At 70.8% G+C, this 56223-nt stretch carries 51 protein-coding genes, 1 rRNA gene and 1 pseudogene (1 of these 53 only partly in view); 13 read left to right on the top strand and 40 right to left on the bottom strand.

Going from position 1 to position 56223, the window contains the following annotated elements:
• Positions 1–92 (top strand): 5S ribosomal RNA (gene rrf / locus ACFVHO_RS23705); the annotation flags it as partial.
• A gap of 67 nt (positions 93–159) precedes the next feature.
• On the opposite strand, the gene ACFVHO_RS23710 is transcribed toward rrf, so the two are convergent.
• From ACFVHO_RS23710 to ACFVHO_RS23725, 4 genes are all read right to left on the bottom strand, one after another.
• A complete protein-coding gene (locus ACFVHO_RS23710) occupies positions 160–834 on the bottom strand; it encodes a response regulator (protein ID WP_385717983.1) in 675 nt (224 codons plus the stop codon).
• Positions 831–2108: a sensor histidine kinase gene (locus tag ACFVHO_RS23715; protein WP_385718254.1), complete on the bottom strand. Its 1278-nt coding sequence runs from the start codon at positions 2106–2108 to the stop codon at positions 831–833. The genes ACFVHO_RS23710 and ACFVHO_RS23715 overlap by 4 nt, the downstream gene beginning before the upstream one ends.
• Before the next feature lie 109 nt (positions 2109–2217).
• On the bottom strand, positions 2218–3024 hold the full coding sequence (locus ACFVHO_RS23720) for an ABC transporter permease (RefSeq protein ID WP_385717986.1): 807 nt from the start codon (positions 3022–3024) through the stop codon (positions 2218–2220).
• Complete coding sequence (locus ACFVHO_RS23725) at positions 3021–3950, bottom strand: ATP-binding cassette domain-containing protein (protein ID WP_385717988.1); 930 nt, start codon at positions 3948–3950, stop codon at positions 3021–3023. Before ACFVHO_RS23725 ends, ACFVHO_RS23720 begins: the two co-directional genes overlap by 4 nt.
• A gap of 156 nt (positions 3951–4106) precedes the next feature.
• Here ACFVHO_RS23725 and ACFVHO_RS23730 point away from each other — a divergent pair, with 156 nt between their 5' ends.
• The gene (locus tag ACFVHO_RS23730) at positions 4107–4673 is read left to right on the top strand and encodes a GNAT family N-acetyltransferase (RefSeq protein WP_385717991.1); all 567 of its coding nucleotides are present in this window, start codon (positions 4107–4109) and stop codon (positions 4671–4673) included.
• A 51-nt stretch (positions 4674–4724) separates the two neighbouring features.
• Here ACFVHO_RS23730 and ACFVHO_RS23735 read toward each other — a convergent pair whose 3' ends face one another.
• The 12 genes from ACFVHO_RS23735 to ACFVHO_RS23790 form a co-directional block, all read right to left on the bottom strand.
• Positions 4725–6326, bottom strand: a complete 1602-nt coding sequence (locus tag ACFVHO_RS23735; protein ID WP_385717993.1) for a type IV secretory system conjugative DNA transfer family protein — start codon at positions 6324–6326, stop codon at positions 4725–4727.
• A 1-nt stretch (position 6327) separates the two neighbouring features.
• Positions 6328–7758: an ATP-binding protein gene (locus tag ACFVHO_RS23740; protein ID WP_030363591.1), complete on the bottom strand. Its 1431-nt coding sequence runs from the start codon at positions 7756–7758 to the stop codon at positions 6328–6330.
• Between the two features lie 28 nt (positions 7759–7786).
• A complete protein-coding gene (locus ACFVHO_RS23745) occupies positions 7787–9346 on the bottom strand; it encodes an SCO6880 family protein (RefSeq protein ID WP_385717996.1) in 1560 nt (519 codons plus the stop codon).
• Entirely contained in the window at positions 9343–10671 is a 1329-nt protein-coding gene (locus tag ACFVHO_RS23750; protein ID WP_385717998.1) for a hypothetical protein, read from the bottom strand. The genes ACFVHO_RS23745 and ACFVHO_RS23750 overlap by 4 nt, the downstream gene beginning before the upstream one ends.
• Positions 10661–11506, bottom strand: a complete 846-nt coding sequence (locus ACFVHO_RS23755) for a hypothetical protein (RefSeq protein WP_385718001.1) — start codon at positions 11504–11506, stop codon at positions 10661–10663. Before ACFVHO_RS23755 ends, ACFVHO_RS23750 begins: the two co-directional genes overlap by 11 nt.
• Positions 11507–11687: 181 nt before the next feature.
• Positions 11688–11996 carry a hypothetical protein gene (locus ACFVHO_RS23760; RefSeq protein WP_030363595.1) on the bottom strand — a complete coding sequence of 103 codons (309 nt, stop codon included), beginning with the start codon at positions 11994–11996 and terminating at the stop codon, positions 11688–11690.
• Between the two features lie 349 nt (positions 11997–12345).
• Complete coding sequence (locus ACFVHO_RS23765) at positions 12346–14301, bottom strand: hypothetical protein (RefSeq protein ID WP_385718004.1); 1956 nt, start codon at positions 14299–14301, stop codon at positions 12346–12348.
• 219 nt (positions 14302–14520) lie between these two features.
• Positions 14521–15063 (bottom strand): hypothetical protein, encoded by a 543-nt coding sequence (locus ACFVHO_RS23770; protein WP_385718007.1) that lies wholly within the window; start codon positions 15061–15063, stop codon positions 14521–14523.
• A 137-nt stretch (positions 15064–15200) separates the two neighbouring features.
• Entirely contained in the window at positions 15201–17477 is a 2277-nt protein-coding gene (locus ACFVHO_RS23775; protein ID WP_385718009.1) for a hypothetical protein, read from the bottom strand.
• Between the two features lie 9 nt (positions 17478–17486).
• Positions 17487–17912 carry a hypothetical protein gene (locus ACFVHO_RS23780; protein ID WP_385718012.1) on the bottom strand — a complete coding sequence of 142 codons (426 nt, stop codon included), beginning with the start codon at positions 17910–17912 and terminating at the stop codon, positions 17487–17489.
• Position 17913: 1 nt separating this feature from the next.
• Positions 17914–19167: a type VII secretion-associated serine protease mycosin gene (mycP, locus tag ACFVHO_RS23785; RefSeq protein ID WP_385718014.1), complete on the bottom strand. Its 1254-nt coding sequence runs from the start codon at positions 19165–19167 to the stop codon at positions 17914–17916.
• 33 nt (positions 19168–19200) lie between these two features.
• Positions 19201–19398, bottom strand: a complete 198-nt coding sequence (locus ACFVHO_RS23790; protein ID WP_385718017.1) for a hypothetical protein — start codon at positions 19396–19398, stop codon at positions 19201–19203.
• Between the two features lie 940 nt (positions 19399–20338).
• Between ACFVHO_RS23790 and ACFVHO_RS23795 the strand changes: the two genes are divergently transcribed.
• Entirely contained in the window at positions 20339–20692 is a 354-nt protein-coding gene (locus ACFVHO_RS23795; RefSeq protein WP_385718018.1) for a hypothetical protein, read from the top strand.
• 85 nt (positions 20693–20777) lie between these two features.
• On the opposite strand, the gene ACFVHO_RS23800 is transcribed toward ACFVHO_RS23795, so the two are convergent.
• A complete protein-coding gene (locus ACFVHO_RS23800; protein ID WP_385718021.1) occupies positions 20778–21299 on the bottom strand; it encodes a hypothetical protein in 522 nt (173 codons plus the stop codon).
• Between the two features lie 456 nt (positions 21300–21755).
• Between ACFVHO_RS23800 and ACFVHO_RS23805 the strand changes: the two genes are divergently transcribed.
• Complete coding sequence (locus ACFVHO_RS23805) at positions 21756–22226, top strand: flavodoxin family protein (RefSeq protein ID WP_385718257.1); 471 nt, start codon at positions 21756–21758, stop codon at positions 22224–22226.
• 38 nt (positions 22227–22264) lie between these two features.
• On the opposite strand, the gene ACFVHO_RS23810 is transcribed toward ACFVHO_RS23805, so the two are convergent.
• From ACFVHO_RS23810 to ACFVHO_RS23820, 3 genes are read right to left on the bottom strand one after another with little or no spacing between them, the layout of a single operon-like run.
• Positions 22265–22489: a DUF397 domain-containing protein gene (locus ACFVHO_RS23810; protein ID WP_385718023.1), complete on the bottom strand. Its 225-nt coding sequence runs from the start codon at positions 22487–22489 to the stop codon at positions 22265–22267.
• The gene (locus tag ACFVHO_RS23815) at positions 22482–22667 is read right to left on the bottom strand and encodes a DUF397 domain-containing protein (protein WP_385718025.1); all 186 of its coding nucleotides are present in this window, start codon (positions 22665–22667) and stop codon (positions 22482–22484) included. The genes ACFVHO_RS23810 and ACFVHO_RS23815 overlap by 8 nt, the downstream gene beginning before the upstream one ends.
• Positions 22664–23569 (bottom strand): helix-turn-helix domain-containing protein, encoded by a 906-nt coding sequence (locus ACFVHO_RS23820; RefSeq protein ID WP_385718028.1) that lies wholly within the window; start codon positions 23567–23569, stop codon positions 22664–22666. Before ACFVHO_RS23820 ends, ACFVHO_RS23815 begins: the two co-directional genes overlap by 4 nt.
• A gap of 148 nt (positions 23570–23717) precedes the next feature.
• Between ACFVHO_RS23820 and ACFVHO_RS23825 the strand changes: the two genes are divergently transcribed.
• The 3 genes from ACFVHO_RS23825 to ACFVHO_RS23835 all read left to right on the top strand — a co-directional run bounded on the left by ACFVHO_RS23825 (position 23718) and on the right by ACFVHO_RS23835 (position 26495).
• Complete coding sequence (locus tag ACFVHO_RS23825) at positions 23718–24137, top strand: ATP-binding protein (RefSeq protein ID WP_385718031.1); 420 nt, start codon at positions 23718–23720, stop codon at positions 24135–24137.
• Positions 24138–24260: 123 nt separating this feature from the next.
• Positions 24261–25442: an NlpC/P60 family protein gene (locus ACFVHO_RS23830; RefSeq protein WP_385718260.1), complete on the top strand. Its 1182-nt coding sequence runs from the start codon at positions 24261–24263 to the stop codon at positions 25440–25442.
• 348 nt (positions 25443–25790) lie between these two features.
• Entirely contained in the window at positions 25791–26495 is a 705-nt protein-coding gene (locus ACFVHO_RS23835; RefSeq protein ID WP_385718034.1) for a phosphatase PAP2 family protein, read from the top strand.
• A 26-nt stretch (positions 26496–26521) separates the two neighbouring features.
• Here ACFVHO_RS23835 and ACFVHO_RS23840 read toward each other — a convergent pair whose 3' ends face one another.
• The gene (locus ACFVHO_RS23840; protein WP_385718037.1) at positions 26522–28108 is read right to left on the bottom strand and encodes an FAD-binding oxidoreductase; all 1587 of its coding nucleotides are present in this window, start codon (positions 28106–28108) and stop codon (positions 26522–26524) included.
• 385 nt (positions 28109–28493) lie between these two features.
• On the opposite strand from ACFVHO_RS23840, the gene ACFVHO_RS23845 reads away from it, so the two are divergent.
• Together ACFVHO_RS23845 and ACFVHO_RS23850 are read left to right on the top strand one after the other, a co-directional pair.
• The gene (locus ACFVHO_RS23845) at positions 28494–29318 is read left to right on the top strand and encodes a hypothetical protein (RefSeq protein WP_385718040.1); all 825 of its coding nucleotides are present in this window, start codon (positions 28494–28496) and stop codon (positions 29316–29318) included.
• Positions 29319–29430: 112 nt separating this feature from the next.
• Complete coding sequence (locus tag ACFVHO_RS23850) at positions 29431–29622, top strand: hypothetical protein (protein WP_385718043.1); 192 nt, start codon at positions 29431–29433, stop codon at positions 29620–29622.
• A 57-nt stretch (positions 29623–29679) separates the two neighbouring features.
• Here ACFVHO_RS23850 and ACFVHO_RS23855 read toward each other — a convergent pair whose 3' ends face one another.
• Positions 29680–30048, bottom strand: a complete 369-nt coding sequence (locus ACFVHO_RS23855; RefSeq protein WP_385718046.1) for a metal-sensitive transcriptional regulator — start codon at positions 30046–30048, stop codon at positions 29680–29682.
• A 167-nt stretch (positions 30049–30215) separates the two neighbouring features.
• Between ACFVHO_RS23855 and ACFVHO_RS23860 the strand changes: the two genes are divergently transcribed.
• Positions 30216–30836, top strand: a complete 621-nt coding sequence (locus tag ACFVHO_RS23860; protein ID WP_289949001.1) for a DUF47 domain-containing protein — start codon at positions 30216–30218, stop codon at positions 30834–30836.
• Positions 30837–30845: 9 nt separating this feature from the next.
• Positions 30846–31844: an anion permease gene (locus ACFVHO_RS23865; protein WP_385718049.1), complete on the top strand. Its 999-nt coding sequence runs from the start codon at positions 30846–30848 to the stop codon at positions 31842–31844.
• A gap of 91 nt (positions 31845–31935) precedes the next feature.
• On the opposite strand, the gene ACFVHO_RS23870 is transcribed toward ACFVHO_RS23865, so the two are convergent.
• The 12 genes and pseudogenes from ACFVHO_RS23870 to mshD all read right to left on the bottom strand — a co-directional run bounded on the left by ACFVHO_RS23870 (position 31936) and on the right by mshD (position 45769).
• The gene (locus tag ACFVHO_RS23870; protein ID WP_385718052.1) at positions 31936–33384 is read right to left on the bottom strand and encodes an FG-GAP-like repeat-containing protein; all 1449 of its coding nucleotides are present in this window, start codon (positions 33382–33384) and stop codon (positions 31936–31938) included.
• Between the two features lie 231 nt (positions 33385–33615).
• Entirely contained in the window at positions 33616–34392 is a 777-nt protein-coding gene (pstB, locus tag ACFVHO_RS23875; RefSeq protein WP_030362251.1) for a phosphate ABC transporter ATP-binding protein PstB, read from the bottom strand.
• 74 nt (positions 34393–34466) lie between these two features.
• Positions 34467–35546: a phosphate ABC transporter permease PstA gene (gene pstA / locus ACFVHO_RS23880; protein WP_385718054.1), complete on the bottom strand. Its 1080-nt coding sequence runs from the start codon at positions 35544–35546 to the stop codon at positions 34467–34469.
• Positions 35543–36568, bottom strand: a complete 1026-nt coding sequence (gene pstC, locus ACFVHO_RS23885) for a phosphate ABC transporter permease subunit PstC (protein WP_385718057.1) — start codon at positions 36566–36568, stop codon at positions 35543–35545. Before pstC ends, pstA begins: the two co-directional genes overlap by 4 nt.
• A gap of 106 nt (positions 36569–36674) precedes the next feature.
• Positions 36675–37796, bottom strand: a complete 1122-nt coding sequence (gene pstS, locus ACFVHO_RS23890; protein WP_385718060.1) for a phosphate ABC transporter substrate-binding protein PstS — start codon at positions 37794–37796, stop codon at positions 36675–36677.
• 350 nt (positions 37797–38146) lie between these two features.
• Positions 38147–38575 (bottom strand): NUDIX hydrolase, encoded by a 429-nt coding sequence (locus ACFVHO_RS23895; RefSeq protein ID WP_385718063.1) that lies wholly within the window; start codon positions 38573–38575, stop codon positions 38147–38149.
• Positions 38572–39840, bottom strand: coding sequence for a CHAD domain-containing protein (locus ACFVHO_RS23900; protein ID WP_385718066.1), 1269 nt, complete (start codon positions 39838–39840; stop codon positions 38572–38574). Before ACFVHO_RS23900 ends, ACFVHO_RS23895 begins: the two co-directional genes overlap by 4 nt.
• On the bottom strand, positions 39821–42094 hold the full coding sequence (locus tag ACFVHO_RS23905) for an RNA degradosome polyphosphate kinase (RefSeq protein WP_385718069.1): 2274 nt from the start codon (positions 42092–42094) through the stop codon (positions 39821–39823). The genes ACFVHO_RS23900 and ACFVHO_RS23905 overlap by 20 nt, the downstream gene beginning before the upstream one ends.
• A gap of 231 nt (positions 42095–42325) precedes the next feature.
• Complete coding sequence (locus ACFVHO_RS23910) at positions 42326–43309, bottom strand: ABC transporter permease (protein WP_385718071.1); 984 nt, start codon at positions 43307–43309, stop codon at positions 42326–42328.
• A pseudogene (locus tag ACFVHO_RS23915) lies at positions 43306–44245 on the bottom strand (ATP-binding cassette domain-containing protein). Before ACFVHO_RS23915 ends, ACFVHO_RS23910 begins: the two are co-directional and overlap by 4 nt.
• Positions 44242–44682 carry a GntR family transcriptional regulator gene (locus tag ACFVHO_RS23920; protein ID WP_385718073.1) on the bottom strand — a complete coding sequence of 147 codons (441 nt, stop codon included), beginning with the start codon at positions 44680–44682 and terminating at the stop codon, positions 44242–44244. The pseudogene ACFVHO_RS23915 and the gene ACFVHO_RS23920 overlap by 4 nt, the downstream one beginning before the upstream one ends.
• A 145-nt stretch (positions 44683–44827) precedes the next feature.
• Positions 44828–45769 carry a mycothiol synthase gene (mshD, locus tag ACFVHO_RS23925; protein WP_385718076.1) on the bottom strand — a complete coding sequence of 314 codons (942 nt, stop codon included), beginning with the start codon at positions 45767–45769 and terminating at the stop codon, positions 44828–44830.
• Between the two features lie 209 nt (positions 45770–45978).
• Here mshD and ACFVHO_RS23930 point away from each other — a divergent pair, with 209 nt between their 5' ends.
• Entirely contained in the window at positions 45979–47841 is a 1863-nt protein-coding gene (locus ACFVHO_RS23930) for a bifunctional metallophosphatase/5'-nucleotidase (RefSeq protein WP_385718079.1), read from the top strand.
• Between the two features lie 53 nt (positions 47842–47894).
• Positions 47895–49136: a DUF2993 domain-containing protein gene (locus ACFVHO_RS23935; protein WP_385718082.1), complete on the top strand. Its 1242-nt coding sequence runs from the start codon at positions 47895–47897 to the stop codon at positions 49134–49136.
• Positions 49137–49226: 90 nt separating this feature from the next.
• Here the strand turns inward: ACFVHO_RS23935 and abc-f are convergent, their stop codons facing one another.
• The 6 genes from abc-f to ACFVHO_RS23965 form a co-directional block, all read right to left on the bottom strand.
• Positions 49227–50963, bottom strand: coding sequence for a ribosomal protection-like ABC-F family protein (abc-f, locus tag ACFVHO_RS23940; protein WP_385718263.1), 1737 nt, complete (start codon positions 50961–50963; stop codon positions 49227–49229).
• A 259-nt stretch (positions 50964–51222) separates the two neighbouring features.
• On the bottom strand, positions 51223–52638 hold the full coding sequence (locus tag ACFVHO_RS23945) for an ATP-binding protein (RefSeq protein WP_385718085.1): 1416 nt from the start codon (positions 52636–52638) through the stop codon (positions 51223–51225).
• The gene (locus ACFVHO_RS23950; RefSeq protein ID WP_385718088.1) at positions 52635–53396 is read right to left on the bottom strand and encodes a response regulator transcription factor; all 762 of its coding nucleotides are present in this window, start codon (positions 53394–53396) and stop codon (positions 52635–52637) included. The genes ACFVHO_RS23945 and ACFVHO_RS23950 overlap by 4 nt, the downstream gene beginning before the upstream one ends.
• A gap of 305 nt (positions 53397–53701) precedes the next feature.
• Complete coding sequence (locus ACFVHO_RS23955) at positions 53702–54757, bottom strand: S1C family serine protease (protein ID WP_385718091.1); 1056 nt, start codon at positions 54755–54757, stop codon at positions 53702–53704.
• A gap of 118 nt (positions 54758–54875) precedes the next feature.
• Positions 54876–55919: a LacI family DNA-binding transcriptional regulator gene (locus ACFVHO_RS23960; protein WP_385718093.1), complete on the bottom strand. Its 1044-nt coding sequence runs from the start codon at positions 55917–55919 to the stop codon at positions 54876–54878.
• 23 nt (positions 55920–55942) lie between these two features.
• Positions 55943–56223: the final stretch of a response regulator transcription factor gene (locus ACFVHO_RS23965; protein WP_385718096.1), read on the bottom strand. Its footprint extends 565 nt past the window's final position; only the last 281 of its 846 coding nucleotides appear in the window; its start codon lies off the right edge, out of view; the stop codon is at positions 55943–55945.

The following is a 56223-nucleotide window of genomic DNA, read 5'->3' on the forward strand; positions in this document are numbered from 1 at the left end:
CGCCCGGTTACATTCCGAACCCGGAAGCTAAGCCTTACAGCGCCGATGGTACTGCAGGGGGGACCCTGTGGGAGAGTAGGACGCCGCCGAACTAATTTTAGAGAAAACCCCCGTGCCATTCGGCACGGGGGTTTTCTGCGTTCCGGGACCTTTCCCGTACTACGACGGCCGCACCAGCTTTGTGTCGTACGCCAGAATGACCGCCTGCACGCGGTCCCGTGCGCCCGTCTTCGCGAGGATGCGGCCCACATGCGTCTTCACCGTCGACTCCGCGAGATGCAGTCGGGCCGCGATCTCCGAATTCGTCCAGCCCTGACCGATCACCGTGAGGATCTGCAGCTCGCGTTCCGTCAGGGACGACAGGAGCGGATGCTGCGCGGGATCGGTCGGGCCGGCCCCGGTGTCCGACGGCAGCTGGTGTGCGAACGTGTCCAGGAGGCGACGCGTCAGACGAGGCGCCACCACCGCGTCCCCCGTGGCCACCGCGCGGATCCCCGAAAGCAACTGCTCCGGCAGCGCGTCCTTGATGAGGAAACCCGACGCCCCCGCCCGCAGCCCCGCGTACGCGTACTCGTCCAGGTCGAACGTCGTCAGGATCAGGACCCGCGTACTGGAACCCGAAGCGACGATGCGGCGCGTGGCCTCGATGCCGTCCATGTCCGGCATCCGCACATCCATCAGGACCACATCGGGACGCAGGCCGGACGTCATGCGGACCGCGTCCGTGCCGTTGCCGCCCTCCCCCGCCACCGTCATGTCGTCCTGGCTCTCCAGGAGCATGCGGAAGCCGAAACGCTGCAAAGGCTGGTCGTCGACTATGAGGACGGTCGTCACTGAGCGGATTCCTTCTCGGTCAAGGGAGCGGTCAAGGGAGCGGTCGGGGAAGTCGACGGGGCAGTCGTCGGGGGAGCGGCTGCGCGCGGGAGGTGGAGTCGGACCTGCCAGCCCGGATCGGGGTGCGGGCGTGGACCGGCCTCAAGTGTGCCCGCGTACAAGGCGGTTCGTTCCCGCATGCCGGTCAGTCCGCGGCCCCCGTCGGACGGCGCACCGCCCTGTCCCGTGTCCGTGACCGACACCGACACCCCGTCCGCCGCGTACGAGACCTCGACTGTCGCCGTCGCCCCGGGACCCGCGTGCTTCAACGTGTTCGTCAGGGCCTCCTGCACCACGCGGTACACGGTGAGTTGCTGGCCCTGGGGAAGGGAGTCGGCGCGGCCGTGGAAGGTGCTGCGGACGGGCAGGCCCGCCGACCGGACGCCGTCGATGAGACGGTCCAGGTCGGTGAGGGCGGGCTGCGGGGCCAACTCGGCGGTCTCGGCGGCCCCGTCGACCTCGGTGGCCTCCTCGCGCAGGACGTCCAGGAGGCGGCGCAGCTCCGCGAGGGCCTGGCGGCTCGTGGAGCCGATGGCGTCCAGGGCCTGCGCGGCGCGCTCGGGGGACTTGGTGGCCGCGTACTTGCCGCCGTCGGCGAGGCCGGTGATGACGGACAGGTTGTGGCCGATGATGTCGTGCATCTCGCGGGCGATGCGGGTGCGTTCGGCGGCGGCGGCGAGCCGTGCCTGCTGGTCGCGTTCGACCTCCAGCTGGCGGGCGCGCTCGACGAGGGCGCGGGTGTAGTCCTGGCGGGAGCGCACCGCGATGCCGAGGAGCGCGACCAGGGTGTACGCCCACACCTGCGGGACGATCTGCTGGTCCCAACTGCCCTTCGGATAGCGGATCGTGCCCACGACCAGGGGCGCCGTCATGAGCATCCCCGCCCACCCCAGTGTCTTCAGGGGCAGGCGCAGCGCGATGTTGAACAGGACGATGAGCTGGACCAGGTAGATCTGGAGCATCGCGCCGGATCCGCTGTTGACCGCGCCGAACGCCAGCATGACGACGAGGGCCGTCATCGGCCGGCGGCGGCGCCACAGCAGCGGCGCCGACATGCCGAGGCTCAGGACCAGGACCAGCGCACCCGGTACGTCGGTGTTGTGCGCGATGTTGCGCCAGCCGCCGCCGGTGAAGTCGATGAGCGCGGCCGTCGTGAAGAAGCCCGTCACGAGCAGGTCCCAGACCAGTGGGCGGCGCCCGTCGAAGGCGCGCGCCCGCTGGGCGAGCCGCTGCATCTGGCGGGTGAGCGGGTGCGGATCCGCGTCGTGGGTCACCGGCTCATCCTCGTACACGTACGGGTTCTCGTACACGTGCGCGATACTCCCGTGTCGACTCGTGCCGGACTCAGACGTCGCGGCGCTTGAGCAGGGCCGATGCCGCGACGAGGATCGCCGCCGCCCACAGGGTGAGGGTGAGGAGGCCCGTGCCCGCGGACACGCTGTTCTCGACGCGGGTGATCGAGCCGAGGGACGAGGAGGCCTGGGCCGGGAAGTACTTGACGGCCGTGTCGACCGCGTCGAGGGGCAGCGTGCCGATGACCTCGGGCAGGACCAGGACGGCGCCGACGAACGCGCCGATGCCGCCGGGCACCGAGCGCAGGAGCGCGCCCATGCCGAGCGCGATCAGGCTGAGCAGTGTGATGGCGGCGGCGCTGCCCGCGAGGGCGCCGAGGACGCCGGAGTCGGTGAGGGACAGCTCCTTGTCGGTGTCGGCGAGCCAGATCTGGGCGACGAGGAACGTGACGACGTTCGTGACGAGGCACAGGGCGAAGGCGACCGTCGCGAACACCGCGGCCTTGGACCACAGGACGGGTCGGCGGTGCGGGACGGCTGTCAGGGACGCGCGGATCATGCCGGTCGCGTACTCGCCGGCGGTGACGAGGATGCCGAGGACGGCGAGGCAGATCTGGGAGAGCTGGGTGCCGAAGAGGATGAAGACGACCGTGTCGATGTCGGAGTCGTCGCCGTCGTAGGTGGAGCCCATGGTGATGCCGACGGCGAGGACGAGGGCGGTCGCGGTGATCAGGGTGATCCAGGTGCTGCGCAGCGTCCACAGCTTGTGCCACTCCGAGCGCAGGACGCGGGAGGTGGTGACGCGGTACGGGCTCCTGGTGGGCGCGGGGGCGGGCGGGGTGAGGGTGTCCGTGGTCATGCCGCGGCTCCTTCCGGGTGCGTGACGTACTCGACGGAGTCGTGGGTGAGGTCCATGAAGGCCTGCTCCAGGGACGCGCTGTGCGGGGTGAGTTCGAACAGGGGGATGGCGTGGGCGGCGGCGGTGCGGCCGATGTGCTCGGCGTCGGTGCCGCGGACGTCGAGGGTGCCGGGGGTGTCGCTGGTGATGGTCACGGCGGGGCCCGCGAGGAGTTCGGCGAGGTGGGTGGCGGCGGGGGAGACGACCTTCACGGAGCCGGTGCCGGAGTCCCGTACGAAGCCTTCGACGGTGGTGTCCGCGAGGAGCCTGCCCCGGCCGATGATGATGAGGTGGTCGGCGGTCACGGCCATCTCGCTCATCAGGTGCGAGGAGACGAGGACGGTGCGGCCCTCGGCCGCCTGGGCCTTGAGGAGGTTGCGGATCCACAGGACGCCCTCGGGGTCCAGGCCGTTGACCGGCTCGTCCAGGACGAGGGTCGCGGGGTCGCCGAGCAGGGCGGCCGCGATGCCGAGGCGTTGGCCCATGCCCAGCGAGAAGCCCTTGACGCGGCGGCCCGCGACATCCGTGAGGCCGGTCGTGCCGAGGACGTCCTCGACGCGGGAGCGCGGGATGCCGTGGGTGTGCGCGAGCGCCATGAGGTGGTGGTACGCGGAGCGCCCGGGGTGGATCGAGCGGGCCTCCAGGAGCGCGCCGACCTCCGTGAGGGGCGCGCTGTGCGCGGCGTACGCCCGGCCGCCGACCGTGCAGCGCCCGGTGGTCGGCGCGTCCAGGCCGAGGAGCATGCGCATGGTCGTGGACTTGCCGGCGCCGTTGGGGCCGAGGAAGCCGGTGACCGTGCCGGGTCGGACCTCGAAGGAGAGGTCGTCGACGGCGGTCTTGGGGTTCTTCCCGCCGTAGCGTTTGGTGAGTCCGTGTGCCCGAATCATGGCTCGATGGTCGCGTCGGGGCGGGGTCGGGCGCGTCGGACCGGGGTCTCTTCGTCGGGTGGGGAGTAGTACCGGGGTACGACGGCGGGGCGCTGTCCGCGAGGGCGGCGGGCGAATTGCGTTGCGCATGGGGGGCTGTCCGCCCAAGATCGGTGTATGGAACACCTCATACGCCCCGTGCGCGCCGACGAATGGCGACAGGTCCGTGAGCTGCGGCTCCTCGCTCTGAGGGACCCGGCCGCGCCGGTCGCCTTCCTGGAGACGTACGAGGTTGCCGTCGCGAGGCCCGACGACTTCTGGCAGGACCGTGCCGCGGGGTCCGCCGCGGCGGGCGGTTCGGTGCGGCAGTTCATCGCGGAGGGGCCGGACGGCGTCTGGGCGGGCTCGGTGACGGTGCTGATCGAGGAGCCGGGTACGCAGGGGGTGCTCGGTTCGGGCCCTTCGGTGCGGCAGGCGCATCTGGTGGGGGTCTTCGTCCGGGCCGAGCACCGGGGTACGGGGGTGACCGAGGCGTTGTTCTCGGCGGCCGTGGACTGGGCCCGGGGTGTGGACGGCGAGGGCGCCGGGGTGGAGCGGGTGCGGTTGTTCGTGCACGAGGACAATCCGCGCGCGGAGGCGTTCTACCGGAAGTTCGGGTTCGTGCTCAGCGGGGAGGTCGCGCCGGTGCCGGGGGATCCGGGGGCGCGGGAGCGGGAGATGGTGTTGGAGCGGGTGGTGGCCTAGCCCGACCCGGCCAGGCTCGGGTGGTGGCTCGGCCCGTCGCGTGGGTGCGGGCTAGCCCGTCAGTTCGTCGTGGGGCCAGCGGGCGCGGCCCTGTTCCCGGGAGCGGAGCAGGGCGAGCGTCGGCATGCCCCGCTCCGGTCCGGTGGCGAGCAGCTCCGGCAGTTGCGGGAGCGGGGCGACCGCGGCCACGTCGTCCAGGACGAGGGTGATTGGTGGGTCGAGCCGACCGGAGGATGACCGTTCGGCCATGCGCCGGCCGTGCTCGACCACGCTTGAGGCGAGTGCCGTCAGGAGCGGCATCGCGCCGGGGTTCGTCTTGGGGTCCTCGATCGCCTCACCCACCACAAAAAGCGTGCCCCCTTCATCGATGAAGGAATCCAGAGTGAGGGCGTCAGTTCGGTTCGGCGTGCAGGATTCTCGTACGTTGACCGTGAACAGGGCGGAGAGGGCGCGGGCCGTCAACTCCTGGGCGATGTCCCGGCGTTCGGTGTGCGCGGTGAGGGCCGACTCCAGTTCGCCCGCCGCGCCCGAGGTGGCCTTGGGGTGGGTGCGCAGGACGCGGACGGCGTCCTGGACCTGGGTGCCCTGGGCCCAGCGGTGGACGTGCTTGATGCTGCGGCCGTCGATCGCCGCGGCGTGCAGGAAGCTGCGGAGCAGGGTTTCCGCGGTGTCGGCGACCGCTGTGTCCAGTTTGGCGCTGGGTCTGATGGGGGCGAGGAGGGATCTTGCCCGGTGGGCGGCCGTCTGGGTGTCCTCGCAGCCGGTGGTGGGGGGCCAGTGGAGGCGGGCCGGGGTGTCGCAGAGGTGGGAGGGGTCGTAGACCAGGACGGGGCCGAGCTTCGCTCTGGCGTCCTTGGTCTCCTCCCAGAGGGTGGGGTCCGAGGTGATGATCAGGGCTGCGGATTCTGCGTCCGCGATGGCTTGGGCCGCCAGGGGGCGGCGGGTTTCCGGGGTGCCGAGGACCAGGGGGGTACGGGGGGTGGGGACCGTGGGGGTCTTGGTGAGGTCGGTCGGCGGGGCCGTCGGGGTGAGGGCTGTCGTCTGGGCGACGTCGGGCTCGGTGCCCTGCGCGGGCGGGGCGGGGGCCGGTGTCGCGGCGCCGTCGGCCTGGGCTGTGCCCACCCGTTCCGCCCTCTGGGCGGACCAGCTGCCCACAGCGGGTGCGGACTCAGATACCGGTGCCGGGGCCGCCTTCTCCTGGGGCTGAACGTCTCGCACCGGCGGGTTCATGGCCTCCAGGCGGCGGGCCCTTCGTACCGCTCTGAAGCGGGTGACCGTTCCCATCACGAAGACCGTCAGGACGATGAGGATCATCACCTGGCCGATGAGGAAGCCCCAGAGGAGGCCGTAGCCGGAGAGTTGGGTGGCGGGGGTGTCGGGCCAGGCGCCGGAGACGTCGTGGGGTTCCTGGGCGAGGTGGCGTACGGCGGGTGGGGTCTTGCCGAAGGTCACGCCGTCGGGCCAGGAGCCGTGGGCCCACCAGGCCGCGATGCCCGTGGACGACCAGATCAGGACGACCATGCCGAGCACGAAGGCGAGGCCGCCGACGAGGAGGCCGTCCGGCACGCCGCCGCGTCCGCCCGTGCCCTGCCCGGCGGGGTCCTGCCCGGGGCCGTGGCCGCCCGGGCCCCGCCCGTGCCGTTCCTGCGCCATGTCACGCCACCGTCGAGCGGGAGCCGGAGGACCCGGCGGGTCCGTCGCCCATCTGCTGTTCCATGTACGCGGCCCTTTCCTCCGCCTCTCGTTCGGCCGCCGCGAGGGCGTCGTCGGCGAGCAGGTCGCTCGCGGACTCCGTCATGGCGCGGTCGGTGAAGACGAGGGGGCGTTCCGTGTCCGTGATGAGGTGCTTGACCACCTGGACGTTGCCGTTGACGTCCCAGACCGCGATGCCGGGGGTCAGGGTGGGGATGATCTCCACGGCCCAGCGGGGCAGGCCGAGGACGCGGCCGGTGGCGCGGGCCTCGTCGGCCTTCTGGGCGTAGATGGTGCGGGTGGAGGCCATTTTCAGGATGGCGGCGGCTTCCTTCGCCGCCGCGCCGTCGACGACGTCGGAGAGGTGGTGGACGACCGCGACGAAGGACAGGCCGAGGCGGCGGCCGAACTTCAGGAGGCGCTGGAAGAGCTGCGCCACGAAGGGCGAGTTGATGATGTGCCAGGCCTCCTCGACGAGGAAGATGCGCTTCTTCCGGTCGGGGCGGATCCAGGTGTGCTCCAGCCACACGCCGACGATCGCCATGAGGATGGGCATGGCGATGGAGTTGCGGTCGATGTGGGAGAGGTCGAAGACGATGAGGGGGGCGTCGAGGTCGATGCCGACGGTCGTGGGGCCGTCGAACATGCCGCGCAGGTCGCCGTCGACGAGGCGGTCGAGGACGAGGGCGACGTCCAGGCCCCAGGCGCGGACGTCGTCTATGGCGACGTTCATGGCCTCGGCGGACTCCGGTTCGGGGTGGCGGAGCTGCTCGACGATGTCGGTGAGGACGGGCTGGCGGTCGACGATGGTCTCGTTGACGTAGGCGTGCGCGACCTTGAGGGCGAAGCCGGAGCGTTCGTCGAGGCCGTGCCCCATCGCCACCTCGATGATGGTGCGGAGCAGCGCGAGCTGGCCGGTGGTGGTGATCGCCGGGTCGAGGGGGTTGAGGCGGATGCCCATGTCGAGGGCGGCTGTGGGGTCGAGCCGGATGGGAGTTATGCCCAGCTCCTGGGCGATGAGGTTCCACTCGCCGACGCCGTCCTCGCCCTGGGCGTCCAGGACGACGACCTGGCGGTCCTTGAAGCGGAGCTGGCGCAGGACGTACGTCTTCTCCAGGGCGGACTTGCCGTTGCCGGACTCGCCGAGCACCAGCCAGTGCGGTGCCGGGAGCTGCTGGCCGTACAGCTGGAACGGGTCGTAGATGTAGCCCTTGCCGGAGTACACCTCGCGGCCGATGATCACGCCGGAGTCGCCGAGGCCGGGTGCGGCCGTCGGCAGGTAGACCGCCTGGGCCTGGCCCGTGGACGTGCGCACCGGCAGGCGGGTGGTCTCGACCTTCCCGAACAGGAAGGACGTGAACGCGTCCGTGAGGACGGTCAGCGGGTCCCGCATCGCACCTTCACACCCCTACCGTTGAGGTTCATCGCCGGATGCCGGTCGCGAACGGCAGCGTGTTCACAAATGCCCGGTGGTGCTCGCGGTCGCACCACTCCAGCTTCAGATACGACTTTCCGGCCGAGGCCCGGATGGTCCGCTTGTCGCGGGCGAGGGCTTCGGGGGAGCGGGACGACACCGTGATGTAGCCGACCAGGTTGACGCCCGCGGCGCCGCTCGCCAGGTCCTCGCCGCGCTGGTCGAGGCGGGAGTGGGATGCGATGTCGCGGGGGTCGACGGTGCGGTTCATCTTGGCCTGGCGGCTGGCCTCGGCCTCGTCGTTGGTCTTCTCCGTGAGCATCCGCTCGATGGCGACCTCGGTGGGTTCCAGGTCCATGGTGACGGCGACGGTGCGGATGACGTCGGGGGTGTGGACGAGCAGCGGGGCGAGGAAGTTGACGCCGACGGGGGTCATCGGCCACTCCTTCACCCAGGCCGTGGCGTGGCACCAGGGGGCGCGGGTGGTCGACTCGCGGGTCTTCGCCTGGAGGTACGTCGGCTCCATCGCGTCCAGCTCGGCGGGCCAGGCGTTGCGCTTGGTCATGGCCTGGAGGTGGTCGATGGGGTGGTCGGGGTCGTACATGGAGTGCACGAGGGAGGCGAGGCGGCCCTGGCCGAGGGGCTGGCGGACGCGGATGTCGGCTTCCTGGAGGCGGGAGCAGATGTCGGTGAGCTCGCGGGCCATGACGACGGCGAGGCCGGCGTCCTTGTCGAGCTTCTTGCCGCCGTGCGGGCGCGAGGCGCGGGCCATGGCCTGGGCCTCGGCGGCGAGGTCGCGGGAGTAGTGCATGCAGGCGACGAGGTAGGCGCGGTGCTGCTCGCTGCTGGTGGAGACCATCGACTGGAGCTGTTCGTAGCTGTCCTGCAGCCAGGGCAGGGCGCGCTCGTCGCCGCGCGCGGTGACGTCCTTGGCGTGTGCGTCGGGGTCGGCGGGCAGGGTGCGGGCCAGCATCTGGATGCGCGTCACGAAGCCGTCGCCGTTGGCGACGTGCTTGAGGAGGGTGCCGAAGCGGTCGACGAGGGCTTCCTGGTCCTCGCTGTCGCGCAGGCCGACGCCGGGGCCCTCGATCTCGATGGCGGCGGTGACGGTGCGTCGGTCGGCGTGCAGGAGTACGGCGATCTCGTCCGGGCCGAAGGGTGCGGCGAGCCAGTTGATGCGGCCGATGCCGGGTGGCGGGCCGATCTCGACCTCGCGTCCGTCGAGGCGCACTCCGGCCTCGGCGACGCCGGAGCGGTAGGCGGTGCCGCGCCGCAGGGAGCGTTTGAAGCTGCGGTTGATCTCGAACCACTTGTAGAAGGTGCGGCCCTTGAAGGGGAGGTACACCGCCGCGATCGCGATCAGGGGGAAGCCCATGAGCAGCAGGATGCGCGGGAAGAGGAAGGGGATGAGGATGCCGCACATCATGCCGAGGAAGGCGCCGCCGATGATCAGGGCGATCTCGCCGGTCTCGCGGTTGCGGCCGATGATGGCGTTCGGCCGGGCGCGGCCGATCAGATAGGTGCGGCGGGGCGTGACCGGTGGGGACACATGGGACTGGGTCGTCAACGCCCTTCACCTCCAGTGCTGTTCGTACCGCCGCGGTTGCCCGCGTGCGGGGTGTTCGACGGGCTCGTACGGGGCGGGGGTGCGGCGGAGGGGACAGTTCCGCCGCCGTTCGGGGAGCCGGAGCGGTGGCCGTGGGTGGACACACCGCTGCCGACGGCGTTGGCCGTGGCGGGCTGGGGTGGGGTGTCGCCGCCGCCTGCCTTGCCGCCGCCTGCCTTGCCGTTGGAGCGGGCGCTGTGGGTGCGGATGCCCTGGGCGACCCAGGCGGCGGGGGAGTTGAGGGCGGTGGCGGCGCGGTTCTCGGCGCCGCGCATGAGGCGGTTGTTGCGGGTGGCCATGATGTCGTCGCCGAAGCCGGGGACGAAGCGGTAGATGGAGGCGCTGGCGAAGATGGCGAGGAGGATGACGGAGAGCCCGGAGACGACGGCGGACAGGGAGTCAGGACCGTCCTCGCCCTGGAGGGCGCCCGCGATGCCGAGCACGATGACGATGATCGGCTTCACCAGGATGATCGCGACCATCAGGCCCGCCCAGCGGCGGATGCGGCCCCAGGTGTTCTTGTCGACGAGGCCCGAGTAAACGACGGTGCCGAGGAGCGCGCCGACGTACAGCATGGCGGCGCGGATCACCAGTTCCAGGCAGAGGATGCCCGCGGCGGCGATGGACACGGCGGACACGACGATCAGCATGATCGGGCCGCCGCCGATGTCGGTGCCCTTGTCCAGGGCCTGCGAGAACGTGCCGAAGAACTTGTCGGTCTCGCCGCCCACGGACTTGGCGAGCACCTCGGAGATGCCGTCGGTCGCGGACACGACGGTGGCGAGGATCAGCGGGGTGAACGCCGAGGCGAGCACCGTCAGCCACAGGAAGCCGATGGCCTCGGACAGCGCGGTGAGCATGGGGACGCCGCGGATCGCCCGCTTGGCGACCGCGAGGAGCCACACGATCAGCGTCAGGACGGTCGAGGCGGCGAACACCACGGCGTACTGCTGGAGGAACTTCTCGTTGGTGAAGTCCACCGCGGCGGTGTCGTTCACGTACTCCGTGAGCTTGTTGACGATCCAGGACGCGGCGTCGCCGAAGCCGCGGGCGAGGGAGGAGAGGGGGTCGAGCTTGGAGAAGGCGCCGTCGTCGGCGGGGGACTTGGGGGTGCCGCTGTCGCCGCCTTCGCCGCGTTCGCAGTACTTCTTGGCCGGGCCGCGGATGAGTTCGCAGGGGTCGTCGGGTTCCGCCGCGGCGCGGGTGGCCAGCATGAGGACGGCGGTTTGTACGGTCACCAGGGCGCCGGTGAGCGACAGGACTCGACGTCGGGTGCTACCGGGCATAGGTGAACCCTCCGTACTCCTCCACGGCCTTCGCCATGTCGTCGGCGGTGGAGGCCCGCTGGTCGCGGCCGACCGGGACGGGGCCGTCCTTCTGCTTGAAGTCGGCGACCTTCCAGTCGCCGTCGACCCAGCGCATGTCGTACGTGTTCGTGAACCAGCTCTCGGTCACGGGGTTCTCGGTGTTCTCGCCCGCGAGACCGAAGAGCGAGGAGTACCAGATCTCGACGGTCGCCGAGCCGCCGCCGAACTTCGTGACCTTGGTACCCACCGGGATGATGCGGGACACGAACGTCGTGCCCTTCGGCGCGTTGCCGTCCTTGTTCAGGCCGATCCGGGACAGAAACGACTCCCCTGCGTACACCTTGTCCAACTCGGGCTTGCGCTCGGCGGCGACCGTCGGGGTGTAGACGTCGTCGACGATCACGTGGCGGCGTGCCTTGTTGAACATGTCGGCGGAGCCGAGGGCGATGGCGTAGTTCGCCGTCGCGCTCTCCACGCCCTGCTGGGTCTTCGGGAACCCGGAAGGGATGCCCGCCGCACCCTTCCCGCTCACCGGCTTCTCCCCCGTGGGCGCCGTAGGAGCGGCCTCCGCCCCCTTGCCGCCCCCGCGCCCCCCGTCCCCGCCCCCGTCGGACGACGAGTCGCCGCGGTTGGCGAAGGCGATGGCGGCGATGAGGAGGACGACGACGCCGATGACGGTGACGACGCTGCGGGAGGGGGACCGGCTCGCGCCGCGTGCGGGTCTGCGGGAGCCGTAGCCGTCGGGGCCGTCGCCCTCCGGGAGCCGCGTCCGGGTCTCGCCCGTGCCGCCGAAGAGGTCATCGTCATCGCTCATGCCGCGTACGTCCCCTCAACCTCTTGCTTGACCGCGCTATCCGCAAGGTGCACCCGGTACGACGGTAGCCGGGCCGGCTCCCGCGCGGGCGCGGTGTGGTGACTGGACATCAGGGAGTTGCAACCTCAGCCGGTGGGCGCGTCGGACGGGGGAGAACCCGGTGGCAGCCGGGGAACGGGTGTCAGACCGCCATGCCGTACACGATGGTGAACAGCGTGCCCAGCGAGCCGATGATGAAGACGCCGGTGAGACCGGCGATGATCAGGCCTTTGCCCTGTTCCGCGCTGAAGGTGTCGCGCAGGGCCGTCGCGCCGATTCGCTGTTTGGCGGCGCCCCAGATCGCGATGCCGAGGCAGAGCAGGATGGCGACCGCCATCACCACCTCGATCATCACGCGTGCCTCATTGCCCAGGCTCCCGAAGGGGCCCCAGTCGGGGGCGATCCCACCGATGATGGTGTTGATGTCGCCCTTCTCGGCTGCCATAAGCATGTGTAACTCACCGCCCCTAGTGGGTTGTTCTCGCGCCTCTGCCCGCCTCTGCCTACCCAGTGCAGAGGACGAGGCTCATTGTCGCTGACAATCGGTCCGGCGCGTGCCGCCTTGACGTCATTTGTTGGCCGACTTCGCACGTTTCGTCGTACGCAGCCCGCGTCGGCGGTCGGCGGCGGACGCAGAACGCTATACGCAGGAACGTATGGTCACTCTGTGTATCACGAGGGGTGACGCCGGGCAATGAATGTCCGGCGTGGCCACTGACGTCAACTCAGGCGGGCCCGGGGCGGGGCTTCCAGATGGATCGTCAGGGCGGGTCGTGAGGCCGGGCCGTCGGGTCGGGGTGTCAGGTCCGGGGGGTGAAGTCGCCGAGGCCGCCGCGGACGACGTAGGCGCAGTCCGTGTAGCGGTAGCCGCCCTGGACCTTGGCGCCGTCGCTGTGGTCGCGGACCAGGGTGCCGGCGCCGGTGCCGCGCTTGTAGAGGAAGTGGTACTCGCCGGCGGGCAGCCGCAGGGTCTTCTGCGGGTAGCTCCGGCCGCTGGCCTTGCAGGCCTTGGCGCTGCCTTCGGCCCTGCTGCTGTACGTGGTGCAGCCGAGGCAGGCGCCGAGTTTGACGCTGCCGGTGGCGGGGCCGGTGAAGAGGACCTCGACGGCGCTGGGGCCGTCGTTCTTGATGATGAACTCCTGGCCGGAGCCGGGTCCGCGCTGCGCGGGCAGCTTGCCGCCGGCCTGCGGGCGGGCGGCGGCGATCTCGGCGGCGATGGCGATGGTGCGGGCGCGCTGGCGCTTGCCGCTGTCCTTGTACGTGTCGGCGTAGCCCGAGAGGGTCTTGGCGGCCTCGGTGTAGCGGCCGTCCTTGAAGTCGTCGACGCCGCAGGCGTAGCTACCGGACTGGATGGTGGTGGCGGTCCTTGCGCGGAGCGGGGCGGCGGTGTCCCCGGGCAGGGTGTCGGCGGTGGTGCGGATGGCGCGCAGCTCGGTGGTGGCCGAGCAGGGGTCGGGGCCCTTCAGTTCGTCGGCGCGCTCGTCGATCGCGGCGCGGATGCCGGGGACGACCTTGGCGGCGGCTTCGGACTTGGGGAAGGTGCTCATCAGCTCCCGCAGGTCGGTGCCGCCGCCGGTCTTGCCGAGGGAGGACATGCCGCAGGCGTAGAGGGAGTCGGCGAGGCGGTTGTCGGGCCAGGTGGTGAGGTGGCCGAGGCGGTCCTTGCCGAGGGTGTCGGGCAGGGTGCGCAGATACTTCAGCGGTTCGACGGCCTCGCAGTACTGGCGGTCGGCGTAGGGCGCGGCGACGGATTTGTAGTACGTGTCGAGGCGGTCGGGGACGCGGTCGGCGGCGCGTGAGTCGGCGTGGTCGCGGACGAGGCCGCGGTAGATGCCGAGGGCGTCGCGGTACTCGCTCTCGGTGGCCGCGAACGGGCGGCCCTCCTGGGCCTTGACGAGCCGGTCGGCCTTGTCGAGCCGGTCGAGCAGCATCTGTTCGACGGCCTCGTCCTGCGCGGAGTCGTAGGCGAGCGCGCCGGATGCGGGCACGGCGAGCAGGACGATGCCGAGCCCGGCGGCGACGGGGGCGCGAAGGCGCCAGCCGATGGGTGTGCGGCGGGCGCGGCGGGCGGCGTCGGCGGCGGCGAGGACGAGCACGACGACGTATCCGAGGAGGGCGCCGCCGGGGACGCCGTCGACGTCGGCGGGCAGGGCGACGAGGAGCAGCGCGGCGGTGGCGGCCCAGCACAGGGCGGCGGGCACCCAGGCCCGGAGCAGGACGTAGCCGAGGCCGAGGCCGGTCAGGTTGAGCAGCGCGGCGGCGACGGGGCGCAGGGGCTCGGGCGGGCCGGGGTCCGGGGCGGGGGTCCTGGGTGTGGCCGGGGGTTCTAGGAGTTCGGGGGTGCCGTAGGGCGAGGTGGGTGGGCCGGGCGGGGCGGGTGCGGTGGCTCCGCCGGGTGGTGCGGGCGGTGCGGGTGCGGCGGGCTGTGCGGGCGGAGGCTGCTGAGGCGGGCCGTAGGCGGGCGGCGGGCCGAAGGCGGCCGGGGCGGGTGTGGGTGTGGCGGGTGCGGCGGGTGGGCTGGTCGGGGCGTACGTGGGTGGTGGTGGGGGTGCGGCGGGCGAGGCAGGTGCCGCAGGTGAGACAGGCGAGGCAGGTGCCGCAGGCGTGGGGGGAGTGGCGGGTGTGGCTGATGGCGCGGGTGTGGCCGGGGGCGGGCCGGAGCCGGCCCCGGTCTCGGCGGGCTCGTCGGGTCGGCGGTCCTGGGGCTCGTCCCGCGGCTCGTCTCTGGGCTCGTCACGCGGTCCATCGGTTGCCAACGTCGGCTCCCCCCAGCCGTAGGGCGCACAGCTCCGAACACGGGTGTGCGCACGGGCCGACGCTCCCCATCCCCACAGGGTCGACCCAACTCCCCTACATTCCGCCAAAGTTGGCGCTGCGTCAATCGCCCGTCACGGGGGGTTTCCACTCCGGCGCACGCCGCCTCTGCCTCCGCCCGAGCCGACTTGCCGCGTTCAGGCAAGCGCCCGTGGCGAAGGTCAGTCCTTGACGGAAGAGGGGAGGGCCGTGGGGATCTGCGGATTGTTGGTGCACTTGAATCCGTCGGCCATCACTTTGGCGGAGTGGAGGAGGTGTTGGAGGTGGGGGCGGTAGCTGCTGAGGTCGTCGGTGAGGAGGTCGGTCATTGACCCTTCCAGGAGCACGTCGTTCAGTTGCGAGGCAGGTGCCCCACGGACTCCGCACCTGATGTAGATGTTGTACGACCGTTGATCGACGTAGCGGTTCTTCTGGTAGACGAGTTTGGCATCCGGTCCAAGGTCGACTGAGATGAAACTGTCGTGGGTAGCGATTTCTTCGAAGGGGCGGGCGGCCGCGCGGTAAGCCAGCGCAAACTGGGCGCTGAACCCGCGCTCGGGCGCCTCTGCATAGCACATCTTAGATTCTGCAGTGCGCCGAAATGCGGACTCGTTGGGATTCCAGTCGGGGACCTTTTTGTGGAATTTCTCGGCTGCGTGGGCGATTGTTTCGGAGGTATTCGGGTTCAGTTTGGATACCTTGGCATGCTGCTTCAGCCAGGCCATTCCATCCTTCCCTAGGAGTTTCGTGCATGCCTGGCTCTCGCGTTGCGTGCGGTCCTGCTTCCCGTCGCTGCTGGTGCAACCTCCTACGGTGACGAGTACGCAGGTCATGGTGAGTGTGGTAAGGCGGAGTTTCCGTATCATTGGCCCCTCGCCGCGTCGGTGTTCGTCTCATCGCGGCCTCCACCGTAATTCACCATCAGTTTGGGCATGTAATCTTCCATCGGTTTGCCGATTAGCCCTTCGGATTGCGCGTAGTTGACGATCGGAGCCATGGCATTGCGCTGACCCGCTTTCTTCGCTTCATCGATGCTGTTGATTGCCTGCTGGGTATTGTCGTACTCGTCGGCCTTCAGCCAGTCGAAGGTGTTCGCGCTGAACGTATCCGCAGCCCCGCCCCCGGCCTCGAACGCGAGAGGGACCGCGATGGCGGCAGCTGCTCCTGCGGGGATGACGGTGGCTGCCCCCACCCCAACCACCGTGCCGATGGCTGCGCTTGCGGCGAATTTCCGCCATCCGGCTTGCTTTTCCAGTGCCTCGTTGCGTTTGTCCTCTTCGTCGGCGAACTCCTTTCCGATGGCCTCGATCCGAGCCTCATCAAGCGCGCCGTGCACCCTCATGCTGTATCCGGCTGCGTTCATGGCGGCTTCGTGGTCATTGCCCTGAGCCGCCATGAGGCTGGTGCCGTAGACCTGTTGGGCGCTGGACACCGTCGCGTACGAATCCTGATCCGAAGCCAGAGCGCGAAGGAAGTTCGGGGTCCCGGATCCAAAATCGACCAGGTGCTTGTTGTTCGTGTCGAGCAGTTCATCGACTGTCGTCACACCACTGCTGCCCCCGAAGTCGGCTACCGAGCGTGTGATGCTGTCGACATGCCCCGCAGCCATCCGCGCCAGGCTGTCCCGCATCCCGGGCTGCCCATCGATCGTGTCAGCGCTGTTGTAGTGGTCAACGACCCGCCTCATGAGGTCAGTTCGGTCCTGGCGTGCTTCGATCTGCGCGTCCGTCTTCATCGGGGGGATCTCGGGGGTCTTGTCGTCGTACGCGTACCCGAGGGTCGCCGACTCCAGCGCGTGCCCGAGGCTCGCGTACCCGGCTGGTTTGCCGTCCTCGCCCTGCGGCCACGAGCGGACGTCGGGTGCGTTGGCCTCGTCGCCCTTGGCGCCCACCAAGTAGTCGTAGTTGTCGATCGGCTCAAGGCCCTCGCCCTGCGTGGAGCCCTTGAAGAACGCGGCTGACGCGCCGGGGTTGTGGGCCAGGCCCTCCAGGAAACCGGCGATGGGGTCGTTCGGCTTGTCCGAAGGCGGGTAGTCGAGCCGGCTGTCGAAGCCCCAGAGGTTTCCGGGGTTGCCGTAAGCGGGGCTCTTCCCCTTCTCCCGCTCGAACTCGATCAGTTTCGTGCCGTAGTCGTTGAGGAAGCCCGATGCGAACTTCCCCTTCTTCATGAGGCTGCTGGCGATCTGGAATCCGTAGGGGCCCTGGATTCCGTCGGGCAGCGGGAACTTCTTGTCTCCGGCCGCGATGACGTCGCGTTTCCATTCGTCCATGGCCGGGGTGTCGACGTGGGTGGCGTTCGCCAGCGACATGCTGAGGTTGTCCTGGACGTGGGCCAGCATCTTGGCCCGGTCGCCCTCGATGTCGGCGCCGGGCGGGTCGGCGAGGTCGCGCCAGAACCGGAGGGTTCCCTCGCCGCCCAGGCTCGTGGCGAGCGTGGCGGTGAAGGCCTTGTTGTCCCGCTGGTTTCTCAGCGACTCGTTGAAGCGGGCGAGTTCCTTGTCGCTCCACTCACTGGGATCGCCCTCCTTGATCTTCTTCGCCCAGTACTCGGCTTCCTTCTTGCCCTGCCTGGCGTCCGCTTCGTTGAGGTTCTTGGGGCCGCCGGTGCGGAAGTCGTGCTTGTTCTTCGCGATGCCGCGCAGGGCCTCGGCCGCGATCCGGTCGGTCTCGGTGGCTTCCCACAGGATCCGGGTGACCCGCTCGGCCGCGGCGTCCAGCTCCGCTTGGCTGGGCTTGTCCGTGATCTCGCTGCCGACCATCCCCTTCGGGTGGGCGTAGCGCGCCGTGCCGTCCTCCTCGTGGCGGATCCGCCGCGTGCGCCCGTGGTCGATGGCCGCCTGGAGGTCGCTCTTGTGCTTGGCGAGGTCGCTGTGCGTGTCGCGCAGCAGGCTCAGGATCGTCTTCGCCTCGGCGGCCGCCTGGCTGAACTCGCGGCTGGTCTTGGTGATGAACTCCCTTGTCACGGTGGCGTTCACGCCGTGCCAGTCGGCGGAACCCGCCTGCTGGGCCAGGTCGGCGGCGGAGATCCCACCCTTGCCTTCGGCCAGCCTTTGCAGGCGGCCGGCCATGATCTGCCAGTCGGTGACGGCTTCCCGCAGTTTCCCCAGGCGGAGTTCGAGCAGATCCGAGACGGTCAGCACCAGTTTCCCTTACGAAAGGTACTTCGAGATGGCCGAGGCTTTGATGGACGTCGCGACCTTGTCCTCATCCTTGGCATGCTGAGAGCGCGCGAAGTCCAGACCGTTGGAGATGTGGGCGCAGGCGTCCTTGAGGACCTTGGCCTTGCTGTTCCACGCGTCGTGCAACTCGGTGAGCGCGGAGCCGGTGTCCAGGCCGTCGTTCCCCAGCTCGACGGAGGCGTCGAACGTGGCCTGCCGGGCGTGGTCACTGTCCACACGGAACCGCTCCCGCAGGTCGTACGCCATGTTGCCGAGCCGCCCGAGTTCGTTGTCGCGGACGACGAGGTCCTTGCCGCCTCCGCCCCCGGGCCCGTCCGGCAGCTGGTTCAGCCGCATCCGCTCGGCCTGCCGTTCAGACGCGTCCGCTTTGAGCTGATCCCACTCTTCCCACGCCATGTCATGGCCTCCCGAACACGTTGGGGGACGTAGCGGCTCGGCGCCTGCGGGCGACGGCCACCGCGGCGACCACGCCGCCGATCAGGGCGGCAGCGCCGACGCCCAGGCCGATCTTGGCTGTTGTGCCGATGCCGCCGTCGCCGTCGTCGGACTTGTCCTGTGCCGCCGATCCGGAGGCGGTTGACGGGGTGGGCGACGTGGCCTTCGGCTTGGGCCCGGACTTGGGCTGCTTGAGGTCCGGCAGGGGGTATTCGTCCGGCGCCCCCGGGTCGCCCGGATTCTCCAGAGCGACCCGGGGACGCACGATGCCGTAGCCGATGGAGTCGTTGCGCTTCGCGCCGTCCGTGGGGGCACCGATGGTGTTGAGCATGACGCGGAGGACCTGGTTGTTGGTCCAGTCGGGGTGTTCGGACCAGATGAGGGCGGCGCTGGCAGAGGCAAGGGCGGTGGCGTCACTGGTGCCATGGCCGTTGCAGATGCCTTTGCCCGACGCGCACGTCGTGGAGATCTCGTCACCGGGGGCGGCGAGGTCCACCTGCGGGCCGTACTGGGACTCTTTCGTCTTACGGAGGCTCTTGCCTACGGCTCCGACGCCGACCACCCCCGGCGTCCCCGCTGGGTAGCGAAGATCCGAGATCCCCTCGTTGCCGACTGCGGCGAAAACGAGCGAGCCTTTGTCCAGGGCGTACCGCACAGCCGCGGTGAGCTGCGGTGACCCCCTGACGTTTCCGAGCGAGACATTGATGACCTTCGCCCCACGGTCGGCCGCGTAGCGGATACCCCGGCTGTAAAGCTCGTTGTCCTTCTGGATGTACTGATTGGCGTCCAACCCGTGCAGGGGGACGCGGATGGGGAGAAGCTTGGCACCCGGCGCAAGGCCAAAGGTGCCGTTTCCACCGCTTCCCCCTGTTCCCGCAATCAGCATCGCCATGTACGTTCCATGGCCCTTCGGGTCAGTGTGCTCATCCCCTGCTCTCTCCGGCGCCAGGTCCATGCCCGGAAGCACTTGGCCCCGCAGATCCGGCAACTCGGCGTTGATGCCCGTGTCGATGACAGCGACGGTGACGCCCTTGCCCGTGCTGGTCTGCCACATTTTCTCGGCCTGCATGGCGATGAGGTGCCACTGCTTTTCGCGTACGGACTCCGCGTGAGCGGGTGTGGCCGCGACGCCTGTCAGCAGGAGGCCCACGGCACCCGAGGCGACGTTCCGCCACCGTGTGTTGTGCGGTGTCCTGGCAGCCATCTGCTCTCTCATGACCTCGAGGTTTCTGGGGTGGGGGTATGCATGTCAGTCGATGACGGGCGGGACGACCTTGCGGCCGTCCGGGCGCCAGGTCTCCTGGTCCTCGGTGAGGTAGTCCGGTCTGCCGTCTCCTTGCTCGTCGCGTCGTGAGCGTGAGGGCTGAGTCGTGTTCGGCGGCATGGCGCCCCGCATCGGTCCCTGCCGCCGGGGCTGCCCGCCTGCGATGCCGTTGGGGGCACTCATCGGTCGCTGTGCCGCTGCCGCCCCTCGTCCGGCGCCCGGTCCTCCCGGACCCGTCCCCGCAGGAGACCCGCCGACGACCGCACCTCGGGGTATGCCGCCGGTCGGCCCGCCGGGGACGGACGGCGTGGGTCGACCGCCGACGATGCCGGGGCTGCTCGGCATACGTCCAGCAGGCGGGTCCGCAGGTGGAACCCTGGGAGTGCCCCCGACCACTGGTTGCGCCGGGCCCGTCGGGCGCGGCGGCAGAGGCTGTCCTCCGCTGGGCGTGCGCCCGGGTGCCGGTCCCACCGGTCCGCCACCCGCCCGACCGGGAGCGGGCCCCACCGGTCCACCACCCGCCGTCCGTCCGGGAGGAGGCCCCGCCGACCCGGCCCCGGGCGGCAGAAGTGAACGTCCCCCGGACCCAACTGGCCCTGGCCCCGGCGGAGTCGTGGGGGCTACCGGCGGATTCTGCTGCTGTCCCGAAGATGGCGGAAACAAACCTATGGGTTGCGCCGTTCCGTCGGGCCTGACCGGGGTCGACGGAACCCCCTGAGGGGAGGGCGGTGTTGCCGTCGGGGCGTCAGGAAGCGGTCCCGTACCGTCGACTCGGACGCCTACCGGGTCCGGGCCTTGAGGCATGGGCTGCGGGTCCAGGCCCGTTGGCGCGTCCGATCCGCCTCCCGACCCGCTGGGTCCGGATGCGGCAGCCGGTGGCCGGGACGAACCGCCAACGGGCACCGCACTCGCAGGCCCACCCGCCGACCCTCCACCAGATGGCACGGCACTGCCTCCTCCGCCAGGAGCCACCTCTCTGAGGTCCCGCACCGGCGGCGGCGTCACCTCCGGCGGCAACGGCCGAAACCGAGGCCTCTCCAACCCCTCCAACTGCTGCGCCGCCAACTGATACGCCTGCCCCAACTTGCGCATCTCCGCCGCAGCCTCCTGGCGGACCTTCTCCTTGGCCGCCGCGAGCCGCTCCAGCTCACCGGCCGACTTCGCGCCCACTGCGCGCGCGTCCGGGTCGTTGGGGTTGGCCTGCGCCGCCTTCAAGTTGCCCTCCGCGCCGCCCTTGTCACGCGGGATCGACGCCTGCGCGGTAGCAATCGCCTCCGACGCCCGCGTCAGCCACTTCGCCGACTCCTCGCTGAAGTCACCCAGGCGGAGCGTGGAGTTGGCCAGATCCCCGCTCCACGTACGGAACGCCGTCGCGCCCTCGCCCTTCCACCGCACCCACTGCGGCCGCACCTTCAACTCGTCCGCGATCTTCCGGATCTCCGCAGCCGCAGCCACGAGCCGATCCGCGGCCGCCTGAACCTGACCCGCGTTCGCCTGATCGAGCCACGCCAGCATCTGCTCATGACTCATCGACTCAAAAGACGTACCGCCCTTGCCGCCCATCAGATCGACCCTCCCGCGTCCGCTGCCGGATCCTCCGTACGCCGGTCCGCCCGGCCCGGCCCCTGCCCGGCACCAGCCCCGCTCCCGTACCGCTCCGCAATCCCCGCGCTGATCTCCGCCATGCGATCACGAATGTCCTCATCCACGTTCCGGTAGCCCTTGTGCGAGGCGAGGACCGCGATGCCCATCCCCTCCATGGAGTCGGAAAGGAGTTTCGACAGGCCCTCCAGCTCCGTGAGCACCGTCCCGTACGCACCGAACAGGCCCGCGGCCTCGGCCCACGCCCCGTCCCCACCGCCGAACTGATGCCGCCCCAGCTGCTCTTGACCCACCTTGGCCGGTCCGGCCGCCGACCCTTTCAGATCACGGATCAGGTCATCGACCCGCTTCTGGAACGCCATGAACGACGACAACTCCGTGGCCACATCCGCCACAGCATCCGTGATCCCGTCGAAGGGGTTCGCGGACCAGAACGAACCGTCCGACCCACCCGACCCGCCGCCCGATTTCCCCGCCCCCACAGGCCCCACCCCTAGAACGACCACACGGTCCCAGCTCGATCGCGCAGCGAGCGCATAGCTTTCGCGAACTACCGGGCAACTCTAGTCACTGGGTATGACAGCTCGTATCTGAACGATCACTCATACGATCAGATTCAGGCCAGCACGAGACACCCACGAGACATCCATGAGGCCCGGCAACGGGATTCAGCACACGGGACCTTGCACGGTCCAGGACATTCGCACCGGTACACACGAGGCCAAACATCACGCGATATCAGCCAAAGCCCGCCCCTCCTCAGCTCGGCGCGGCGGCTTCGCAGGCGGTACCCGTCGGCACTCGCCGCCATCAACGGGGCCGCACCCAGCCCCGCCCCGGCCCTCCATTCGGTGTGCCTGTCATCACACCCGAGCGGTGTCACGCTTGACGTCGCTGCGGTGTCCTCATGGCGGAAGCGAGAGAAGGGACCCGTGAAGATGAAGGCCGTCATCGTGTGCGCCTCCGTGTCGCACGGCAATACGCGTCGTGTCGCCGACTGCATGGCCCAGGTGCTGGGCGCGAAGGTCGTCTCCCCCGAGCAGGCGGACCTGGCGGAGCTGGCCGATGCCGACCTCGTGGGATTCGGCTCGGGCGTCTTCTATCAGAGGCTCCACCCCCGCCTGATCGACTTCGTCAAGGCACTGCCCGCCGGACGGGGCCGGGCATTCGTGTTCGCAACCAGCGGGCTTCCCGAGCTGCCGCTGGCGCCCTTCTCCCGCCCCTTGGCCAAGCTCCTGGAAGGCAAGGGCTTTGAGGTGGACGGAAACTTCTCGTGCCGGGCGCTGGACACCATGGGGCCCTTCAAGCTGGTCGGCGGCATCCAGAAACAGCGGCCGAACGACGGGGACCTGGCCGCCGCGCGGGCGTTCGCCGCGCGGCTGAGGGACGGGCAAGGGCCGATTTCCTGACACGCGCCGCGCCGCCGGGAGGCGGCAGGCAGCGCGTACTAGACCCCTTCAACGAAGTGGTCGAATTCGCCCGCCCGTACGCCGAGGACGAAGGCGTCCCATTTCTTGCGGGTGGTCGTGACGACGTTGTCCGGGGCGTCGGTCGTGCGCAGGTAGACGGCGTCGTCCGCGCCGAAGGCGAGTTCGATCCAGGGGCCGGGGCCGTCTTCCTCTTCGGGGGCGGCCCGGACCCAGTCGAGGTCGGCGGGTCTTCCTTCAGACATGGTCGGCTTCCTTGGCCTTGCGGATGAGGGCGGCGAAAGCGGTGGGCCGGGCGGCGAGTATCACCCCGGTGGGGTCGGCGCTTTCGGTGAGTTTGACCTTGCCGGTCGGGCTGGCGGACACGTGTATGCAGGAGCTGCCCTCCGAGCAGTAGGACGACTTCTGCCAGCGCTGGTTCACATCTGCTCCTTCAGGTCCTGCATGACGGTGTGGATGAGGTCGCGGGTTCTGGCCGGAGTGAGTGCGACGGCTTCGAGGCGTTCGAAGAGGGTGCGGTACTTGTGCAGTTGGGCCTCGGCATCCAGGAACGCGATGCCGTGGGACTGGTCGAGGTAGACGGTGTCCAGCTGCGGTACAGGGCCGTGTACGAAGTAGATCGACTGGCCCGAGCCGGGGAAGGCTCCGGCGTCGAAGGTGATGACGCGCAGAGTGATGTGGTTCCGGTCGCTCATGTCCAACAGGTGCTGGAGCTGCTGCCGGGCCACCGTGGGGCCGCCAACTTTCATGCGCAGGGCGGCCTCGTGGATGACGGCCTCGTACGGTGCGGGGCTGTCGCGGTACAGGACGTTCTGCCGCTTGATGCGAAAAGAGAGGCGGTGCTCGATCTCAGGCGGTGAGAGCTGGGTGACCGCTTGGACAAAGATCTCGCGGGCGTAGTCTCGGGTCTGGAGCAGGCCCGGGATGCGGGCAGTGATGCAGTCGCGCAGTGCCTGCGCGTGGTGCTCCAGTTCGGCCAGGTCGAGCAGCGCACTCGGTAGCAACTCGCGGTACTGCTCCCACCAACCACGCGTGCGTTCGCCCGTCATGCCGGTCAGCGCCTTGATGAGAGGTTGGTCGGCACACTCGTACTGGCAGGCCAGTGCCCGGACTCGCTCGGGGCTCACGCCGACGCGTCCGGCCTCCATGTTGCTGATCTGGCTCTGCTGTACGCCAAGGAGTTGACCTGACTGCGTGGCGCTGAGGCCTGCCCGCTCGCGGAGTTTGCGCAGCTCGCTGCCGAAACGGAGCTGACGTCCCGTCGGGTTGCTTCTCACGGGCTTGCCCGCCTCCTCGACGCGGTCCGTCACCCACACAGGTGGCATGTAATGCATTTTTCGAGAATCGAGTAATGCATTTACTGACTGTCGCTACCTTATGACCCAGGCGCCTCACCCGGAAGCACCCCGCTCGACGGAGCGGCACCGTCACCGGGACCAACTCCGCAACTGCCCTACAAGTACGGAGACTTCCATGACCACCGTAAACCCGTCCTGGGCCTACACCCTCCACCTCCCGCACGATCCCCGCGCACCGGGGGTCGCCCGCGCACACGTACGGGCCGTGCTCGCCGCCCACGGGCTCACCGAACTCACGCCGACCGCCGAGCTCCTGGCCGCCGAGATGCTCAACAACGCCCAGCTGCACACCGACGGGGCCTATGGCCTCGGGCTTCAGCCTTCCGTCCCGGGTGGGGTCCGCGTAGCCGTCTGGGACACCAGCCCCGTCATCCCGCCGGGGTTCGGGGCGGCGGTGTCCCCGGATGACGCCACGCCCCCGCAGTGGGCGGAGGGCGGCCGGGGGCTGTGCCTGGTGCGCGCGTGTTCCCACTCGTGGGGCGCGTACGCGAGTCCGGGGCGTGGCGGGAAGCTCCTGTGGGCCGCGTGTTCGTGAGTCCCTCGCCAGGGGCTCCGCCTCTACACTTGCCCCGGCGGACTCCCGGGCGGCGAGGGGTGGTTGACGGTGCGTAAGGCATGGCTGCTCGCAGGCGTCGCGTTCAGCGGGTCCATGGGATTCATGATGCTGCTCGTCGTCGGGACCTTCGTCGCGGCGGGGAGTCTCGCCGAGCAGTCGGGGGGCGGCGGCAACGTCGGGCTCGCCAAGGGTGCCGTGCCCGCCTCGTACCAGCCGCTGGTGCAGAAGTGGGGCAATCTCTGCAAGGCCATCAACCCGGCTCTGCTGGCCGCTCAGCTGTACCAGGAGAGCGGGTTCAATCCGCGGGCGCAGAGTCCGGCGGCGGCGCAGGGGATAGCGCAGTTCATTCCGGGGACCTGGGCCTCGCACGGGCTCGACGGGGACGGGGACGGGGACCGGGACGTGTGGGACCCCAAGGACGCCATCCCGTCGGCGGCCTCGTACGACTGCAAGCTCGCCAAGTACGTGAAGGACGCGCCCGGCGACCCGACGAGGAACATGCTCGCCGCGTACAACGCGGGCGCGTACGCCGTGATCAAGTACGGCGGTGTGCCCCCCTACCGCGAGACGCAGAACTACGTCAAGATCATCACGACGCTGGAGAAGAGTTTCGCCAGGCCCATCGACCGGGTGAACCCCTCGCAGCAGGCGGCGGGCGCCATCTACTACGCGCAGAAGAAGCTCGGCACCGAGTACCTGTGGGGCGGCAACGGGACCGCCGACCAGAACGGCCGGTTCGACTGCTCGGGGCTCACGCTTGCCGCGTACCGCAGTGTCGGGATCGATCTGCCGCGCGTGGCCAACGACCAGTACAACGTCGGGCCGCACCCCAAGCGCGAGGAGCTGCTCCCCGGTGACCTGGTGTTCTTCTCGGACGACCTGAGCAACTCGCGTGCCATCCGGCACGTGGGGATCTATGTGGGCGGGGGCTACATGATCGACGCCCCCCGGCCCGGCGCGGTGATCCGCTTCGACCCGATCGATACGCCGGACTACTTCGGGGCCACCCGAGTCACCAAAGATGGCGCAAAAGCGATCCCCGAGAAGCCGGTGGAGAAGCTGGTGGAGCGGCCCGGAGGGAAGCCGGGGAAGGCTGAGAAGCCGGAGAAGCCGGAGAAGGGTGAGAAGCCCGGGGAGGGTCAGGAGAGTCCGGGCGAGGAGTCGGGAGTGGATCCTGAAGGCGGTTCCGCCGAGGATCCTTCGGGAGAGCCTTCCGGTTCGCCTTCGGGAGGGCCCGCCGCCCGTCCCTCCGGGCGGCCTTCGGACGAGGGCGTCGAGGTCTGAGCCGGACCTCCGCCACCGTCTGATCCGACCCGGAGCGGAGGGCGCGCGCACGGCGCGCGCGCCGTGCGATCTGGCTGGAACCGTCCGCTGAAGAAACCCCCTGAGCTGCGGCGATGAATCTCTCTTCGATAACGTCTGAGTGATCTTTCGGTGGAGAGTGGAACGTATGGAAGGGGACCAGGCGTTCCCTTGTCTGGTACGGCACGTACGCGAAGAACAGCGCCATGGACGCGAAGGCAGCGCGGGGAGCACTGAACCAGCGGCACGACTGCACTGACCACGGGGGTTGATGGAAGGGCGCACGACCACGTGCGCTCGTGAGTGAAGAAGACAAGGGGCCGCAGCATCATGGCTGGACTCGATGATTCCGGGTCGAACCCCGACGTCAGCCTGCTCTACGACATCAACGGCCTGGCCGAGGACGCCCCCGGCTGGCTCGCGCGGACCATGGAGTTCGTCGGTGAGTACGGACTCCTGCTCGCCCTGGTCCTGCTCGTCGTGTGGTGCTGGTGGGGAGCCCGCCGCCGCCCGGTCCTCGACGACGCGGCCTCGTCCGTCGCCGCCGTCGTGTGGGCGCCGCTCGCCGCCGGTATCGCCGTCCTGGTGAACGTGCCGATAAGGGGCTTCGTGGAACGCCCGCGCCCCTTCGTGGACCACCAGGGCCTGGAGGTCCTGGTCGACGGCAAGACCGACTACTCCTTCGTGAGCGACCACGCGACGCTCGCCATGGCCATCGGCGTCGGCCTCTTCGTCGCCAACCGCAAGTTCGGCATCGCCGGCATCGCCCTCGCCGTCGCCGAGGGCTTCTGCCGGGTCTTCATGGGCGTGCACTACCCCACCGACGTCGTCGGCGGGTTCGCGCTCGGCACGGCGGTCGCGCTGCTGCTCTCGCCGCTCGCCATGGCCCTGCTGACCCCTGTCACCAAGGCCGTCGCCCGCTCCGGGAGGGCCTCCCGGCTGGTGTGGCGCGGCCCCGGTGACGTCGAGCCGGTCGCCGCCCTCGCCGGGCAGGAACCGGCGCCCGGCGCCGACGAGCGGGACCTGGCGGCCTAGGGCCTGTCCGATGGGTCGGCCGACGGCTACAGGGCCTGCGGGAAGGAGAAGAAGCGCGTGGGGTCGTACTGCTTCTTCAGCTTCTTCAGGCGCGGCGCCGCCTGCCCGTAGTACGCCTCACGCCAGTTGGTGAGCGTCGGGTCCGCGTAGTTCTGGTACGCCGCCCCGGACGCGTACCGCCGCATCCCGGAGTGGGCCGTGTTCAGCCAGGACTGGGCGGTGCTCCCCGAGGTGCCCGCGCGCCAGGACACGATGTACTGGGCGAGCATCCGAGAGCGGCGGTGGACGAACGCCGTGGCCGTCGGGTCCACGCGGTTGATGGCGCCGCCGAGCGCGGTCAGGGCGATGCTGCCCGCGGTGCCGCGCTCGCCCCGCACGCCCTCGATCTGGTGGAGCAGGGCGCGGATGCCCGCGGCGGACAGGGAGCGGTCGAAGAAGTCGGAGCGGGCCGCGTACGTCTCCCGGCCGAGCGCGCCGCTCGGCGTGCGGCCCGGTGTCGAACCCGGCAGATGGCACTGGGCGTCCGAGGCGAACGACGAGCAGCCCGCGTACACCTCCATCGCCTGCTCGTAGGAGCGGCGCTTCAGCGAGACGCTGCGCGCCGGTGAGCCCACCTTGTCGGCGAGCCGGTCGACGGCGTTCTGCAGCGAGCCGTACGTGCCGAGGGAGAACGCGGCGACGGAGATGGTGGGCGTGCCGCCCGGCACCGCCGCGAGGTGCGCGGAGGACCAGATCTCGTCCGGCTGCGAAGGCCCCCACTCCTGCCAGGCCTTGAGGACGGCGGCGGCCTTGGACCAGGGCCAGGTCAGATACGCGGAGACGGCCTGCGGGGCGGGGTGGGTGCGGAAGGTCAGCTCGGTGACGATGCCGAACTGGCCGTTGCCCGCGCCGCGCAGCGCCCAGAAGAGGTCTTTGTTCTCGCTCCTGCTGGCCCGTATTTGCTTGCCGTCCGCCGTGACGAGGGTCGCGCCGGTGAGGCTGTCGCAGGTCAGGCCGTAGGCGCGGGAGACCACGCCGTGGCCGCCGCCGAGGGTGAGGCCGCTGATGCCGACGGTGGGGCAGGAGCCCGCGGGGATGGTGACGCCCTTCGCGGCGAGCGCGCGGTAGACGTCGATGAGCTTGGCGCCGCCGCCGATGGTGGCTGTGGTGCCGCTGGAGCGGACGCGGTTCAGCTTGGAGACGTCGATGACGAGGCGGCCCGTGCCGGAGGACCAACCCGCGTACGAGTGGCCGCCGTTGCGGATGGACACGGGGGTGTCGTGGGCGCGGGCGTAGGCGAGGGTGGTGCGGATGTCGTCGACGCCGGCGACATAGGCGACGGCGGTCGGCTTCAGGTTGTCGTAGCGGGTGTTGTAGAGCTGGCGGGCGGTGGCCCAGGCGGCCTCGTTCGGGCGGACCAGGGTGCCGTCCAGGTCCCGGGCGAGGGCGGCGAGGTTGGCCGGGGCGGAGGCCGCGGCCGTCTTTATCGGCGTGGTGCCGGTGCTCGTGCGCGCCGTTCTGGTCGTGGCGGTGCCGCTCGCGCCGCTGCCGGAGTCCGCGCCGCTGGTGCAGGCGGCTGTGGTGGCCGCCGCGAGCGCGGCGGTCGTCGTTCCGAGGAACGTACGTCGTTGCATGAGGCCCTCCCGTTGCTTCCCGCACAACGAGACGGCGCGGGTGCTTCCGGGGTTCCCGTCGGCGGGCGCCGCGAACGTTCCGTCCGGTGGGCGCCGCCCGCGGGCTACAGCGCCTGGGCCATGTGATCGGCCGCGTCCGTGCGGGCCCTGCTGCGCGCTCTTCGGGCCGGACCGCGCCAGCCGCAGGTGCACCGGGCGGCGCAGAACGGGCCGTTCTCGACGGTGGAGGTCCGGTGCGGTTGCGGAGGTCGCTGCTCAGCCACCCGACCACGGTACGCCCGTCGGGTGAACCGGCTCCCGCGTGACGACGCCCTGGACCGGTCGTTAGTCGAAACGGCAAGGGGCCGGGCGGCCCGCGCGGAAAGGCATGGGGGTCGGCGGGGCGATGGGACGGCAGCGCGGGCACGAGGGCAGAGCGGCCGCGGCGGCCGCGGCGGCACTGATGGCGCTGGCCACGGCGTGCGCCGGAGGCGGGGCCGCGGCCAGCGACGACCCGGCGGCGGCCGACCCCGTCGGCACGGTGCGGGCCGCCCCCGACTCCCTGGTGCGCGCCGGGAGTTCCCGGGCGCGCACGGCGATGGAGATGGCCAGCGGCGGCACCCGCGTGACCGTCACGGGCCGGGGCGGGTACGACTTCCGGCGTCGCGTCGGCCGGCTCGACGTGGTGCTGCCGCCGGAACCGACCGGTGCGTCCGCCGGGCGCAGGCCGCCCGTCACCGAACTGCTCGCGGGCGGCGACCTGTACATGAAGAACCGCGGCGCGGGCGTGCCCGCCGACAAGTGGGTGCACATCGAGACGGCGTCCCTGTCCGACGGGAACCTCGTCACCGGCGGCGCCACCGACCCGTTCGCCGCCGCCGAACTCCTGCGCGGCGCGGGCGAGGTGACGTATGTGGAGCGGACCAGGATCGACGGCGTCGACGTGCGGCACTACCGCGGCGTGGTGGACCTGGCCCGGGCCGTGCGGTCGGCCTCGAAGGAGCATCGGCCCGCGCTCAGGACCGCGGTGGAGAAAGGGTTCAGCAAGTCCGGGGTGCCGTTCGACGCCTACCTCGACGGGCGCGGGCGGCTGCGTGAGGTGCGCCACCGTTTCCGGGTCGCGGACGCGACGGTGGCGTCGACGACCTCGCTGTACGGGTACGGGGCGCCGGTGCGGGTGCGGCTGCCCGCGGCCGGTGACATCTTCGCCGGGAAGATCGCGGTGCGCTGAGCCGTTGCACGGGTGAGGGGTGGAATATGGTCCGTCCGTGCCATGCGCGGTGCGTAGGCCGCTCCCTACTCTAGGAAGCCGATACCGGCACGAGTCTGGTCAGGAAGAGGTGATGAACGTGGCCCCGGTGGGCGGAACGGCAGTTCAGGACCACGTTGCCCTCGCCGAGATCGAGCTGTGCGGAGATCTGATCATCGCGGCGTCCGCCGCGCGCGGTGAGCGGCTCAGCGCCGACCGGATCGACGAGGTTCTCAGGGTCTTCGACGGGGACGGCGCGGTGGCCGGGGACGAGCCCCGGCCCTAGGCGCCCGGCCCCGGGGGGACCGGCCCCGGGGGGACCGGCCCCGGGGGGACCGGCCCGTCAGGTGCGCAGCATCCGGGCGATGGCCTTCGTCGCCTCCTCGACCTTCGCGTCGATCTCGTCGCCGCCCTTGACCGCCGCGTCCGCGACGCAGTGGCGCAGGTGCTCCTCGAGGAGCTGCAGGGCGAAGGACTGCAGGGCCTTCGTGCCCGCGGAGACCTGCGTGAGTATGTCGATGCAGTAGACGTCCTCCTCGACCATCCGCTGCAGGCCCCTGATCTGGCCCTCGATGCGGCGCAGCCGCTTGAGGTGCTCGTCCTTCTGCTTGTGGTAGCCGTGCGTCTGGTGGGCCTCGCCCGTCGCTGCCGCCTGGTCCTCGCCGGAGGGCGCTTCGGTCGTGGCCGCGGCGGCCGCCTCTGTGGTCGTCATCGCGTCCTCCTGTGCATACCCCTGGTGGGTATAGGGTAGCCGATTCCTCGGGTGGTGTGCTGATCACTGTGCCTGATGGGCGACACTGGGGTCCGGCCGGTTAGCCGTGGCCGGATGATGCGCCTAGCATCAGCCTGACCGCATCCAAAGCACCCCGAGGACCCCACGTGCGATTTCGTCTGACCCCCAGGGAGACGAGCTTCTACGACATGTTCGCCGCATCCGCGGACAACATCGTCACCGGCTCCAAGCTCCTGATGGAACTGCTCGGGGCCGACGCCTCGGCCCGAGCCGAGATCGCTGAGCGTATGCGGGCCGCCGAACACGCGGGGGACGACGCGACGCATGCGATCTTCCACCAGCTGAACTCCTCGTTCATCACGCCGTTCGACCGCGAGGACATCTACTCCCTCGCGTCCTCGCTCGACGACATCATGGACGCCATGGAGGAGGCCGTCGACCTGGTCGTGCTCTACCAGGTCGAGGAGCTCCCCAAGGGCGTGGAGCAGCAGATCGAGGTGCTCGCCCGCGCCGCCGAACTGACGGCCGAGGCCATGCCGCATCTGCGCACCATGGACAACCTCACCGAATACTGGATCGAGGTCAACCGCCTGGAGAACCAGGCCGACCAGATCCACCGCAAGCTGCTCGCCCACCTCTTCAACGGCAAGTACGACGCCATCGAGGTGCTGAAGCTCAAGCAGATCGTCGATGTGCTGGAAGAGGCGGCCGATGCGTTCGAGCACGTCGCCAACACGGTGGAGACCATCGCGGTCAAGGAGTCCTGAGGCACCTCCATGGACACCTTCGCGTTGATCGTGACCATTGGCGTCGCGCTCGGTTTCACGTACACGAATGGCTTTCACGACTCCGCGAACGCCATCGCCACCTCCGTCTCCACGCGGGCGCTTACGCCACGCGCGGCGCTCGCCATGGCCGCGGTCATGAACCTCGCCGGTGCCTTCCTGGGCAGCGGCATCGCCAAGACGGTCAGCGAGGGGCTGATCGAGACGCCGCACGGCACCAAGGGGATGTGGATCCTCTTCGCCGGTCTGGTCGGCGCCATCGTCTGGAACCTCGTCACCTGGTACTTCGGCCTGCCCTCCTCCTCGTCGCACGCGCTGTTCGGCGGTCTGGTGGGCGCGGCGCTCGCGGGCGGCATCGGGGTGATCTGGTCCGGGGTCGTCGAGAAGATCGTCATCCCGATGTTCCTGTCGCCGCTGGTCGGTCTGCTCGTCGGCTATCTGGTGATGTGCGCGATCATGTGGATGTTCCGCAAGTCCAACCCGCACAAGGCCAAGCGCGGCTTCCGGATCGCGCAGACCGTCTCGGCGGCGGGCATGGCCCTCGGCCACGGCCTCCAGGACGCGCAGAAGACCATGGGCATCGTGGTGATGGCCCTGGTCATCGCCGATGTCGAGGACGCAGGCGACCCGATCCCGATCTGGGTGAAGATCTCCTGCGCGGTGATGCTGTCGCTCGGTACGTACGCCGGTGGCTGGCGCATCATGCGCACCCTCGGCCGCAAGATCATCGAGCTGGACCCGCCGCAGGGCTTCGCCGCGGAGACCACGGGCGCGGGCATCATGTTCACCACCGCGTTCATGTTCCACGCGCCGATCTCGACCACGCACGTCATCACGTCCGCGATCATGGGTGTGGGTGCGACCAAGCGGGTGAACGCGGTGCGCTGGGGCGTCGCCAAGAACATCATCCTGGGCTGGTTCATCACGATGCCCGCTGCCGCGCTCGTCGCGGCCTTGAGCTTCTGGATCGTGAATCTGGCGTTCCTGTAGGGGCGCGGGATGCGGGAGTGCCCCCGGTCCGGATCGTGGTGATCCGGGCCGGGGGCACTTGTGTGTACGGAGGCGCTCTGCGCGTACGCCGTTACTTCGCGAAGTACTCGCCGAAGTGGGCGGAGCCGTAGCCGCCGCCGAGGTTGAAGCTCTTGGCGCTGGTGCCGGTCACGCCGGTGGCGTCGGTCCGGAGCTGCCAGGTGCGGCCGACGAAGGTGTCCTCGCCCATGCCGCCCACATAGACCTCGGGGGCGCCGTTCTTGTCGGCGTCGACGACGGTGACGGCCTCGCCGAAGTGGTCCGACTTCTCGGAGGTGCTGGGGATGCCCTTGGAGTTCTGCGTGAGGACCTTGGCGCCCTCGGTGGTGACGCCGGCCTTGCTGCCGCGCAGCATGGTGACCGAGCCGGACACGGCCGTGGCCGGGTCCGTCGCGGACTCCCAGGACGCCCCGACCAGGATGTCTCCGTAGCCGTCCTTGTCCAGGTCGCCGACGGCCACGTCGGTGCCCCAGCGGTCGCCCTTCTCGTTGACGCCGGGGACGCCCGGGCTGTCCTGGTCGTAGACGCGGGCGTGCAGGGTCTTGCTCACGCCGTCCGGGCCGCCGTACGTGACGGAGATGCCGCCGTAGTTCTTGACGTCGGACGCCTGCGGGGTGCCGACGAAGTCCTGGTAGCCGTCGCCGTTGAGGTCGCCGAAGGTGCCGCCGTGGCGGGCGTCGAGCTTGCCGCCGGGGACGTAGCCGTCGCGGGTGCCCTTCAGGACGCGGGCCTGCCAGCCGTCGGACGGAGTGCGGCCGGTGCCCATGGTCACCACGTCGTCGATGCCGTCGCCGGTCATGTCGCCGACCTGGGCGCTGGTCGCGGCCACCCCGTCCTTGGCCTCGGTGTCCCGGAACTGGACGGAGGCCGGCTTGCCGGTGCCGCGGTCGAAGGGGCCGTAGAGCGTGCCGAGGCCCCAGTTGGCGTTCGTCTGCGGGCCGACCTGGGCGGCGCCGACGATGTCGGCCTTGCCGTCGCCGTTGACGTCACCGATCCGCTGCCAGGCCTGGCGGAAGGCCGGGGACTGCGTGGTGCCCTCGCCGGTGGGCACCTCGGTGCCGCCGGAGATGCCGTCCTTGCCGCCCCACAGGACGAGCATCCCGGGGCCGTCGCCGACCAGCAGGTCGTCGTAGCCGTCGCCGTCGAGGTCGCCGTGGCTGGCCTGGATCCCCCAGCCGTACTGGTTGGCCTTGGGCTCGCCCGGGACGCCGGGGGTGGCCCGGCTGACCAGCTGCTGCTTGTCGTACTTCAGGCCATCGGCGGAGCCGTAGACGATCGAGACGAGCCCGGCCCGCTTGATGCCGTCGATCTTGGCGCTGGGCGCGCCGATGGCCAGGTCCGGGTAGCCGTCGCCGTTGAAGTCGGCCGCCTTCGCCGGGGCTGCCTTGGCGGCGGCCTTCGCGGCGGGGACCTCGGCGGCGGGGGCCGCCTGGGCCGGGGCGGTGACCGCGAGCAGGGCCGCGGCGCAGGCCGCGGCCGTCAGATAGGTGGTGCTGCGCAAGAGAGAGTCCCCCAGGGTGTCTGCCGGGCCGGCAACGGGATCCGGCCATGGTCCTGATACCGGAGTTGACCCATGGGAGGCGCGGATAGTTGTGGTGAGAAAGGGGCCCGCCCCCCGGGAGCCAGGGGGCGGGCCCTTCTTCGTCCCTGCGGTGGCACCGCCATGCAGCACCGCGGGGAACTCGTGTCCGGCGGGAGCGCCGGAGCGGCCGAGGTGGCCGATGCGGCCGGATCAGCCGAAGCGGCCGGAGATGTAGTCCTCGGTCGCCTGGACCGACGGGTTGGAGAAGATGCGCTCCGTCTCGTCGATCTCGATGAGCTTGCCGGGCTGGCCGACCGCCGCGAGGTTGAAGAACGCCGTGCGGTCCGAGACACGGGCCGCCTGCTGCATGTTGTGCGTCACGATGACGATCGTGAAGCGCTCCTTCAGCTCGCCGATCAGGTCCTCGATGGCGAGGGTGGAGATCGGGTCGAGGGCCGAGCAGGGCTCGTCCATGAGGAGCACCTGCGGCTCCACGGCGATGGCGCGGGCGATGCACAGGCGCTGCTGCTGGCCGCCGGAGAGGCCGGAGCCGGGCTTGTTCAGGCGGTCCTTGACCTCGTTCCAGAGGTTGGCGCCCTTGAGGGACTTCTCGACGACGTCGTTCAGCTCGCTCTTCTTGTACGAGCCGTTGAGCTTCAGGCCCGCCGCGACGTTGTCGTAGATCGACATGGTCGGGAAGGGGTTGGGGCGCTGGAAGACCATGCCGATGGTGCGGCGCACGTTCACCGGGTCCACGCCGGAGCCGTACAGGTCGTCGCCGTCGAGGAGCACCTTGCCGTCGACGCGGCCGCCGGGGGTGACCTCGTGCATGCGGTTCAGGGTGCGCAGGAACGTGGACTTGCCGCAGCCGGACGGGCCGATGAAGGCCGTCACGGAGCGGGGCTCCACGGTCATGGAGATGTCTTCGATCGCCTTGTGGGAACCGTAGTAGGCGTTGAGGCCCGATACGTCGATTCGCTTGGCCATGGAGATCACTGCTTCTTTCGAAAGTCTGCTGTCGGTCGCTGGGTGGCCCCACTCGGCGGAGCCGATGGGTCGCCTCAGCGACCGGTCTTCGGGGCCTTCCAGCGGGCGATGCCGCGGGCCACGAGGTTGAGGATCATGATGAAGGCGATCAGGGCGAGCGCCGCTGCCCAGGCACGGTCGTAACCGGCGTTCGTGCCGGACGCGTACTGCTGGTAGATGTACAGCGGCAGCGAGCCCTGCGGGCCGTTGAACGGGTCCGTGTTGATGAAGGGGTTCGTCCACACCAGGAGCAGCACGGGCGCGGTCTCGCCCGCGATGCGGGCGACGGCCAGCATGACGCCGGTCGTGATGCCGCCGATAGCGGTGGGCAGGACCACCTTCAGGATGGTGCGCCACTTCGGTACGCCGAGGGCGAGCGATGCCTCGCGCAGCTCGTTCGGGACGAGCTTCAGCATCTCCTCGGTGGAGCGCACGACCACCGGCATCATCAGGATCGACAGCGCCATGGCGCCGGCCCAGCCGGAGAAGTCGAAGCCCAGGATCAGGATCCAGAAGCTGAGGACGAACAGACCGGCGACGATCGACGGGATGCCCGTCATCACGTCGACGAAGAAGGTGACGGCCTTGGCGAGCTTGCCGCGCCCGTACTCGACGAGGTAGATCGCGGTGAGCAGGCCGATCGGCACGGCGATCAGGCAGGCGAGGCCGACCTGCTCCAGGGTGCCGATGATCGCGTGGTAGATGCCGCCGCCGGGCTCGTCGTCGGCGACGACGCCCATCGAGTGGCTCAGGAAGTACCCGTCGAAGACCTCCGTGCCGCGCTGGACGGTCTCGAAGATGAGGGACGCCAGCGGCACGACGGCCAGCAGGAACATGACCCACACCATCGAGGTGGCCAGGCGGTCCTTGGCCTGCCGGGTGCCTTCGACGGTCGCCGCGAGGAAGTACGAGACGCCGACGAACAGGATCGCCGAGATGAGGCCCCACTGGATGCGGGAGCTGAGGTCGGCCGCGAGGCCGATGCCGCTGCCCACGGCGAGGGAGCCGACGGCGATGACGTAGGGCGCCCAGCGGGGCAGGCGTGCCCTGCGCAGCTCGGACGGGGCGGGCTCGCCGCCGGGGGTACCGGTGGGCTTGACGGTCGTGGTGCTCATGCGTTGGCCCCCGAGTACTCCTTGCGGCGCGCGATGATCAGGCGGGCCGCGCCGTTGACCAGCAGCGTGATGATGAAGAGCACCAGGCCGGAGGCGATCAGGGCGTCCCGGCCGTACTCACTGGCCTCGCTGAACTTGCTGGCGATGTTCTGTGCGAAGGTGCCGCCGCCGTAGTCGAGCACGGACGCCTGGATCACGAAGGTCGGGGAGAGCACGGTGGCGACGGCGATCGTCTCGCCGAGCGCGCGGCCGAGGCCCAGCATCGAGGCGGAGATGATGCCGGAGCGGCCGAAGGGGAGCACCGACATGCGGATGACCTCCCAGCGCGTGGCGCCGAGGGCCAGTGCGGCCTCCTCGTGCATCTTCGGGACCTGGAGGAAGACCTCGCGGCTCACGTTGGTGATGATCGGCAGGATCATGATCGCGAGCAGGATGCCGACGGTCATCAGGGAGCGCGGGGCGCCGCCCTGGTACTCGAAGATGCCGGTCCAGCCGAAGTAGTCGTCGAGCCAGCTGTAGAGGCCGGTGAGGTTCGGGGCGACCACGAGGGCGCCCCACAGGCCGTAGACGATCGAAGGCACCGCGGCGAGCAGGTCGATCACGAAGGCGATGGGGGCGGCGAGCCTGCGCGGCGCGTAGTGCGAGATGAACAGCGCGATGCCGATGGCCACGGGCACGGCGATCACGAGCGCGATGATCGAGCTCACGATGGTGCCGAAGACCAGGACGGCGATGCCGAAGTAGGGCTTGCCGTCGTGCAGGGCGCCCGCGGGGTCCCACTCGAAGGTGGTGAGGAAGTTGCCCTCGTTGTCCGCGAGTGCGATGGACGCGCGGTAGGCGAGGAAGGCCGCGACGGCGGCCATGATCAGCAGCAGCGTGATGCCGGAGCCTCGGGAGAGCGCGAGGAAGATCCGGTCACCGGGGCGAGTGGCGCCGCGTGCGGTGCGCTTCTGCTCGGTGGTCGTCGGCTTGGCGTCCTCGACGTGCGAGGGCGGGGGAGGGGTGTCGGTGGGTATGTCCATGGGGTTCTCCGGTCTGCGGAGCCGGCCGTGCGGTCGGCGCGGGTGGCTCCTGGCGGCGGTGCACCGGACGGCGCGGCCCGCCGGGGAGGCGGGCCGCGCTCTTAGGTCAGCTCAGGCCCTTGACGGTCTCGCGGACCTTGGTGATGATCTCGGTCGGCATCGGCGCGTAGGCCTCGTCCTTGAGGACGGACTGCCCGTCCTCGCTGGCGATGTAGTTCAGGAAGGACTTCGTGGTGGTGAGGGTGTCCTTCTTGTTGTTCTTCTCGCAGACGATCTCGTACGTGACGAGGATGATCGGGTACGCGCCCTCGGCCGTGGGCTTGTAGTTCAGCTCCATGGCGAGGTCCTTGCCCTTGCCGACGACCTTGGCCTCGGAGATGGCCTTGGAGGCGTTGTCGACGGTGGCCTTGACCGGCTCCTTGGCGCCCGTCTTGATGTCGACGGTCTTGATGCCCTCGGTGGCGTACGACAGCTCCATGTAGGAGATGGCGCCCTCGGTCTGCTTCACCTGCTGGGCGACACCGGAGGAGCCGCTCGCGGACTGGCCGCCCTTGGCGGCCCAGACCTTGGCGGGCTCGTGCGGCCAGGCGGAGGGCGCGGCGCCCTTCAGGTACTTGGTGAAGTTGTCCGTGGTGCCGGACTCGTCGGAGCGGTGGAAGGCCTGGATCTTGGTGCCGGGGAGCTTGGCGTCGGGGTTGAGCTTCTTGATCGCCTTGTCGTCCCAGGTCTTGATCTTGTCGTTGAAGATGTCGGCGACGGTCTTCGCGTCCAGGGTGAGGCTGTCGACGCCCGGGACGTTGTAGGCGATCGCGATCGGGCCGCCGACCATCGGCAGGTCGATGGCCTGGCTGCCCTTGCAGACCTTCTTCGACTCGGCGATCTCCTCGGGCTTCAGGGCCGAGTCGGAGCCCGCGAAGGAGGTCTGGCCCTGCAGGAAGGAGGTGATGCCGGCGCCGGAGCCGTCCGGCTTGTACTGCAGCTGCACTTCCTTGCAGGCCGCGCGGTACTGCTTGACCCAGGCGTCGATCGCGCCCTTCTGTGCGGACGAGCCGGAGGCCATGAGCTGGCCCTTGGCGCCCTCGCAGTCGATGTTGGTGTTGGCGGTGGTCTTCTTGCCGCCGTTGCTGCTGCCGTCGTCGTCCGAGCCGCACGCCGTGAGGGCCAGGGCGCCGGAGACGGCGAGAGCACCGAGGGTGAGGGCCCGCCGGTTCATGCGCTGAAGCTTCACTGTCGGGAGTTCCTTCCGGGAGCCGCCGGACCGGCGGCGTGCGAAGTCTGTACGAGTGGCCTTGGGCGGCCGTGGATCTGGCGCGTGCTGCCGGGCGGTCCGTGGGATCGCGCCACGCATCACGTAGGGCCGAAATTAGGCAGATCAGGTGAAGTGACCGATGGCCGTAAATGAACGCGCGGTGAACCTACGAGGACTTTGTGGTTAGGTCACGGTCGGATTACGTCGCGGGGGGCACGACGAGGCGGCGGCACCCCAGGAGTGGGGTGCCGCCGACCAGCATGGCGTGACGTCACGCGTCCGACCGAGTACTCACAGTCTCCGGCGTGTGCCCGGTGCGGGCACCTCCGTCAGGACTCGTCCACCCGGTGCAGCGCGGTGAGCAGGTCGTCCAGGAGCTCGCGGTCGCGGACCTGGGTGAGGCGGGCGCGGGCCTCGGCAGGGGGGAGCCAGCGGACGCGGTCGACCTCGCGGTTCGGGGTGAAGTGGCCGTGGGTGGCCTCGGCCGCCCAGTAGTGGACCACCTTGTGGCGGCCGCCGACGCGGTAGTGGGCCGTGGGCAGGGGCGGGCCGGGGACGCAGTGGTGGCCGGTTTCCTCCCCCACCTCGCGCACGGCGGCCGCCAGCGCGGACTCGCCCCGCTTCAGCTTGCCCTTGGGGTGCGACCAGTCGTCGTACTTCGGCCGGTGCACCACGCAGACCTCCAGGCCGCCCGGTATCGGCGCGCGGCGCCACAGCACGCAGCCCGCCGCGCTGATCAGGTCCGGCGGCCCCGTCATGGCGCCGTGACCGCCTCGCGCAGCCAGGCCCGCTGGAAGGCGAACCTCGCCGCCTCCACCTCGTGGCGCTGGTCGGCGTGCAGCACACCGAGGGCGTACGCGGTGGCCGGGGCGATGCGCGGGGTGCGGGCCGCCGATGCTGCGGCCGCCGCCGCGTCCGCGGCCTCGCGGTGCAGGTCCAGGGCCTGGCCCGCCTGGAGGATGCGGGGGTCCAGGGGGGTCTCGCCGAGGAGGACCTCCTGGGCGTAGCGGTGCAGGCGCAGCAGTGAGCGGACCTTCAGCCAGGGCGCGTCCTGGGCCTCCGGCGCGGTGTCCGCCGCGAGGCCGTGTACCAGGGCCTCCGCGTTGTACGGGTGGCCCGCCCTGATCAGGGGGAGGTCGGTCACCGCCTCCGTCAGGTGCTGTTCGGCGGTCGCGGCCAGGGGTTTGAGGTCGGCGTCCGCGGTGGCGTGCAGGGGGACCTCGCTGGCGAGGACGGCCACGTTGTCCGCCACCGCGTGGAAGCGGGAGGAGCCGAAGGCCTGGAGTGCGGCCGAGTGGGCCCTGGTGCGGGCCAGGGTGAGCTGGCGCTCCAGGAGGGCTGCGGCCTTGGCCGCGCCTATGGCCAGGGGGCCGGTGGGCTTTTTGGCGGGGCCTTGGGCGGGGAGGGCGCCTTGGCGGGGCTTGGCGGTATCGGCGCCCTCGACCGGGGGCTGTGCCCACCCTTCCCCAAGCTCTCGACTCCGCTCGACCAGGGGAGACCCCAATCGCCCTGCGGAACGCCTGCCCACGGCGGTGGAGCTGTCGGGGGTGGCTGCGGGCAGGGGTGCCCCCGGTGTGCTCCCGGTCCATCTGCCCGTTCCGGGTGCCGGGTGGGCGGGCGGGAGATGTCCGCCGCGGAGCGGCGGGGTCGACGGGCCCGGCAGTGGGGCCGACGGGGCGGGCGGTGGTGGGGAGGAGAGGCGGTGGAGGGCGCCCAGGAGCCGCTCAAGGCGGACGGCGTACGCGTGCTCGCGGGCCAGGGTGCCGGACAGCCAGGCCAGCTCCGGGCGGAGGGACTCCGTCCACTCCGGGTCCAGGAGGGGCCGGAAGGTGTGCAGCGTGGCGCCGACCCTGCGGGACGCGCGCCGCAGGGCCCGCGCCGCCTCCAGGGACTCCTCGGCGCCGTGCGCGTCCGTCGAGGACTCGCGGTGCAGCCGCAGCGAGCGGAGGAAGTCGGTCGCCTGGTCCTGCAGGTAGACCGACAGCGTCTCGCCCGCCGTCATCTCATGGTGTTGCTGTGCCACGCCGGCGCCTCCGGGCGTCTATGAGCATCTCCTGTACGTTCCGCAGGGGCTGGCCGTCCGGGTCCGTGGCATGCCGCGTCCAGTTGCCGTCCGCCCCCAGGTGCCACGAGGCCGTGGTGTCCGACATGCCGGTCTCAAGGAGCCGGTTCAGGGTCGCCCGGTGCGCCGGGGCCATCACCCTGACCAGGGCCTCGATACGGCGGTCGAGGTTGCGGTGCATCATGTCGGCGCTGCCGATCCACACCTCGGGCTCGCCCCCGTTGCCGAAGGCGAAGATCCGGGAGTGCTCCAGGAAGCGGCCGAGCACGGAGCGGACGCGTATGTTCTCGGACAGGCCCGCGACCCCCGGCCGTACCGCGCAGATCCCGCGCACCCACACGTCCACTGTCACCCCGGCCTGCGAGGCCCGGTACAGCGCGTCGATGACGGCCTCGTCCACGATCGAGTTGACCTTGATGCGGACGTAGGCGGGGCGGCCCGCGCGGTGGTGCTGGATCTCCCGGTTGATGCGGGTGATCAGGCCGTCGCGCAGGGACTTGGGGGCGACGAGCAGGCGCCGGTAGGTCTCCCGGCGCGAGTAGCCCGAAAGCCGGTTGAAGAGGTCCGAGAGGTCGGCGCCGACTTCCTGGTTGGCGGTCAGCAGCCCCAGGTCCTCGTAGAGCCGGGCGGTCTTGGGGTGGTAGTTGCCGGTGCCCACGTGGGAGTACCGGACAAGGTTGTCACCCTCCTGGCGGACCACGAGTGACAGCTTGCAGTGGGTCTTCAGACCGACCAGGCCGTACACGACGTGGCAGCCGGCCTCCTCCAGCTTGCGGGCCCACTTGATGTTGGCCTGCTCGTCGAAGCGGGCCTTCAGCTCGACCAGGACGAGTACCTGCTTGCCGGACTCGGCGGCGTCGATGAGCGCGTCCACTATCGGGGAGTCGCCCGAGGTGCGGTACAGCGTCTGCTTGATGGCGAGGACGTTCTCGTCGGCGGCGGCCTGCTCCAGGAAGGCCTGCACGGACGTGGAGAACGAGTCGTAGGGGTGGTGCAGGAGCACGTCGTGGTCGCCGCGCAGGGCCGCGAAGATGTCGGGCGCGGACGCCGACTCGACCTCGGCGAGGTCGCGGTGGGTGCCCGCGACGAACTTCGGGTACTTCAGCTCGGGCCGGTCGAGGCCCGCGATGGAGAAGAGTCCGGTGAGGTCGAGGGGGCCCGGCAGCGGGTGCACCTCGGACTCGCCGATCTTCAGCTCCCGCATCAGCAGATCGAGCACCTTGCGGTCGATGGACTCCTCGACCTCCAGGCGCACCGGCGGCCCGAAGCGGCGCCGCATCAGTTCCTTCTCCAGGGCCTTGAGGAGGTTCTCGGCGTCGTCCTCCTCGACCTCCAGGTCCTCGTTCCTGGTGAGGCGGAACATGTGGTGCTGCTTGATGTTCATGCCCGGGAACAGTTCCTGGAGGTGCTTGGGCGCGGCGATGACGTCCTCTATGGGGACGTAGCGCTGCGGGGAGGCCTCCAGGAAGCGGGACAGGAGCGGCGGGACCTTGACGCGCGCGAAGTGCTCGTGTCCCGTGACCGGGTTCTCGATCACCACGGCCAGGTTCAGGGACAGGCCCGAGATGTACGGGAAGGGGTGCGCGGGGTCCACGGCCAGGGGAGTGAGGACCGGGAAGATCCGGTGCATGAAGAGGGTGTAGAGCCGGGACTGCTCCTTGTCGGTGAGCTCGTTCCAGCGCACCACGTGGATGCCCTCGTCGGCGAGCGCCGGGGCGACCTCTTCCTGGTAGCAGGCGGCGTGCCGGGCCATGAGCTCGCGGGAGCGGGACCAGATCAGCTCCAGGACCTCGCGGGGCTGCAGGCCGGAGGCCGAACGGGTGGCGACGCCGGTCGCGATGCGCCGCTTCAGGCCCGCCACCCGGACCATGAAGAACTCATCCAGGTTCGAGGCGAAGATCGCGAGGAAGTTCGCCCGCTCCAGGAGCGGCGTGTTCGGGTCCTCGGCGAGTTCGAGGACGCGTTCGTTGAAGGCGAGCCAGCTGCGCTCCCGGTCCAGGAAGCGGCCCTGCGGCAGCTCCGCGCCGCCGTACCCGGCCTGGGCGTCCTCGTCGTAGCCGTCCAGGTCGGCGTCGATGTCGGGGTCCAGGTCGGAGACCGTGGCCGCGATGGTGTGCGGCCGGTGGGCGGCCAGGGAGCCGACGGAGGGCTGCGCGTGGCGCACCCCGGGTACGTCGGCGTGCTGGCTGTCGGACTGCGCGGTGGGCTCGCTCATGCGCCCATTGTTCCGCGCGGAGCCCACTCCGGGCGCGCCGAAGGCCTCGGGCGCGAGACGGACCTGGCCGTTCGGGCGCGCTCCGTCCGGCGCGGAGTCGGGCACGGTGGGGGGCTGCATTGCCTGAGCGTCGCAAGGCTGTCTGAATCAGTGGTTACGCCGACATGACGCCCGGGGGTTCGCATGGATACCCCCAGACGTCTACACGGGAGAGTGCGCGTCGGGCGGTACTCAGGGCGTACGCCGTCGCAGGATCCAGAAGGACGCATACACCGCCGCCGCCGCGAGTGCGAGCACGATCCCGGACTCGATGAGCTGTACGTACCAGAAGTGCGACCTGGGGTGGAAGTCCGCGTACGCCTGGACCGCCTGGGTGTCGGCGGGGCAGGACGGGTCGGGCAGGTCCGGCTCGCACTGGCCGGGCGCGAAGCGCTCCCCGGCGGCGTTGATCGCGCCCTGGTCCATGAGGTGGCTGTCGGCCGGGACGTCGGGGAACCAGATGTCGCGAGCGCGGGCGTCGGCGCTCGAGTCGGTGGCGGTGCGGACGGGGAAGAGGTCCCAGCGGACGCTGCTGAGCAGCCACAGGACGGCGCCGGTGACGGAGCCCGCGGCGGACATGGCGAGCAGGGTGCGCCGCACCAGGAGCCCGGCGAGCGCGCCGACGGCGACGGCCAGCAGGCAGTACGCGACGGCGACGGGCCCGGTGGCCGCGTACGTGGCGCTCTCGGCCCAGCGCATGCCGCCGGGGGCGCCCACCAGGTCGGAGCCGCCGATCCAGAACACGCCGAGGACGGCGAGGCCCGCGGCCGTCGCGGCCCCGGCGGCCACGGTGAGCCGCGCGGCGAGCCAGCGGGCGGGCGTCTCGCCCTGGGTCCAGGCGAACCGGTGCAGCCCGGACTCCAGTTCGCGGGCGACGACGGGACCCGCGGTGAAGGCGGCGACGACCAGCGGCACGAAGAGCAGCGCGACGGCGGCCCGCTCCATGTACGTGAAGAGCAGGTCGTCCTCGTTGGTGACGCCGAGGAACTCGATGAGTCCGGGGCGCCCTTGGGCGGCCAGGTGCAGATAGCCGGTCACGGCGGCGGCGACGGCGGCGAGCCCGAGGGCGGTCCACAGGGTGGCCTGGTGCAGGAGCAGGACGGTGCGGTGGGCGCCGGGCAGGAGGGAGCGGCGGGGGGTGCGGGCCGCGGGCGGGGTCAGGGACGTGGTGGTCATGCCGCCACCTCGCGGTCGGCGGGGTTCGCACCCGGGGTGATCATGGATTCCGTGCCGGGGGTACGGAGATGGGCGAGCAACAGCTCCTCCAGGGAGGGCTCTTCGACCCGCCAGCCGGTGTCGAGGGCCAGGGGCCCTTCGGGGCGGATCAGGGCGGTGAGGCCGCGGCCGGTGGCGTGGGACTCGACGACGGTGTGCGCGGCGAGATCGGTGAGCGGCCGGGCGCCGGTGACCAGGGCGTGCGCGTTGACCAGGTCGTCGATGCCGCCGCCGAGCCGGATCCGGCCGCCGGAGACGAGGAGCAAGTGGTCGCAGGCGTCGGCCAGTTCGCTGACGATGTGGGACGACATGACGACGGTGGTGCCGTGTTCGGCGGCCTCGGCCATCAGGGTGCCCATGAGCCGGTGCCGGGAAGGGGGTCCCCCCTGCTCCTTAAGAGCTCGGGGGAGGGTCGAGGTCGGCCATGGGCTCGTCCAGGAGCAGGAGTTCGGGGCGCTTGCCGAGCGCGAGGGCGAGCGCGACGCGGGTGCTCTGGCCGCCGGAGAGGGAGCGGACGCGGGCACCCCGGGCGAGGTCGCCGTCGGCAAGGACGCGGTCGGCGGCGTCGGCGTCCCAGCGCCCCGGGTTGAGGTCGGCGCCGAGCCGCAGCGTGTCGGCGACGGTGAGCTGGGGGTAGAGCGGCTTGTCCTGGGCGACGTAGGCGACCTTGGGGCGGACGGCGGCCGGGGCGGCGCCGAGGACGGTGAGCTCGCCGGAGGTGGGCCGCAGCAGGCCCGCGGCGAGCGCGAGCAGGGTGGACTTGCCGGCGCCGTTGGGGCCGACGACCGCGCAGACGCGGCCCGCGGCGAGGCGGAAGGAGCAGCCGCGCAGGGCGGGTTGGCGGCGGCGGCCGTAGGCCAGGGTGAGGTCGGCCGCCTCGATGGCGGTGTCGGTCATGCGGGGTCCCCCTCGGTGGGTGCTCCGTGCGGTACGGGCTGCTGCCGCGCGCCGCGGGACGCTTGCGGGAACTGCTCCTCCAGTACGGCCGTGAACAGCGCGGCCACGTCGTCCCGGTCGAGCCCCGCGGTGCGGGCGCGGGCGGCCCACTCCAGGAGCTCGCCGTGCAGCGGGGAGTCGGCGGGCGCGCTGCCGAGGGACCTGCGGACGAAGGTGCCGAGGCCGCGGCGGGCCTCGACCAGGCCCTCGCGCTCCAGCTCCCGGTAGGCCTTCAGGACCGTGTTCGGGTTGATGGCGGTGGCCTCGACCACCTCGCGCGCCGTGGGCAGCTTGTCGCCGGGCTCCAGCAGGCCGAGGCGCAGGGCCTGCTGGGTCTGCTGGACGATCTGGAGGTAGGTGGCGACGCCGCTGCGCCGGTCGATGCGGTACTCGAGCACTGCCTTGCACCACCCTTTCACTAATTGAGTAGTGAAAGGGTGGTGCAAGAGAGGGGGCGGCGTCAAGTGACGCCGCCCCCTGGGTTGTTGTGACCCGCCCTGCCCTTACGGCTCCGTGCGGTACCTCACGATTCGGTGCGGTACATCACGACTCCGTGCGGTACATCAGATCCGTCTCGTGCGTCACGAAGCCGAGGCGTTCGTACACGCTCACCGCCGCCTTGTTGTCCGCGTCGACGTACAGCATCGCCGTCGGCAGCCCGGCCGCCGCGAGGTGCCGCAGGCCGATGGTGGTGAGCGCCTTGCCGAGCCCGCCGCCCTGCGCGCCGGGACGCACCCCGACGACGTACACCTCGCCGAGCCGCTCCGCCGCGTGCACCTTCGTCCAGTGGAAGCCGACAAGATCGCGGCCGCCGTCGGCGGACTCGCGCTCGGCGAGGAAGAACCCCGCCGGGTCGAACCAGGCCTCCGCCTTGCGGTCGTCGAGGTCGCGCTGGGTGAGGGAGCCCTGCTCGGGGTGGTGGGCGAAGGCGTCGGCGTTCACCGCGAGCCACGCGGCGTCGTCCTCGCCGGGGACGAAGGCGCGTACCCGCACCCCTTCGGGAAGCACCGGCTCCGGCAGGTCCAGGTCCGCCAACGGGCGCCGCATCTGACGCAGTTCCCGGAACAGGGTGAGGCCGAGGACCTGGGCCAGATGGCGCGCCGCGGAGTGCCCGCCGTGCGCCCACACCCGCAGCCGCCGCCCCGACTCGGCGAGCAGCGCGGTGCCGAGCGCCCGCCCGTGCCCGTGCCCCCGGTGCGCCGGATGCACGACCAGCTCGGCGGCGGGCGCCTCGACGGGGTCGGTGTCCTCCAGCTGCGCGTAGCCGACAAGATCGCCGCCGACGCTCAGGAGCAGATGGCGCACGCCCTCCCTCTCCCCGCCGCGCAACTGCAGCCGCCCCTGCTCGGACACGGCCTGCTGCCCGTCGGTCCGGGCCGCCTCCGCGAGGAGCGTGACCACGGCTTCGGCCTGACCGGCCGTGAGCACGTCGAGGGTGTCGATCTGGCGGAGGGAGGGTGCCGTGGCGGGCTGCTCGTCAGTCATGAGTCGAGGGTACGGCGAGGGGCGGTGGTGGACTCATAGAGCCTGTCCGGCGATTGAGGACGAGCGCGAAGCGCGATGAACCTCGGCCGAAGCCCTCCCGCAGACGAATGGCAACCACCCTGTAACCAGCAGGCCTCTGTTGCGCTACGCGCGTTGACCTTAGGCTTCCCGACGGCCCAAGTCGTCCTAAACGCCCCCGGGGGGAATACGTGTCGGCCATACCGAAGCACCGAAGGCCCAGGCGCCGAGCAACCCGCGTCCTCGCCGTCGCGGCGGGCATCGCCACCGTCGGGGCGCTCGCCGTCGCCCTGCCCGCGAGCGCCGGGCAGGACGCGCGGGACGGCGCCGTGGCCAAGGACCAGCGGAGCGCCGCCGCGGCCAAGGACAAGAAGAGCACGGTCGACGTACAACTGCTGTCCTTCAACGACTTCCACGGCAACCTCCAGCCGCCCGCGGGCTCCTCGGGCCAGGTCACCGAGAAGCAGCCGGACGGGACCGAGAAGAAGATCGACGCGGGCGGCGCCGAGTACCTGGCGACGTCCCTGCGCACGGCCCGCAAGGGCCACCCGTACTCCATCACCGCCGCGGCCGGCGACCTCATCGGCGGCAGCCCGCTGCTCTCGGGGCTCTTCCACGACGAGCCGTCCGTCGAGGCCCTGAACAAGATGGACCTCGACGTCTCCAGCGTCGGCAACCACGAGTTCGACGAGGGCGCGACGGAACTGGCGCGCATCCAGAACGGCGGCTGTCACCCCAAGGACGGCTGCTACGAGAAGGACAAGCACGGCAAGCCGAAGAAGTTCAAGGGCGCCGACTTCCCCTACCTCACGGCGAACGTCACCAAGGAGAAGACCGGCAAGCCCCTCCTCAAGCCCTACTCGGTGTGGAAGCACAAGGGCGTGAAGATCGGCTTCATCGGGCTGACCCTGGAGGGCACCCCGGACATCGTCTCGGCCGACGGCATCAAGGGCCTGAAGTTCCACGACGAGGTCGAGACGATCAACAAGTACGCGAAGATCCTCGACAAGAAGGGCGTGAAGTCGATCGTCACGCTCATCCACGAGGGCGGCTCCCCGGCCAGCCAGGCGTACAACTACAACTGTGACTCGCCGGGCGCGGGCGACGGCATCTCGGGTCCGATCACCGCGATCGCCAAGGCCGCGTCGCCCAAGGTCGACGCGTTCGTGACCGGACACACCCACCAGGCGTACGTCTGCACCATCCCGGACCCCTCGGGCAAGCCGCGCATGGTCACCTCGGCGTCCTCGTACGGCAAGCTCTACACGGACACCACGCTCACGTACGACCGCCGCACCAAGGACATCGTCCGCACCAGCGTGAAGTCGGCGAACCACGTCGTCAGCCGCACGCAGCCCAAGGCCGCCGACATGACCCGCCTCATCGGCCGCTGGGACAAGCTGGCCGCGCCCATCGCGAGCAAGCCCGTCGGCTACATCTCCGGCGACATCCCCGGCCGCGGCGCCACCTCGCCCGAGTCCCCGCTCGGCGACCTGATCTCCGACGCGCAGCTCGCGCACGCCAAGTCCCTCGATCCCAAGGCGAGCCTGGCCCTGATGAACCCGGGAGGCATCCGCTCCGACCTCGTCCACAAGGCGAGCGGCAGCGAGGGCGACGGGGTCGTGACGTACGGCGAGGCGTTCACCGTGCAGCCGTTCAGCAACACCGTGAACCTCGTCGACCTCACCGGCGCGCAGCTCCTGACCGCGCTGCGGCAGCAGGTCAGCGGCCCGAACGAGGCCTCGCCGAAGATCCTCCAGGTGTCGGACGGTCTCACGTACACGCTCGACATGACGAAGTCCGGCGCCGACCGGATCGTCACCGACACCGTGAAGCTGAACGGCAAGGCGCTCGACCCGAACGCCACCTACCGCGTCGCCCTGAACTCCTTCCTCGCGGGCGGCGGCGACGGCTTCGCCGAACTCGGCAAGGGCAAGAACCCGCTGGTCGGCGCGGACGACCTGAAGGCGCTCAACGACTACTTCGCCGCCAACTCCTCGGCGGCCAAGCCGATCGCGCCGCCGAAGGCGGACCGCATTACCGTTGTGAAGTAGCTCTCCGGCGAACGAGCTTGGGGTGGGGTGTGAACGTATGGTGAGATCATCTGATGCGTTCCCCCCACCGCATGGCCGTTTCTGAACCGCCCGAAGAGACAACTCCCCACAATCCGTCCGGAGAGACAACCCCCCACAATCCGTACGAAGAGCTCGGCGCCCTCGCGCCCAACCCCCTGGACGACTTCCTCCGGGAGGACCCCGAGGACGAGGCCGAAGCTCCCTGGCAGCCGCCCAACCACCGGCGCGGCAGCCGTCGGCGCCGCAACCGGTTCGCCGGGCTCCCGCTGGCCGCGAAGGCCGTCGTCGCCCTCGCCGTCGCCGCCGCGTTCCTGGTCCTCGTCGACCGCTGGGCCCTGCTCTACGCCGAGCACGAGGCCGCCGACAAGCTCAAGGACCAGCTGGACCTGAGCGCCGCCCCCGAAGTCGACATCGAGGGCTTCCCCTTCCTCACCCAGGTCTTCGACCAGCGCCTGGACGAGGTGAAGGTGACCGTCCCGGACGTCGCCGCCGACCGCGTCTCCCTCGCCAAGGTCTCCGCGACCGCCACCGACGTGACCATGAAGGGCGACGGGCCCACCTCCCTGCACGGCGCCGTCATCGGGCGGATGCGCGGCGAGGTGCTCCTCTCCTTCGACGACCTCAACCGTGAACTGGGCGCCTCCCAGGTCACCTTCACCGGCCACGGCCGCGACAAGGTGTACGCCCGCGGCACCCTGCCCGTCGCCGGGCACGACCTGAAGGTCCGCGCCGACGCCCGCATCGAGCGCAACGGCGAGCGCGGTGTCGCCACCGACATCGACCGGATGCGCCTCGACATCGGCGACATGGCGACCTACCGGCCGGGGGCGCGGGAGTCCGAGGGCCTGCACCTCAGCCGCACCGGCGCGCGCCGCGTCGCCGACGAGTCGTCGCAGGCCAAGGCCCTGCTTGCGGTGCCCGCCATCGCCGACCGCCTTGGCGTGCCGGACCGCGTCGTGCGCGAGGCCCTGCGCAGCGACGCCAAGCTCAACGACGTCACCGGGTCGCCGGAGTTCGTCGACGACGTGATGCGGCTCAACCTCATCGACGTGGCGATGGGGCACCCCGCCCTCCTCAAGAAGCTCGGCCTCGACCCCGCGCTGCTCAAGGGGCTCGACGGGCTCACCCGGCCCGTTCTCGTCGACCGGCTCTCGCTCTCCTTCGAGCTGCCGAAGCTGCCGGGCGAGGGGGCCATGCGGCTCCAGGGCGTGAAGGTGGAGGAGGACGGGATCCGGGTGGGGGTCGAGGGGTACGGGATCGGGTTCGGGACGTAGGCCTTGCCGGAGGGCTCCCCAACCCCGCCCCTTCCCGATCCGGGGGCTGCGCCCCCGGACCCCCGCTTGTCGGCGCTTCGCGCCTCGTCCTCAAACGCCGGACGGGCTGAAAGTGCCGTCTGCGTGCAGGGATGCAGGTTTGGGCGGGTGGGTGGGAGACAGCCCCTCCGGCGTCTGAGGAGCGGGGTCTGGGGCGGAGCCCCAGGAAGGGTGCCCCAGGGCCAGGGTCCGGCCCCGGTACCCCGACCGAAGTCGCCGGTCGTGCGTGACGACGATCAGCGTCCCCGCGTACGTCGCGAGCGCCGCCTCCAGGTCCTCCACCAGCGCGGGCGAGACGTGGTTCGTCGGCTCGTCCAGGAGGAGCAGGTCGTACGGACGCGTGACCAGGCGGGCCAGTTCGAGGCGGCGACGCTGGCCCGTGGAGAGGGTGCCGACCGGGCGGCGCAGGTCCGCCTCGCGGAACAGGCCGAGTGCGAGCAGCTCGTCGCCCCGGTCCTCGCCGAAGGCAGCGAGCAGGGAACGCGCCCCCTCCGCGCGGGACACGGGCGCCGCGACCTGCCGCAGCAGCCCGACCCTGGCGGGCCGCCGCACGGTGCCGCCCGGCTCCGGCTCGACCTCGCCCGCGAGCACCCGGAGGAGCGTCGACTTCCCCGCCCCGTTGGGACCGGTCACGAGCAGGCGCCCGCCGGCCGGGACCCGCAGGGAGTCCAGGGCGAGCCGCCCCGGCACCCGCAGGTCGGCCACCTCGACCGCACCGTCGGCCGTCCCCTCGATGCCCGCGGTGAAGCGCAGCGGCTGAGGCGGCGCGGGCACCGGGTTCTCCGTCAGGCGTTCGAGGCGTTCGCGGGCGTTGCGGATGCGGCTCATCGCGCCGTGGGCCCGTGACCGGGCCCGGAAGGCGCCGGCGCCGCTGAAGGCGGCCGGGGCCTTGCGCGGGATGGCGTCGAGCCGTCCGATGCCCGCGTCGGCGAGCCGTGACTGCCGTGCCACTTCGGCGCGCCAGTCCTCGTACTCCCGCTCGTGCCGGGCCCGTTCGACGGCCTTGGCGGTCAGATAGCCCGCGTAGCCGTCGCCGTAGCGGCGCACGGATCGGGTGACATGGTCGACCTCCAGGATGGTGTCGGTGACGCGGTCCAGGAAGGTCCGGTCGTGGGTGACGGCGACGAGGGTGCCGCGGTGGGCGCGCAGCCGCTCCTCCAGCCAGGCCACGGCCTCGTCGTCGAGGTCGTTGGTCGGCTCGTCGAGCAGCAGCAGCTCGGGTGCGGAGGCGAGCGTCGCGGCCAGGGCGAGCCGGGAGCGCTGCCCGCCGGAGAGCGTGCCGAGCCGCCGCGAGCGGTCGAGGCCGGTGTGCTCGCCCAGGTGGCGCAGGGCGACGTCGACGCGCCGGTCGGCGCCGTAGCCGCCGCGTGCCTCGAACTGGGCGACGAGTGCGGCGTAGGCGTCGTACGCGGCCGGGTCGGCGCCGTCCAGGTCCGCGCCCGCGGCCTGGATCCGGTGCTCCAGGGACCGCAGTTCGGCGAGCGCGAGGTCGACGGCGTCACCGACGCGTGCGGAGTCCGGCAGGTCCAGGGTCTGGGCGAGGTGCCCGGTGCCGCCCGGGGCGACGACGGTGACGGTGCCGTTGTCGGCCCGCTCCCGCCCGGCGAGCAGCCGCAGCAGCGTGGACTTGCCCGAACCGTTGTCCCCGATGACACCGGCCTTCTCGCCGGGCCGGACGGTGAGACGGACGCGGTCGAGGACGAGGTGGTCGGCGTAGCGCTTGGTGACGTCGGTGAGGGCGAGCTGGGAGACGGTGGGGGCGGTGGTGGTGGCGGTGGCAGCGGTGATGGTGGCGGTGGCGGCGGTTACTGCTGGGGCACGGAACAAGTGGGGCTTCTTTCGCAGGCGACGGTGGTCGGGGCGCGGGTGGTGCGTGCGCCCCTCTGTCGAGTGACGAGACGTCTCGTCTCGTTTCAACGAGGACGACAGTAACACCTGCGAGCCGCCGACGCAAGACGCGGCGTCTCGTTGAAAGTGGCCGCGAGCAATCAGAGCCGATTCACGGCCACCGACCAGCGCCGATTCACGGCCGCCGACCAGGGCCGATTCACGGAGTCGCGGGCGGCGGCGTCCCCGCCCCCGGCAGCCGCACCCTCGCCACCGTGCCGCCCCCGTCCGCGGGCCCGAGCGCGACCTCGCCGCCCGCCTGCCGCACGGTCCGCGCCACGATGGACAGGCCGAGCCCGGATCCCGGCAGGCTGCGGGCGGTGGGGGAGCGCCAGAAGCGGTCGAAGACGTACGGCAGTTCGTCGGCGGGGATGCCGGGCCCGTGGTCCCGTACCGTCAACTCGCCGCCCTTGAGCCCGACTTCGATGACCGTGCCCGCAGGGCCGAACTTCACCGCGTTGTCGAGGACGTTCACGATGGCCCGCTCCAGGGCCGCGGGCTCCGCCCGTACGAACCACGGGGCGAGGTCGGCCTCGAAGGTCAGCTCGGGCCCGCGCAGCCGGGCCCGCTCCAGGGCCGCGTCCACGACGTCGTGCAGCGCGACCACCTGCACCTTGCCGCCGCCCTGGGCCGCGTCGGGGCGGGACAGCTCCTGGAGGTCGCCGATGAGGGAGGCCAGTTCGGTCATCTGCGCCTTGACCGAGGCGAGGAGCGCGCGGCGGTCGTCGGGCGGGATGGCACGGCCGGTCTCCTCGCTCCGGGCGAGCAGTTCGACGTTGGTGCGCAGCGAGGTGAGCGGCGTCCGCAGCTCGTGGCCCGCGTCGGCGATGAGCTGCTGCTGGAGGTCACGGGACGAGGCGAGGGCGGAGGTCATCGCGTTGAAGGAGCGGGACAGCCGGGCGATCTCGTCGTCGCTGTCGTCGTCGGCGGGCAGCCGCAGGTTCAGGTCCTCGGTACGGGCGACGTGCTCGACGGCGGCGGTGAGTTCGTCGACGGGGCGCAGGCCGGTGCGGGCCACCCAGAGCCCGGCGGCGCCCGCGCCGAGTACGCCCACGCCGGCGACGAGGGAGAGGACGAGGACGAGGTTGTTGAGGGTGTCGTTGACCTCGTCGAGGGGGCGGGCCACGGAGACGGCGAGGGGCGCGTTCTGCAGCGGGTAGGTGAAGACGCGGTACTCGACGCCGTTCGCCGCGCGGGTGTTGTGGTACGTCTCCGCCGACTCCTGGCGGGCGACGGCGAGGTCGGACTCCTTGATGTCGATCTTCTGCCGCCCCATGATGACGCAGCTCGCGTTGTTCGCGAAGACGACCTGGATGGTCTGCTTGTACAGGTCCGGGTTGCTGGGGAAGGTGCGCAGACAGCGCCCGCCCTGGACGTCGATCTGCTCGACGACGTCGGCGTCCGACGGGCGATTGCTCCGCAACGCGTCGTCCAACGAGCTGACCAGCACGTTCCGTACGACGAACCAACACGCCACCGCCGCGGCCGCGACGGCCACGGCGACCGCCGTCGCGACGAGCAGGGCGAGCCGGGAGCGCAGCGGGAGCGCGCGGAAGCGGCGGACGAACCGGTTCACGCGCCGCCGCCGGATCCCGAGGCGTCGGCGCGCAGCACGTACCCCACTCCCCGCACCGTGTGCACCAGACGCGGCTCGCCCCCGGCCTCCGTCTTGCGGCGCAGATACATCACGTACACGTCCAGGGAGTTGGACGACGGCTCGAAGTCGAAGCCCCACACCGCCTTCAGGATCTGCTCGCGCGTCAGGACCTGGCGGGGGTGCGCCAGGAACATCTCCAGGAGCGTGAACTCCGTACGGGTCAGCTCCACCGTGCGCGTCCCGCGGGTCACCTCGCGCGTCGCCAGGTCCATGCGCAGGTCGGCGAAGACCAGGCCCTCGTCCTCCGTCGCGGTCTGGCCGGACGCCGTCGCGTAGGTGCTGCGGCGCAGCAGGGCGCGGATGCGCGCGAACAGTTCGTCCAGCTCGAACGGCTTGACCAGGTAGTCGTCCGCCCCCGCGTCCAGGCCCGTCACCCGGTCCCCGACCGTGTCCCGCGCGGTCAGCATCAGGATCGGCGTCGTCGATCCGGCCGACCGCAGCCTGCGCGCGGCCGTCAGGCCGTCCATCCGGGGCATCTGGATGTCCAGTACGACCAGGTCGGGGCGGTAGGCGGCGGCCTTCTCCAGCGCGTCGGCGCCGTCCACGGCGACCTCCGTGCCGTAGCCCTCGAACGCGAGGCTGCGCTGCAGGGCCTCGCGCACGGCCGGTTCGTCGTCCACGATCAGGATGCGCTGCTGCGGGTGCGAGTACTCACGGTCGCCTTCGGCGGGGCTCATGGGGGGTTCGGCTCTCTGGTGGGTGGGCGGAGGGGGTCGGTATCAGCGTCGCATGGGGGGTGGGGTCGGACCCTGCGGGGCATTCCCCAACCCCGCCCCTTCCCGATCCTGGGGCTCCGCCCCAGACCCCGCTCCTCAATCGCCGGAGGGGCTGAAAGATTCAGCCCGTCCGGCGATTGAGGACGAGCCGCGAAGCGGCGATTCGGCGGGGGTCTGTCCCACCCGCCCGGGACCCCCACCCCCGGGGTCCAGGGGCGTAGCCCCGGTTTCGGGAAGGGGCGGGACTGGGGAAAGCCCCGCAGGGCTCACCCGCTCGCCCCGGCCCGCAGCTTCCCCAGGTCTGCCTTGACCGTGTTGATGGGAATCGCGAACCCGAGCCCCACACTCCCGGACTCCGACCCACCCCCACCCCCGGACCCGGAACCAGCCGAGTACATGGCCGAGTTGATCCCGATGATGTTCCCGTCCATGTCGATGAGCGCACCCCCGGAGTTCCCGGGGTTGAGCGACGCATCGGTCTGCAACGCCTTGTACGTCGTCTTCGAAGACCCCGTGTCCCCGTTGAACTGCTCCCCACCGAACTCGAACGGCCACCCCTCACCGGGCTGCTGCCCCTGCCCCTGCTGCTGCCCCCGCCCGGGATCGGCGGAGACGGTCACGTCCCGGTCGAGCGCGGAGACGATGCCGCTGGTGACGGTCCCGGTCAGCCCCTCGGGCGACCCGATGGCGACGACGTCCTGCCCGACCTGCACGTCGTCGGAGTCACCGAGGTTCGCGGCCTTCAGCCCGGAGGCCCCCTCCAGCTTGATCAGCGCGAGGTCCTTCTTGCTGTCGGTGCCGACGGTCTTGGCCTTGTAGGTCTTGCCGTCGCTGGTCCGTACGGTGATGTCGGTGGCGCCGGAGATGACGTGGTTGTTGGTGACGATCTCGCCGCCGGAGGTGATGATCACGCCGGACCCGGTGGACTTGCCGGACCCGGTGGTGGCGTTGATCTCGACGATGCTGGGGGAGACGGCGGCGGCGACCCCGGCGACGGTGCCCTTGCTGCCGGCGGAGACGCTGGTCCCGTTGACGTTCCGCGCCCCGGTGCTGCCGTCGTCACCGCCGGTCAGCGTCTGCACGGCGTACGCGGTGCCACCGCCGACGGCCGCGGCGGCGAGCGCGACGGCGGCGAGGAGGGCCACGGGGCCGCGGGCGCGCCGGCGGCCGGAGTGGGCGGGGCCGGCCGGGGCGGGCTCGAAGGCGGGCTGCGGCGGATAGCCGGGCTGCTGCGGGGCCGACGGGGCCGACAGGGCCTGGGGAGCCTGCAGGTGCTGCGGGCCGGACGGGTTCTCATCGCTCTGGCGGAAGGGTTCTGTCATGTCTCCGATCGTGTTCCCGCCACATGAGAGCCCCCTGAGGACGCCCTGAGAACCCCGACAGAACCACGTTTGCCCGATATAAAGACGCCCACGTGACCCCAGCCCGGAAGGGGGACCCTCAGAGATCAGCCGCGGCCGCAGGCCCGCATCCGCACGACTGCCGCACCACGAGCCGCGAAGGGAACACCCGCAGCCGCTCGCGCCGCGACCCGGCCACCCGCAGCCCGTCGTCCAGGACCAGGTCGACCGCCGCGCGGGCCATCGCCGGGCGGTCGGAGGCGACCGTGGTGAGGGGCGGGTCGGTGAGCCCGGCCTCCTTGACGTCGTCGAATCCGGCGACGGCCAGTTCGCCGGGCACGTCGATGCGGAGTTCGCGGGCGGCCCGCAGAACGCCGATGGCCTGGTCGTCCGTGGAGCAGAAGATCGCGGTGGGGCGGTCGGGGCGGGCCAGGAAGCCGAGGGCGAGCTGGTAGGCGTCGTAGCGGTTGTAGGGGGCCTCGAAGAGGCGGCCCTCGGTCGGGAGGCCTGCCTCGCGCATGGCGCGCCGCCAGCCCTCGACGTGGTCGGAGACGGGGTCGCCGACGGTCGGGGTCTCGGCGGTGCCGCCGACGCAGGCCACGTACGCGTGACCGTGTTCGAGCAGGTGCCGGGTGGCGAGCTGGGCGCCGCCGACGTCGTCCGTCACGACGGCGACGTCGTCGATGGCCTCGGGGCGCTCGTGCAGGAGGACCACGCGCGCGTCCCAGGCGTCGATCTCGGCGGCGGCCTGGTCGGTCAGGCCGTGGCTGACGAGGATCAGGCCGGAGACCCGCATGCCGAGGAAGGCGCGCAGATAGTGCGTCTCACGTTCCTCGACGTAGTCGGAGTTGCCGACGAGCACCATTTTTCCGCGCTCGGACGCGGCCTGTTCGACGGCGTGGGTCATCTCCGCGAAGAACGGCTGCCGGGCGTCCGGCACGATCATGCCTATGAGGTCCGTGCGCCGGGACGCCATGGCCTGGGCGACCCGGTCCGGGCGGTAGCCCAGCTCCTTGATCGCGGCGAGTACGCGCTCGCGCGTGGCCGGGGCGACCGGCCGGGGTCCGTTGTTGATGACATAGCTCACGACCGCGGTCGAAGTACCCGCCAGTCGCGCCACATCGTCCCGCGTCACCTTGGCCACGCGCGCAGTCTACGCGGATGGACTCAACCCTGAGCAGGGCGTGCGACGGCTTCCTTCGCCCGTTCGGCGGCTGCCTGCGGCGCCCGCCCGGCGGCGGGCTTCGCGGCGGCCGCCCTGGCGCCGTCCGGGTCGCCCGTGCGCGCCGCCCGCTCCGCCTTCTCCGCGCTGTCCCGCGCCGCCTTCTCGGCCCGCTCGGGCTTCTCGGGGACGACGAAGCGATAGCCGACGTTGCGCACGGTGCCGATCAGCGACTCGTGCTCGACGCCGAGCTTGGCCCGCAGCCGTCGTACGTGCACGTCGACCG

It is taken from the genome of Streptomyces sp. NPDC127108 (assembly GCF_042677545.1).
Lineage (GTDB): Bacteria > Actinomycetota > Actinomycetes > Streptomycetales > Streptomycetaceae > Streptomyces.

What these genes read in the sequence shown, in the direction of transcription:
- ACFVHO_RS23715 (WP_385718254.1), bottom strand. Translation starts at nt 2,108, where the DNA reads ATGCAGCGGCTCGCCCAGCGGGCGCGCGCCTTCGACGGGCGCCGCCCA.
- ACFVHO_RS23720 (WP_385717986.1), bottom strand. Translation starts at nt 3,024, where the DNA reads ATGACCACGGACACCCTCACCCCGCCCGCCCCCGCGCCCACCAGGAGC.
- ACFVHO_RS23725 (WP_385717988.1), bottom strand. Translation starts at nt 3,950, where the DNA reads ATGATTCGGGCACACGGACTCACCAAACGCTACGGCGGGAAGAACCCC.
- ACFVHO_RS23730 (WP_385717991.1), top strand. Translation starts at nt 4,107, where the DNA reads ATGGAACACCTCATACGCCCCGTGCGCGCCGACGAATGGCGACAGGTC.
- ACFVHO_RS23735 (WP_385717993.1), bottom strand. Translation starts at nt 6,326, where the DNA reads ATGGCGCAGGAACGGCACGGGCGGGGCCCGGGCGGCCACGGCCCCGGG.
- ACFVHO_RS23740 (WP_030363591.1), bottom strand. Translation starts at nt 7,758, where the DNA reads ATGCGGGACCCGCTGACCGTCCTCACGGACGCGTTCACGTCCTTCCTG.
- ACFVHO_RS23750 (WP_385717998.1), bottom strand. Translation starts at nt 10,671, where the DNA reads ATGCCCGGTAGCACCCGACGTCGAGTCCTGTCGCTCACCGGCGCCCTG.
- ACFVHO_RS23755 (WP_385718001.1), bottom strand. Translation starts at nt 11,506, where the DNA reads ATGAGCGATGACGATGACCTCTTCGGCGGCACGGGCGAGACCCGGACG.
- ACFVHO_RS23760 (WP_030363595.1), bottom strand. Translation starts at nt 11,996, where the DNA reads ATGCTTATGGCAGCCGAGAAGGGCGACATCAACACCATCATCGGTGGG.
- ACFVHO_RS23770 (WP_385718007.1), bottom strand. Translation starts at nt 15,063, where the DNA reads ATGGCCTGGCTGAAGCAGCATGCCAAGGTATCCAAACTGAACCCGAAT.
- ACFVHO_RS23780 (WP_385718012.1), bottom strand. Translation starts at nt 17,912, where the DNA reads ATGGCGTGGGAAGAGTGGGATCAGCTCAAAGCGGACGCGTCTGAACGG.
- mycP (WP_385718014.1), bottom strand. Translation starts at nt 19,167, where the DNA reads ATGAGAGAGCAGATGGCTGCCAGGACACCGCACAACACACGGTGGCGG.
- ACFVHO_RS23790 (WP_385718017.1), bottom strand. Translation starts at nt 19,398, where the DNA reads ATGAGTGCCCCCAACGGCATCGCAGGCGGGCAGCCCCGGCGGCAGGGA.
- ACFVHO_RS23805 (WP_385718257.1), top strand. Translation starts at nt 21,756, where the DNA reads ATGAAGGCCGTCATCGTGTGCGCCTCCGTGTCGCACGGCAATACGCGT.
- ACFVHO_RS23810 (WP_385718023.1), bottom strand. Translation starts at nt 22,489, where the DNA reads ATGTCTGAAGGAAGACCCGCCGACCTCGACTGGGTCCGGGCCGCCCCC.
- ACFVHO_RS23820 (WP_385718028.1), bottom strand. Translation starts at nt 23,569, where the DNA reads ATGCCACCTGTGTGGGTGACGGACCGCGTCGAGGAGGCGGGCAAGCCC.
- ACFVHO_RS23825 (WP_385718031.1), top strand. Translation starts at nt 23,718, where the DNA reads ATGACCACCGTAAACCCGTCCTGGGCCTACACCCTCCACCTCCCGCAC.
- ACFVHO_RS23830 (WP_385718260.1), top strand. Translation starts at nt 24,261, where the DNA reads ATGATGCTGCTCGTCGTCGGGACCTTCGTCGCGGCGGGGAGTCTCGCC.
- ACFVHO_RS23835 (WP_385718034.1), top strand. Translation starts at nt 25,791, where the DNA reads ATGGCTGGACTCGATGATTCCGGGTCGAACCCCGACGTCAGCCTGCTC.
- ACFVHO_RS23840 (WP_385718037.1), bottom strand. Translation starts at nt 28,108, where the DNA reads ATGCAACGACGTACGTTCCTCGGAACGACGACCGCCGCGCTCGCGGCG.
- ACFVHO_RS23845 (WP_385718040.1), top strand. Translation starts at nt 28,494, where the DNA reads ATGGGACGGCAGCGCGGGCACGAGGGCAGAGCGGCCGCGGCGGCCGCG.
- ACFVHO_RS23850 (WP_385718043.1), top strand. Translation starts at nt 29,431, where the DNA reads ATGAACGTGGCCCCGGTGGGCGGAACGGCAGTTCAGGACCACGTTGCC.
- ACFVHO_RS23855 (WP_385718046.1), bottom strand. Translation starts at nt 30,048, where the DNA reads ATGACGACCACAGAGGCGGCCGCCGCGGCCACGACCGAAGCGCCCTCC.
- ACFVHO_RS23865 (WP_385718049.1), top strand. Translation starts at nt 30,846, where the DNA reads ATGGACACCTTCGCGTTGATCGTGACCATTGGCGTCGCGCTCGGTTTC.
- pstB (WP_030362251.1), bottom strand. Translation starts at nt 34,392, where the DNA reads ATGGCCAAGCGAATCGACGTATCGGGCCTCAACGCCTACTACGGTTCC.
- pstA (WP_385718054.1), bottom strand. Translation starts at nt 35,546, where the DNA reads ATGAGCACCACGACCGTCAAGCCCACCGGTACCCCCGGCGGCGAGCCC.
- pstC (WP_385718057.1), bottom strand. Translation starts at nt 36,568, where the DNA reads ATGGACATACCCACCGACACCCCTCCCCCGCCCTCGCACGTCGAGGAC.
- ACFVHO_RS23895 (WP_385718063.1), bottom strand. Translation starts at nt 38,575, where the DNA reads ATGACGGGGCCGCCGGACCTGATCAGCGCGGCGGGCTGCGTGCTGTGG.
- ACFVHO_RS23905 (WP_385718069.1), bottom strand. Translation starts at nt 42,094, where the DNA reads ATGAGCGAGCCCACCGCGCAGTCCGACAGCCAGCACGCCGACGTACCC.
- ACFVHO_RS23910 (WP_385718071.1), bottom strand. Translation starts at nt 43,309, where the DNA reads ATGACCACCACGTCCCTGACCCCGCCCGCGGCCCGCACCCCCCGCCGC.
- mshD (WP_385718076.1), bottom strand. Translation starts at nt 45,769, where the DNA reads ATGACTGACGAGCAGCCCGCCACGGCACCCTCCCTCCGCCAGATCGAC.
- ACFVHO_RS23935 (WP_385718082.1), top strand. Translation starts at nt 47,895, where the DNA reads ATGCGTTCCCCCCACCGCATGGCCGTTTCTGAACCGCCCGAAGAGACA.
- ACFVHO_RS23950 (WP_385718088.1), bottom strand. Translation starts at nt 53,396, where the DNA reads ATGAGCCCCGCCGAAGGCGACCGTGAGTACTCGCACCCGCAGCAGCGC.
- ACFVHO_RS23955 (WP_385718091.1), bottom strand. Translation starts at nt 54,757, where the DNA reads ATGACAGAACCCTTCCGCCAGAGCGATGAGAACCCGTCCGGCCCGCAG.